We start from the raw sequence: 57,671 nt of genomic DNA, 5'->3' as shown, positions 1-57,671 counted from the left end.
TATCTATGTATAAAAAAGCGCTGTATACAGCACTTTTTAAAAGGTGCATGAATTGTATCATAAAGATTTCTACATTACTAACCAAATAACTATGCATGGCCAAATGTTGCTTCTTATTTGGCTAATTGTTATAAGGATCTATACAATTATTTATTTTTATTATTATTGATTTTTTCAGTGTATAGAACTTGCTCTTTATAGTGCTTCTTAATTGGAAAGTTATGTGTACCTGTCCCGTTCTTGAATTTTTTGTCAATGGGGTTCTTTAGAGGAACTGTTGTAGTTTCAGTAAATTCATATGGGTAATTTATTTTAGATTTATCTTCAAACATGAAAATGCCTCCTTTTAGGATCTCCTAAATTCTTTACTATAACATGATATGCATATAGATATTTTTTGGACTAGTTATTTATATAGGTTAATGGAATTTAATTACATAACTACTGAAACATTTTAAAGGAAAACAATTTGAGAAAGAAATGGTATGAATAGCTGTTGGCTCTTATTGTTGTTTTTTTTGTTTGACAGCACAGTGAATTATGTATATAAATTCAATATAGATTGTTTTTATAATATGGTTTATATGGGGTTTTCCTGATAATATAATGTGGAATATTATAGTGTTATTAGGTTATTAGGAACATTTAATGCTGTTTCATAAATGAAAGGGAATTGAAAAAAAACTGAAACTTTTCTCATAAAAATTCAATCTAACTTGAAAAATGAAAGGAAAATGAAATTTTCCAAAAGATATTCTTTGTTAAGATAAAAAGCATACATACAAAAAGTATTGACATATCTTAAAAATGTATTTTCAAGATATAGTGGGGGAAAAGATGAGATTAGAAAAACAATTAATAAAAAAGATGTATTATGAAACATTCCTAATGGAGAATGAAACAAAACCAACTCTTGACGTACTTGGACAAGCTTATGTAAACGAAGAAAAAAATGAGATTTCTGATGGGTCTTATATTCGTTTTGCACAAGGTGAATTTTATTATCGTCATCAAGATTTTGAAGCAGCTATTTTTAAATGGGAGAAGGTTAGTAATGAATTAGCACCATGGGCACAAAAAAATATTGCGGATGCTTATTTCGAACTTAATCAGTTATCATTTGCTGAAAATATTTATACTTCTATTACTACTGATAATAAAATATTGATGACCGAAATTAGACTACAATTACTTTCTCTTTACATTGAGCAAAATAATTTTGACTCAGCTTTCGGTGTTATTAAAGAAGCAGTTTCTTTAAATCCTGATTATCCGAATGTCACAAAAATTGCCCGTTCCTTTTATGAGGAACAGCAAGATTTTGATAGTGCAGTAGAGCTTGCTGTGAATGAGTTAATTCGCATAGAATCGTATCCTTGGTTTGAGGTGTTAAAAGGATATATCGATAAAGGGTTTACTAAACATATTTCACCAGACTATTTTTATGATGCATTAGCTACATTAAATAATGTAGATCAAGTACAATTTACGCAAATGGTTTCATCACTCTGGAACAGTTATAAAAATGAAAAAAATTACTTATTGTGGCTTAACACAATAAATGAATTTTTCTTACATATTGAAATACATTCGTCCGATATATGGAACAAAGTTTCTGCTCTTTACGAAGAAACGTACTTTGCATTAATTCAAGGTCAATATACGCTTAGACAATTAAATGATATCATACCAAATCTGTTAGCAAATTGGTTAAAGGTAGTCAATCCATCTTATGCTGTATTTCCATCTGCAGCTGTATTGGCATGGGATGAGATTTTCCCTTCCAAAATAGATTCAGCAAATATAGAACATGCGGAAAACTTACTGTCACATTCTATTAATCATGTAAATGGCTTAGAGTACAGCTTACACCTTTTTGAATCTATTACACAATGGGCACAAAAGCACAATATAGAAATAGGTCACCGATTTAAATGGCTAGTTGACGAGCTCGCAGATTTAAGAACAAATCGTATTTTAGTAACGGGAACTTCAGGAAACGGAAAAACTACATTTATTAACTCTATATTAGGAGAAAATATATTAGAAAAATCAATTTCAAATGTAGTAGTTTTAAAAAATGATGCTCATATAGAAATAAACGCTATAACAGACTCAGCAATTACAACAACGGAAGATGTCTCTGATTACCATAATATGATGTCTCAGCACCATCAAACATATAGAGATAGAGCGTGTGTTGAATTTAAATTACCATGCAGATTTTTAAATGAAAATAAACTTACATTTGTAGTGACACCTGGCTTTAATAGGAATAACGACACTAGAGATGAGATATTTGAATATTTAAATTCTGTAGACGAATTACTATTCGTATTGAATGCGGATTCACCTTTTACTGATAAAGAACGTGACATTCTATTAAGTATTCAAGAACATACGCCAAATTTACAAATTCATTTCTTATTAAATAAAATCGATAACATTTACAGTGAAGCAGAAGTGAAAAGGGTATTACATGATACGGCAACGAGAATAAACACATATTTCCCGCATGCGAGAATTTTCCCTTATTCTTCGTTATATACAAATAGTCAACAATTAAATGATTTAACTGAGTTTATTCATTTTAACTTTAATCATAAACATATAGATGCAGAACGTACTGAAAAGTTATTATATTTCATTCGAAAAACAATTACATATCTTTTGGATAAACGTGTTGAGAAAGAAAACAATCTAGTGGATGCTATTAATTGGAATGAAGATATGCTAGTGAAACTAAACGGTAGCATTAATAACCTTACTGCATTTGAGCGGGAAAAAATTCATCTCATTACACAATCATATCGTTCAATGAAAACTGAAATTACAAATGATCTTACTGAAAATATTCCGAAGATATTAAAGAGCTGTTCTAATTTAATTAGTGAAGAAAGTGATTTCGGGCACATGGATACGGAACTAAATAAAGCAATGAATGAAAGGGTGCATAAATATTTAGAACAAACTGTATTACCTAATCTTGCTCTTTCTATGCAAAATTGGATTGCAACTTCTAATAATGAGCTTCTTCAAAGTCAAACGTATTTAGAAGAACTTAGTGAAGGGCTTAATTCACTATTTGGAGAAAATAGAATACAGTTAGAATGTGACTTTAAAGTGCTTGATGACTGGCGCAGAGATACTGACAGGATGACGACTAGAATACAAATGGATGAAGTAAATATTTTACGTCGATTTACGCCAGCACAATTTTTACTGAAAAGTGCCGGTAAATTATTTGGAGTTCTTCCTAAAAATAAATCTATGCTATATAACAAATACAAACAGTATGTAGAAAATGAAGATTATACTGAAGTAACGGCTTCTATTATGAAGAAATTTTTCTTGCAATTTGAGCTGTTTGAAAACACACAAGAGCGAGATATTAATATATTCTTTAGGAATCCATTTAACTTCTTAAAGCAAGCTGTAGAAAACACGCATTTAGAAATACAAGAAAAACAAGAGATATTACATAAGATGAAATCAAATCCTGAAATCTATCATGATTCTATCATGCTCTTTGAATTGAGATTGCGTCAATGTGAAGTAATTTTAAATATGGGTAATGATAATACCTATACGGATGTAGCTTTAGAAACAAGCGTAGAATAAAAGTAAAAGGGAGCAACTGTAATAAGTTGCTCCCTTTTTCATATATAGATTATTTTTCTGTTTCTTTAATTTTAGTTTGTACTTCGCCAGTTTTAATTTTATTGCTTTCTGAGAAGCGTAATAAATCGCCTTCAATAATTTTGTCAGACATTCGTAATTCATTTTGGGCACGTTTAATGAGGGCTTGAGCTTCTTTTTTTGGTAAATCTACAATTTCACCTGTTATACGGTCGTAGAAAGTGTTGTTTTTGTATGCATACTTATCTGTAACGAAGCTACCATCACGTAAAACAACAAAGCCAGTATATTCATCTGAAAACATATCATGGCCAAAACGAATATCATTCGTAGAATCAACACCTAATAAATTTAGAATAGTAGGTTTCATATCGATTTGTCCCGTAGGCTTTGAAATAGTTTGACCTTCTGTTTGTCCAGGAATATGAATATATAAAGGCGTACGTTGTAAATTTAAAGTATCAAATTCTGTTATTTGATCTTTTTCTAAAAACTGTGCCATTGCACGATTATGTTTTTCGGAAATACCATAATGATCACCGTATAACACAATAATAGAATCATCGTAAAGCCCCTCGGCCTTTAGACGTTCAATAAATTTTTTAATTGATTCGTCTAAGTAACGTACTGTTACGATGTAACGATCAAATACGCCATTACCAGAGTTGTATGGTTCAATGAATTTTGTATCTTCATCATACGTAAATGGATAATGGTTTGTTAAAGTGAGGAAACGAGCATAGAATGGTTGATTAACAGTTTTTAATATATCTACTGATTGATCAAAGTATTCGATATCTTTTAATCCCCAATTTAAATTTGTTTCTGGTGTAATTTTGTAATCAAGCTCATTATAGTAACGATCATAACCAAGAGCAGAGTACATGATATTACGATTCCAAAATGTTGCGTTATTCGCATGGAATACAGAAGTGAAATAACCTTGCTGACGTAAAATTTCTGGAGTCGCAGTATAATCATTGTTACCGTGTGTGAAGAATACAGCCCCTCGATTTAATGGATACAACGACGTATCGATTAGAAATTCAGAATCGGATGTTTTCCCTTGACCAGTTTGATGGAAAAAGTTATCAAAGTAATAACTTTCATTTATGAATTCATTTAGGAATGGTGTAACTTCTTGCCCATTGACTGATGCTCCTATTAAGAAGGTTTGCAAGGATTCAAGAGTGACTACAATTACGTTTTTTCCTTTCGCTACACCAAACATATTAGGGTTTGGCTCGCTTTGGTTTGCTTTTACGTAGTTTTCAGTTTCTTGTAATTTACTACTATCAGCAAGCGCTTTTTGTGAACCGGCTTTTACTTGCAGTGTTAAGTCATATACTTGGTGAGTATATAAGCCTAAATTTTTGACAAGCATGACTCGGTCGAATGATCTCGTTAATAATTCAGGGCGCTCTTTTTCTGCAAGATGTAGATTCGCAAAGAATACACCAATTGTTAAAAGAAAGTATAACAAGCGTGTAGAATGAGTTACACGTTCGGTTTTAAAGACCAATGATTTCTTTTTTAATAAAATAAAGAAGAAAACAATGTCTACGAATGCGAGTATAATTTTGTAGTTTAATATTTCTATAATACTGCCGCCTAATTGTCCAAAGTTTGAGGTTTGTCCAAGTACTGGTAATGTAACGAAATCACTATAAAAATCATAGAACATTACATTTCCAACGAGTACGATTGTTAATAAGAAATTAATACATAGCGCTATATAATTTCGCTTTTCACCAGTTGAAAATAATGCTAATCCAACAAATGCTAATGATGCGGCTAGAGGACTAATAAACAAAATAAGCTCTTGCGTTGAAGACTCGATTTTTAAATCAAAACTGAATCGCGTAATAAGATATGTTTTTAACCATACTGCTAAAGCCATTATTATAACAAAGCTTATATTTTGCATTTGTAAATTTATTTTGTTCTTCATTTTTACACCTTCTTTATATAATTTATTTAACTAAAGTTATATATTATGTTTTTATAACTATTAGAGTGTAATGAACCATTTAGACTTTGTTTTCTAAAGGGAATAATTTGAAGTATTCATATATATACAATGGGGATTTTTAAAGCGTAGTAGCATAAATATAACTCTTTTTGAGAAACGGGCAGAACAAGTCATAGTTGTAGTGAAATTGACTTATAGACATCCTACCATATTAAACACTATGATGATGTTACAAAATATCGAACAAATGAAAGTGAAAATGGATAGAGAATTTTAAAACTGTTGACATTCAATTTATTAGAATTGAATACCAACAGTTTTAAATATGTAGTTATATTACATATGTATCTTGTAAAATTCCGATTTTTTGTCGGTTAATTATTAGCCGGGAAGAATAGGGGACTTATTAATATACTTTTACTATATATAAGTAAAGTATTTTGAAATTGAATATATTTGACTGACATCTTAATAATAGAAATTAAATGTCAGATAAGTACTTTCCAACATACAGACCACTTGCAGCTGCTTGAGATAATGAATGCGTAACGCCTGAACAATCTCCAATTAAAAATAGCCCATGTATACTAGTTTCAAAATGATTATTAATTTTTATCGTAGGAGCATAGAACTTTCCATCAATTCCATATAGTAAAGTATGCTGATCGATAGGCTCTTGTATAAATTGTTCTAAGCGTAATAAAAATTCTTTTAGCCCTTCAATATATAATTGAGGAATTTCTTGATTCAAATCTCCATAGTCCCCCTGTAGTGTAGGCTGTATACGATTATGTTCCATGCTGTTTTCCGCCGTAGGTTGTTTCTTTAGTAAGTCCTCTAAGCGCTGTATAACAATCCGATCTCGTCCTTGGTTAATGCCTTTAATAATTGAACTTGCGTATACATTTGCTTCTTTGAGAGTTGGAAAATAGCGAGGAATAAATAAAGTGAAATTTAAATTAGAAGTGCCAGTTCCTTGCTCTCGAAAATTTTGACCGTCAGGCATAACTAAACCTTCTTCGTACTTTCGAATGATGCGTCCTTTTGGATTCATACAGTAAGTAGTTGCTGTGAAATGCTCACCTTGATAAGAAAGTTTTGTTTCAAAAGTATCTTTTAATATAGAACGTAATTGATGTTCTTTCATTTCTACTCTAATTCCTAAATCTACACGTGTTTGCTCCTGAGAAATATTTAGAGAACTGCACATATCTTTTAACCAGTCAGCCCCTGAACGCCCAGTTGCAAATACTAGTTGCTTAGTTTGAGCTGTTCCTTGATTTGTCTCTATTGTAAAATGATCTTCCTGTTTCAGAATATGTTGTACATCTATATGAAATTGGATATTTATTTTCGTCAGTAAAAATTCATAGAGCTGCTGAAAAATGTTACTGGAAAGTGTAGTACCAAGATGTCTTACTTCTGTTGTTAGCATTTGTAAACCACACGCTTCAGCTCTCTTAGTGAGACTTGAATTTTCAGTAGAATATTTTGAGACAGAACTTCCACCAAACTGACATAGAATTTCATCTACTTCAGCCATGAGTTGTATAAAGCCCTCTTTACCGACTTTTTGCTCAAGTTCTCCGCCAAATCCGTTTGTATAATTAAATTTCCCTTCAGATTTTCCTAAACCACCAAACCCAAAATATTTATCACATGTAGTACAATTACACACTTTTCCTTCGTCTAAAGGACAATGGCGATCTTCTAGCGCTTTACCTTTATCAAGAATTAAAACTTTTTTGTTACTTTTAGCTAGTGAATAAGCCATAAAAATGCTACTTACTCCAGCGCCGATAATTGTAATATCATACATATTCCTCCACCTGCTAACGAATAGTTTGTTTTTTATTTTTCTAGTGTATAACAATTTTATGAAGGTAAGAAATAGCTTTTATTAATAAAGTGGGAGTTTTTGAACTTGATGCATTATTAATTTCTCCGAGTGGTGGAGTAAATACAAAAATTTTTATTTGAAAGAAGAAATAGTTTGAAAAATCACTATGTCATATGATTAATAACATCTTACATATAAAAAAACAGACCTTTTAAGTGAAGAGGCCTGTTAATGATTTTAAATCTTATTTAGCAAACACATGGTTACCAATTACTGCTACTGTTTGACGTGTCGTAATCCACTTGTCCGTTGATGTTTTTGGATTGTAGAAATAAATCCAGTCTGAATCTACTCCATTTGTGGAGATAGCCTCTTCTACAGCCATTTTTGCTTCTGCACTTGCAGGTTGATTAATTCTTCCATCTGTAACAGGAGTAAATGCATATCCGTATTTAATAGGTTCATAAATAACGCCTGTTATTGTATTTGGAAAACCTTTTGCATTTACACGATTTAGTATAACTTTTGCTACTGCTACTTTTCCTTTATAGGATTCGCCACCTGCTTCAGCGGTAACTAAGCGTGCCATTAAGTCTTTTTCTTTTTGTGAAATGCTTGAGTTGATTTTTAAATGTTGTCCTGTATAAAGCTTGTTTCCGACTGTATTGTTAATTTGTTTTATAGATTGGACAGTGACATTGTAACGCTTTGCTATCGTTTCTAATGAATCTCCCGGTTGTACTTGATAAATAATTTGTTCAGAAATGTTCGCAGGCTTGGCGTTTTGAGGAACAGTGATTTCATTTGATTTCACGGACCCTGGAATATGTAACTGTTCGCCAATAAAGGTTTTATCGTTTCCTTTATTATTAGCCTGTTTAATGGATTGTATTGAAACTCCGTATTGTTTACTAATGCCCCAAAGTGTATCGTTCTTTTTTACTGTATGAATGGTAGAAGCTTCAGCTGTACTTTGACTACATACGAATGTAATTGCGGCCGCAGATAAAGGAATTATATGTTTTATTTTTAGTAATTTCATTGTAAATCCTCCTAAGAAAAAATTAAGGTGAAACTATTAAGTAATGTAGTTTGAAATGTGTATATGCGTAATATATTAATGTAAGTATATTAGCACATATAAAATAAATAATCACTATAAGTTTCATATTCGTTTAGTGTAGAGTCAGAATATGAAATATTGCATATGAAAATACATTGAAGTTCATATTTCTGATTACTATAATCTATTTAGTAGAAAGGGAATACGTTATAGAAGAAATCATTATAGATTAATATTATGATTAATAATTTTTAATAGGAGGATTGATGTAATGAAAATATTTCAAAAAATGTGTGCGTCAACTGTAATCATTACAACACTTTTAGGAACAGGAGGCACTATCAATAGTGTATATGCTGATTCTATAGAACAGCAGAGTAAATTAGGGATAGAACAAGAAACAGATAAGCAAATCATTGTAAAATTTAAAGCGGATTTGGATTTGCCATATGAAGATGGTATTGAAAAACGAATACAATCTCAAACGAATGATAAAGTAATAAAAGATCTTTTGACAGAATATCCAGATGTAACATTTACTCGTTTATTCACATCTGTAAGCCCGGAACAAATACAAAACCTTGAAGTGAAAGCACCTAATCATGTATCTACAAGTTTATTAAACTACTATATTCTTCAAAATCAAAATAGTGGGTATGAAGAAGAAATAGTAGATAAGTTAAAGGCATCTTCTTTAATAGAAGATGCGTATATGAAGAAACAAGAGAAAATAATGCCACCTGAAGTGCGATCATCAAGTGTAGCTCTTAATCCTAATAACAATCCTAGATTTAAAAAACAAGGTTATCTTGAAGCAGCCCCATACGGTATTAATGCGCCTTTCGCCTGGGGAATTCAAGGCGGTAATGGAAATGGTATCACTTTTGTTGATATGGAATACGGATGGCTATTAAATCATGAGGATTTATTACATCAAAATATTGAATTAATGTCTGGAAGAAATATAAATCAGCATGTCGGTCATGGGACGTCTGTACTAGGAATTGTATCTTCTGAGGACAATGAAGTCGGGAATATTGGGATTGCGCCAAAAGCGAAAGCAAAGGTTATCTCTCAAATAAGAGATAATGGACAGTATAATACGGCTGATGCAATATTAAGCGCTGTAAATCAGTTAGAAGTTGGGGATGTTTTATTATTAGAGGCGCAAGCATCCTTTGATGGATATGGTGATAAATATTTACCTGTTGAAGTACAACCAGATATTTTTGATGCAATTCGTGCTGGTACAGATAAGGGAATTGTAATTATAGAGGCTGGAGCAAATGGGTGGAATGATTTAGATCAGTTCAAAGATAGAAAGGGTAAGCAAGTCTTAAATCGTAATAGTAAAGATTTTAAAGATTCGGGTGCAATTATGGTAGGAGCTGGCTCTTCATCTTTCCCTCATGAACGTATGTGGTTTTCGAATTATGGAAGCCGTATTGATGTGTACGGATGGGGAGAAAATGTAGATACAACTACAGCCGAGCAAAGTAGAAGTGCTGTAAATCTTTATACTTCAAGCTTTAGCGGAACATCTAGTGCTTCGCCAATTATTGCTGGGGCAGCGACTTTAGTACAAAGCATTGCTAAAGAAAATTTAGGACAACCATATAGACCAAGTGAACTAAGAGCAATATTAAGCAACCAGAGCACAGGAACAAAATCTAAAGATCCATATGCAGATAAAATTGGTGTTTTACCAGATTTGAAGTCTATACTAGTAAACTTAGGTTATGAACAAAGAAAACCAAACGGTGGGAATGAGTTACAAGTAACAGAAAATGAACCAAACAATGAGCCTAGACAGGCAAATAAAGTTAACTTTCATACACCGGTGAAAGGAACGCTACATAATAGTGATAGAGTAGATGTATTTACTTTCCAAATTGACTCACCGGAAAATATTAATATTTCTCTACTAAATGAACAAAATATCGGAATGACATGGGTACTTCATCATGAATCAGATTTAAATAACTATGTAGCATATGGTGAAAATGAAGGAAATGTAGTTAAAGGAACTTATAATGCAAAGCCAGGGAAATATTATTTATACGTCTATAAATATGAGAATAAAGATGGTTCATATGTATTGAACATAAAATAAGCAAAAGGAACTTCAGATGAAGTTCCTTTAAATTTTTCTAATTTAGTATATGTGAATGATTTTTTAACTTTACTTCTATGCAATATTTCATATTGATGAAATGTTATTTATTTTTTATGAACTAGCTTATATTATATTCAATAAGTTTGATGTAAAAACAGAAAAAGTGAGGGATAATAATGAGCAATAAGAAGTTAATTTTGAAATTATTCATATGTAGTACAATATTTATCACATTTGTATTTGCTTTACATGATAAGAGAGTAGTTGCAGCTAGCTCTGTTAATGAGCTTGAAAATTGGTCAAAATGGATGCAACCTATACTTGATAATATCCCGTTAGCACGAATTTCAATTCCAGGAACACACGATAGTGGGACGTTCAAGTTGCAAAATCCGATTAAGCAAGTGTGGGGAATGACGCAAGAATATGATTTTCGCTATCAAATGGACCATGGAGCTCGCATTTTTGATATAAGAGGACGTTTAACAGATGATAATACGATAGTTCTTCATCATGGGCCATTATATCTTTACGTAACACTGCATGAATTCATAAATGAAGCGAAACAATTTTTAAAAGATAACCCGAGTGAAACAATTATTATGTCTTTAAAAAAAGAGTATGAGGATATGAAAGGGGCAGAAGGTTCATTTAGTAGTACGTTTGAAAAAAATTATTTTGTTGATCCTATCTTTTTAAAAACAGAAGGAAATATAAAACTTGGAGATGCTCGTGGGAAAATTGTACTACTAAAAAGATATAGTGGTAGTAATGAATCTGGAGGATATAATAATTTTTATTGGCCAGATAATGAGATGTTTACCACAACTGTAAACCAAAATGTAAATGTAACAGTACAAGATAAATATAAAGTGAATTATGATGAGAAAGTAAAATCTATTAAAGATACGATGGATGAAACGATGAACAATAGCGAGGATTTAAATCATCTATATATTAATTTTACAAGCTTGTCTTCTGGTGGTACAGCATGGAATAGTCCATATTACTACGCTTCTTATATAAATCCTGAAATTGCAAACGATATAAAACAAAAGAATCCTACAAGAGTAGGCTGGGTAATTCAAGACTACATAAATGAAAAGTGGTCACCATTATTGTATCAAGAAGTTATAAGAGCGAATAAGTCATTAATAAAAGAATAAAGATGATGAGAGTAAGAAGCGATAAAATATATCGCTTCTTTTTCTTTTCCAATAACCAACAATAGAAATTGTACTTTTATAATAGAAAAAAATAAAAACATAAGATATAATCATACATATAAAATTTGTACCTATAAATTTTATATATGTGAATGAATTTGATTTGTTATAATGAAATGGAGGTATATACTATGAAGTTTCCACATGATTTTTTATTCGGAGCTGCTTCAGCTTCTTATCAAGTAGAAGGTGCATGGAATGAAGATGGAAAAGGTGTTACGAATTGGGACGAGTTTTCAAAAATTCCTGGCAAAACATACAATGGAACAAATGGTGATGTAGCTGTTGATCATTATCATCGATATAAGGAAGATGTTCGCTTAATGGCTGAGATGGGATTAGAATCGTATCGTTTTTCTATTTCTTGGGCGAGAATATTGCCGACTGGAGATGGAAAGGTAAATGAAAAAGGGATTGAATTTTATAACAACTTAATTGATGAATGTTTAAAATACGGGATTGTGCCGTTTGTCACTTTATATCATTGGGATTTACCATTACCGTTAGAAAAAGATGGTGGATGGACGAATAAAAGAACAGCAGAGGCTTTCGTAAAATATGCAGAAACTTGTTTTAAGGCATTTGGTGACAGAGTTAAGCATTGGATTACTTTTAATGAGACAGTAATGTTTTGTGGATTAGGTTATTTAAAAGGTGCACATCCACCAGGAATCCAAAATGATGTTCCAAAGTATTTTCAAGCGACTCATTATGTATTTTATGCACATGCGAAAACAGTTGCGGTGTACAAGCAGCTGAAACAATATGGTGAGATTGGGATTACACATGTTTTCTTACCTGCTTATAGTGTGGATGATCAAAAAGAAAATATACGAGCAGCAAATCATGCGAATGAATATGAAACGTATTGGTATTATGATCCAATTTTAAAAGGCGAGTATCCGTCTTATGTTGTACAACAATTAAAGGAAAAAGGATGGACTCCTAATTGGACGGTTGAAGAATTAGAAATCATTAAACAAAATGCAGAAGAAAATGATTTTATTGGCTTGAATTATTATCAACCAATACGAGTAGAAAGATACGATATGGATATAAAGAGTGAGGAACATTCTCGAGAAAACTCAACGCTTGCTCCAGGTAACCCTTCTTTTGATGGTTTTTATCGAACAGTTAAAATGGATGATAAAACATATACAAAATGGGGATGGGAAATATCTCCCGAAGGTTTCTTAGAGGGATTGCATATGTTGAAAGCGCGTTACGGTGACATAAAGATGTATGTAACGGAAAATGGACTTGGTGATGAAGATCCAATCATTGACGGAGAAATTGTAGATGTTCCGAGAATTAAATTTATTGAAGCGCATTTAAAAGTAATGAAGCGTGCAATTGAAGAGGGAATTAACTTAAAAGGTTATTATGCATGGTCAGTGATTGATCTTTTAAGTTGGTTAAATGGATATAAAAAGCAATATGGCTTTATTTTTGTCGATCATAATGATAACTTAAAACGTAAGAAGAAACTTTCGTTTCATTGGTATAAACGTGTGATCGAAACGAGAGGGGAAGAGTTATAACAGATAAAAGAGTATTTTAGGAGAAAGTGTATGAGTGCAAAGTATAAACAAATTGCAGATGTGTTAGAGCAAAACATTCGAGATGGGCTTTTTAATGAAACGAAAAAACTACCTACAGAAGAAGCGTTGATGAATCGATTTGAAGTAAGCCGTAATACGATACGTAAAGTAATTAGTCAGCTTGTGAATAGAGGTTATATTTTTCAAGTGCAAGGTAGTGGCATGTTTTTACGCGAAACTTCTGTAACAGATTACATTAATTTAGGAAGTTTACGTGGATTAACGAAAAATCTTGTTTCACAAAATATTGAAACGAAAGTGTTAGAGCTTGAAGTAATAGATGCGGACGAAGAGATAGCAAAGCGGATGCAATGCGAAACTGGAACTAGGTTGTATTTTTTGAAGCGCTTAAGAATTGTAGATGCTAAACCATTCTCTATTGAAATAAGTTATTTCAAAAAGGATATTATTCCATATTTGAACGAAGAAATAGCATTAAGCTCTGTATACAGTTATTTCATTGAAGATTTACGATTAAATATTGGTTTTGCTGATAAAGTTATTAGTTGTGAAAAAGTAAATAAAGAAAATGCACAGCTTTTAGAATTAAATGAAGGTGATCCGGCGCTTCTTATTGAAAATACAGTGTATCTTGTAAATGGAACAATTTTCGAGTTATCTCAATCGATGTTTCATTATGAAAAGGCGAAACTTTTAAATCGAATTAATTTTAAATGAAAAATTATCGTGTAAAAAAGCAACTGGTCCTAAGTGATCAGTTGCTTTTTATTTTTGAAGTGGATGAGCAAAAAAACACGAAAGTGGTTGGTCCGCTTTTTGCAAACATCTATTATGATAAGAGAAGAAAGGTAGTATGTTATCAACGTTTTAAAGAGGAAGGTTTTTATGTAAGTTCTTTAATTAAAATAGATGGGTCTTAGAGAGGTGAAAAGACAATGAGTTTTGCAATTTCACTAGTCGTTATTATTGTAATTGTATCGCTATTTGGGACTGTACTAGTTGCAAGAAACGTGGAGGAGAATTACGGTAAGTCTACAAAAAGAAATGTGAAAAACTTATCTGCAATCTATATTCTTCTTCTTTTTGTTCTACTAGTTGGGGTAACATGGTATGCGGTAATGATTTGATATTTTGTAAAAGAACTGGAAATGAGAGTATGAAGTTGGAATTTCAGAAGCTATTGAGTAATCAGAAAGAGAACCATTTTGGATATATCCATTTACGGATAAGAAAATGTGACTAATTAATACTATTTTTACGGTGAATACTGTTAGTAAAAAATGAGGATAGTTCGTTTTGAAAGGAGGGAACTAGATGGAATGGAAACCAAATCGTGCAGATAAGACACCTGTATATAAACAAATTGCTGATTATATTGAAAGAGGCATTTCTTCAGGTGAATTTCCTTCTGATAGTAAGTTACCTTCTGAGCGTATATTGGCAAAAGAATTACAGGTGAACCGGAGTACAATAGTAGCTGCGTATGAAGAATTAAAATCACTTGGAGTAGTAGAACGGCAAAAGGGAAGCGGAACACGGGTTAATACAGACATATGGGGTGTCTCACATAAACGAATACCGAACTGGGGTAGGTACGTGGAGGATGGATCGTTCTTACCTAACGTACCACTCGTTCAACAAATTCGAACGGAAACACAAAAAGATGATTTAATTAATTTAGCGAGTGGTGAATTGTCACCAGAATTAATTCCGAGTGATAGATTTCGAACAATTTTGGCGGAGAAAACATTTATGGAAAATCTCGGCTATGACCATCCACTTGGAAATGGGATGTTGAGAAAAACAATTGCAGCACATGTTCAGCAATATAAACAAATTGAAGCAGATTCAAGCTCTATTCTTATTACGTCTGGAGCACAACAGGCGCTTAATCTTATCGTTCAATGTTTATTAAAACCTGGCGATGCGATTGCGATTGAAGATCCGTCATATTGTTTTTCGCTTCCAATGTTTAAATCGGCCGGTTTAAACATATTTCATTTACCTGTTGATGAGCATGGAATGAATCCAGATGACTTAATCGATTTGCACAAAAAGCATCGTATTCGTATGGTCTTTTTGAATCCAGATTATCAAAATCCAACAGGTACTGTGCTTTCATTAGCGAGACGTAAAAAAATTTTAGAACTGTCTTCTGAGTTCGGTATACCAATTGTAGAAGATGATCCGTATAGTTTAATTTCTTTTAATGGAGAAGTGAACCCGACATTAAAATCAATGGACCAAAATGGAAATGTTCTTTATATAAGTTCATTATCAAAAATTGTTGCATCAGGATTACGTATTGGATGGATAATTGGTCCTACACGTGTAATTGAGCGTTTAGCAGATGCAAAGCAACAAGTTGATTTTGGCCATAGTGTATTTACGCAGTGGGTAGCAAATCAATTTTTAGAATCAAAGGATTTTCATACACATATTACGATACTTCGTGGACAATTGAAGCAAAGAAGAGATGAATTAATTGCAGAGCTTGAAGGAACATTGGGAGACCGAGTTGAATGTTTCGTGCCAGAGGGTGGAATACATGTATGGTGTAAAGTGAAAGGAAAGTTTGATGAATATCACTTATTAGGTGAATCTATACGGAATGGTGTCGCATTTGTTCCGGGCAGTGTTTTAGGTTCGAAAAATGAATATATACGATTTACGTTTGGTAGAGCGAATATAGAACAAATTCAACTTGGAATTAAACGGTTTGCCGACACGCTAAATGAAATTTCATAATATGGATGTGTGATAGTGAAATGAGGGAAAGAAATGAAGTACGTGATGCTTTTACTTCAAGTAGGCGTGCTATATATATTTAGCTTAGTGGGTACGTGGATTCAGGAAATATTCCATCTATCAATACCGGGAAGTTTAATAGGGATGTTAATGCTGTTCCTGCTCCTTTCCACTCGCATTTTACCGTTAAAATGGTTTGAGTTAGGTGCGGAAAAGTCAATCGTATTTTTACCGTTATTTTTAATCCCTTCGACAACAGGGCTGATGGAATACGGGTCTTTTCTTTTAAGTAAGGGGAGTATTATATTCCTTTTAGTAGTTGCAAGTACTGTAGTAACTTTGATTGTTTCAGGGTATATAAGTCAATTATTAATAACAACAAAAAAATAAAATCGACAAGGTGCACGATTCAAATGGTCTTAATTATTATTACTGTAGCAATTTATTTCTTGGCGACAAAGCTATATAAAAAATTTACGTTTGCATTTACGTTACCGGTGTTAACAGTTACGGCAATTATGATTTGTTTATTTTTGATTTTTGGTATTTCTCATCATGAGTATAGGGAAAATGGAGGAGACATTCTTTCAAGCTTATTGAGCCCTGCAATTGTAGCATTAGCCATACCTCTATTTAAAGAGCGAAAGATACTTATGAAAAATTTTTTATCGATACTTATTGGAGTAGTAATAGGTATAGTGGCTGTAACGGGTATGAATGTAGTGATTGGCGGAATTTTAAATATAGATAAGGAACTTATATTAACTACTTTACCACAGTTAGCAACGATGCCTATTGCCTTATCATTAGCGGATCAAATTGGTGGTATTCCATCTATGACTTCTAGTTTTGTAGTTGTTGCAGGAATAACAGGTGCTATTATCGGACCAACAGTACTTAAGCTTTTCAGTATAACAAGTACGATTGGAAAAGGAGTTGGAATGGGCTGTGCATCACATATTATCGGTGTGAGCCGTTTAGTGAAGGAAGGCGAGAAAGAAGCGACTATCGGTTCGGTAACGATGATTGTAACTGGAATACTCATTAGTATACTAATACCGTATGGAACGAAATTTATTTTTTAAATGTAATGGAGATGATAACAATGACAACATGGTTTATAGTTACATTATTTGTTTTTGGAGCTATTAAAGTATTAGTTTCTAGCATGCCCACTTCTGTTGTAGAATCAATTATTAGTAAATTTGAATTGCATCAAAAGCTTGAGGCGGAAAATACTTCTATATCGATAGATGGAAAAAATATAGAGGGAGAAATGAAACTACAAGTTATTCATGAATTTAATGAGGCTTTGTTTTTAGATAAACATTATTTCCCGCCGCACGGAGAAGGGACACCAATAGTCATTGATACGAAGAAAGGGAATAAAGAGATTAGGTTTTCTCTATATAGCTATGAGGAACATGTTGATGTCATTAAGCAATATAAGAAGAAAGTCGTTGCCTATCGTTTACGCTCTAAAAGCCTTCAAACACTGGCACCATTAGCAATAATGGAAGAGTATGCTTAAGAAGGGACCTATAATGGTCTCTTTATTTTTTTATCCAATTATATACGTTCCAAATAAAAGAATAAAAAATCATATAACCAAATAAAGAATATGTATGGTTCCAATTCGCACTATGTACAAATAAACCTAAACTTTCAGCAATCTGTTCAAAAAGGCTAGCGCAAATACCGATCGAAATAATAAATAGAATTCTAGAAACTTTAGATAATTTTTTTGAAATGTGTATAAAGATAACTGTTAAAATCGGCAGTACGAACAATGTAAAAGCTATATTAACTAAAAATGTGGATGAGAAGGGTCTAGCTGGAAAGGAATATATTTGTTTATGAACAAAAAAAGCATCTAAACAAGTTCCAATAATAGAAGAGAGAAAGATTGTAACTACTAATGCTAGAAACTCATTCTTCTTCTCGGAGGAGGACATTTTTCTTTGCGAGAATTGCGAGTTCAATTTTTTCGAGTGTTTTGCAGTAGTCTTCTGTAATTTGTCCATTTATATTTTCCTCCTTATCAACTAAGTAATTTACAACTTGCCAATCGGTAAACCAATCTTCACTGTCAACTTCTTCATGCTTCATATCTCGCCATGCATAGACGAGTGAAGGACTGTATATACGATAAGCGCCACTTCGCAACTGGCATTTTTTTATTCGGCGCTTATAAAACTCACGGGAAAAAGATTCATTTACACTTGAAAATAAATGGGGCCAGTAATCTTTCCTTGAGCCTGTATGCGGATGATGTTGGGCCCAGCTTATTATTTGAGATAAAACATGTGTATCTCGAAATAATAATGAATACAATCTTTTTCCAATTAATATGCGTTCATGTAAGGAAGTGAAATGTTTCATTGTATCACCAAATAGTAATACTTTTTGTTTTTTATCATTTTCGTAGAATGGGAAAAGGATATGATTAAACTGAAAGAAATCAAAGAGTTTAAATCCAATACTATTTAGTACAGTCTTTTTAAATTGTACATTTTGAATCACTCTTTTTTCTAAGTAGTTTTGTTCATTAACAATAGTTGCAATCGCTAATGTTTTTTTGTTGCCTGTTTTCCAAAAATCGTTCCACATCGTTTCCATAAATGTAGAAACATTTAGGTGAGGGAGAAGGTGAAATAACTTTTGTGATCTCTTTACACTTTGTTCGTAAAGTAAAAATTGAGGGTATACATCTTGGAAAATAAGCCAATTCCCTCTTTCTAAAAAAGAAAAAAATATGAATTGATCTTTCTCTGATAAAATTCTCGTATATAAATCGCCCTTTAAATCAGTCATATTCCAACCGCCGTTACGTGATACCATATGCCCAAGCAGTGCCCAATGTATTTCTGGATATTGAATGTAAAATTGGTAGTATGCGCGTGTTCTTGTAACATTATTTTTATTTAGCTGTTCTGTTTGTATTTTTATTTTGTTGATGATGAGTTGCTCTTCTTTCGTTAATTTATACATGGTATCAGAAGGAATAAGTTTGCTTTTTTGTTTCAATTCATTTTTTACATCGAATAGGGAGAGAGGCAGTGCTTTGGAAGGTCCGTTATATGTATGATATGAATTGTGTCGGTCCATTCCGTTACCTCCCTTTTTCATAAATTTAAACATGATTATTGGCTATGAATCATTCTATTTATTTTATTACGAGTATAAGAAATAAATGAGCGGTGTTTTTTTACAAGGAATTTATTTATCATGCAAACAGTATAAAAAATCTTACTGTTGTGAGGTGAAATGAAAAACAGAAACTAAGTTTAATAGTTTCTGTTTTTTTATTTTGTCAATTAAATGTAACAAACGACGATTATGATTTGAATCAATTGAAAATAATTCAATAAATATTATTTAAATTGAGATGTTTCGTAGGAGGAAAAGGAATGTTAAATAAAATAATTTTAATTACTGGTGGTACAGGTTCGTGGGGGCATGAACTTATAAAACAACTATTAGAAAAATCACCGAAAGAAATTAGAGTTTTTTCAAGAAATGAAACGGTCCAGTTTGAAATGCAGCAACAGTTTATAAATGATGATAGGTTAAAATTTATTATTGGAGATATTCGTGATAAAGATCAACTAGTCTATGCTTGCCAAGGTGTACATTATGTGTTCCATCTTGCAGCTTTAAAACATGTTCCAGTATGTGAGTATTATCCTTATGAAGCTATAAAAACCAATATACATGGTACGCAAAATGTAATTGAAGCCTCTATACAGATGCAAGTTGAAAAAGTTATATATGTTTCAACGGATAAAGCAGCTGATCCATCAAATACGTATGGGATGACAAAAGCAATTGGTGAAAAATTAATGGTTCATGCGAATATACAAACGAAGAAAACAAAATTCATTTGTGTTCGTGGTGGAAATGTTTTAGGAACGAGTGGAAGTGTAGTACCGCTTTTTAAACAACAAATTAAAAGATCTTCACAAGTAGGGATTACCGATGCGAATATGACTAGATTTTTCTTAACAGTTGAAGATGCTGTTGGGTTGTTATTTAAAGCCGTATCTCAAGGTAGAGGCGGGGAAATCTTTGTTATGAAAATGCCGGCATGTAAAATAACAGATTTAGCAGAATTGTTAATTGAATATTCAGGAAAAGAAAATGTTAAGGTAAAAGAGGTAGGGATAAGACCGGGTGAAAAATTAAGTGAAATGCTTCTATCTGAGGTAGAGAGTAAAACAAGTATAAGTTTTGATCAAAATTATTTTGTGGTACTACCGACTATTCCTATTGAAGGACTTCAAGAATATTATGCTAGCTATCCGCTAGTGGATGTGAAGAGTTTTAGTTCTCAACAAGACTTGCTTGCAAAACATGAGGTGAAACAAATGCTATTAAAAGGAGGGTTTTTGCGATGAAAAAAAATGCGAGCCTTTTAATAACTGGTGCAAATGGTTTCACAGGACGCCATGCTTGCCAATATTTTTTAGAGCAGGGCTTTCATGTAATTCCTATGTTTCAAAATCGTGCACATAGAGAAAAAATTAGAAATGGTATTACTTGTAATTTAACTAATAAGAGCGAAGTAATGAAGGTAATGAAACAAATAAAGCCAGACTACGTATTGCATTTAGCAGGAAGGAATTCGGTTATAGAATCTTGGACAGCTGCTCTTGAGTATATAGAGATTAATGTAATAGGAACGTTATATTTATTAGAAGCAATTAAGCAAGAAGCCTCGCATTGTAGAACATTAGTTATAGGATCTGCTTTGCAAGCAGATAGTATGAACGAAATAAAAATTTCAAATCCATATAGTTTAAGTAAAACGATGCAAGTCATTATTGCAGAGGCTTGGGGAGGATTAATGGATTCAAATATTATCATTGCAAAGCCCTCAAACTTAATTGGTCCAGGGGAATCGAATGGCATTTGTTCGATTCTCGCAAAGAAAATGTTAGATATAGAATCAGGTAGAAGTAAATCCATTATTGAAGTAAACAGTTTGAAAGATAGTAGAGATTTTCTAGATGTACGTGATGCGATTAAAGCGTATCATGTGTTATTACGAGATGGAATAAATGGAAAACAATATAATATCGGATCAGGAGTAAAACGATCTTTATTAAATGTACTAGAACAATATAAAGAATTAACACAGCTAAATTTTTTTATAGAGGAAACAGAGAAAAATGGGAGCAACTCAAATGAGAGTTTAGCAATAGAGGAAATAAAAAGGTTAGGTTGGATCCCAGAAATTGAATTTCATCAATCATTAAAAGATGTACTTGAGTATGCGAAGTGTAGTGACATCTGCATGCAATGAAAAACAAAAAAGGGTGTAAGAAATATATGAATGATTATGAAATAATAGATAATCAAAATACGCTATTTCTTTCAATTGTTGATACGTTGGATTGGAGAGATGAAGAAGCGCATGTATTGCATCTTTATGAGGCAATACATAAATATCAAGCGTATGTAGAAGAAAAAAGGGTTAATCAAATAAAGTCAGCATTAGAGACGGAAACTAGATATGTGATTCAAATCTTTGCTCAATACGAGTGTAGTGAGTATGGAAATGATTTTTATGAACTCATTAACGATCTTTTACAAGATATAGAGGTGGAGTTAAAGATTTATATAAAAAATAATAAGTTTATTTACATTTAAAAGGTAAAGAGAAAGCTAGATTTTTAATAATAAAGGTGGGTATAAGTTATGAGCAAAACGATTCTTTTTACTGGGGGCGGTACAGCTGGACACGTTATGATTAATATTGTATTAATTCCTAAATTTATAGAGAAAGGCTGGAGAGTCGAGTATATTGGATCAAAAAATGGAATTGAAAAATCATTAGTGCAAAATGTTAAATACAATAGTGTTTCAACGGGCAAGCTTAGGAGATATTGGGATTGGGAAAATTTTAAAGATCCTTTTAAAATTATACGAGGTTGTTTACAAAGTTATAAATTAATTAAGAAAACAAAGCCTGACGTTATCTTTTCAGCAGGAGGATTTGTTTCAGTTCCTGTAGCTATAGGAGCATGGTTAAATCGTGTGCCTATAATTATACGTGAACCAGATAGCACATTAGGACTTGCCAATAAAATAGCATTACCTTTTGCTACAAAGCTATGCACAACATTTCCTCAGACAGGAGAAAATGTAAGTAATGAGAAGAAGGTTTATGTAGGACCAATTGTAAGGGAAGAAATTGAGAAGGGTAACGTATTACGAGGAAGAAGATATTGTGAATTTCAGCAAGATAAACCAGTATTATTAATTATGGGTGGGAGTCAAGGTGCTAAGTGGATAAATGATATGGTAAGGGAATGTTTAGATACAATACTATTAAACTTTAATATTATTCATATATGTGGTAAAGGAAAGGTAGACCCATCTATTGGCATGGAGGGGTATATGCAATTTGAATATATAGGGGACGAGTTGCCGCATATACTAAATATGGCAAGTGTTGTAGTTTCCAGAGCGGGTTCTACTGCTATTTCTGAATTGTTATTTTTGAAGAAACCGATGTTGCTTATCCCGTTAACTAACAGTTCCAGTAGGGGAGATCAAGTTTTAAATGCTGAATATTTTTCACGGCAAGGATATGCTGAAGTTATACTCCAAGACAGAGTAAGTACGAATACATTTATACATGCAGTAAATAAGTTGTATACAAATAAGGAGAAATATATTCAAAACATGAATGGATATAAGAAAACAAATGATGAGGGAATTCATCAAATAATAGATATAATAAATGAAGTGGTGAAGTAATAGAAATGTAAATAGAAAAACAAAAGGAAAGAAGGTATCTTCTTTCCTTTTTACTATATTTGTTCAAATTCATTATTATTTATTCTAATTAGTTATGTACTATCGGTGAATGCCGTTTTCTAATAGCTCAGTAAATGCATGAATATGAATAGGTTTACTGTAATAATAACCTTGAATAAACTGACATTTATTTTTTTGAAGGAAATTTACGTGCTCTTTTGTTTCTACACCTTCAGCAATGACAGACATTCCTAATGTATTTGCTAATGTGATGATCGTTTTAATAATTTCCATTCCATCATCACATGTTTCAGACATTGTAATAAATTCTCTCGGGATTTTTAACGTATCAATTGGATATAAAGGTAAGTAGGCTAGCGAAGAATAACCTGTACCAAAGTCGTCGATTGAGATGTGAATCCCTAAACTTTTTAGTGTACGCAGTTTTATCAATGTTTCTCGCTCATCCATCATTGCAATTCGCTCTGTTAATTCAAGATCAAGAGAGCTTGCTGGTAAACCTGTATTTGTTAAAGTAGAAGAAATAGATTTTACAAAATCCTCTTGTTCAAATTCTTTAGCAGATAAATTTACACCTATTTTTAAATGTGAATATCCGAGTGCGTGCCAACGTTTCATTTGCTTACAAGCCTGCTCTAATGTCCATTTTCCTATTGAAATAATTTGTAGTGTTTCTTCTGCAATCGGAATAAACTCGTATGGAGAAATAATACCTAATTCAGGATGATTCCACCTAATTAAAGCTTCTGCACCGATAATTTTATTAGATTCACTATCAACTTGAGGTTGATACAAAAGGAACAATTCTTCATTTTGTAGTGCGTTTGGTAAATCTTTTTCTAATCGTAATCGTCTTTCAATTTTTTTAGCGATTACATCGTCATAAATAGAGACAGAATTAAGCTCTTTTGCTTTTGCATCATACATTGCAACATTAGCGTTTTTCAGAAGTGTAGCGGTATCGATTCCGGAATGTGGATAAATAGCGATACCGATACTCAGTGATAAAGTTAATTTATGCTCATGTATGATAAATGATTTTTTCATGCATTCAAATAATTGGTTACATAATTGGAATAAGTAATCTTCGTCAGTATAGTTTTCAATTATGATTGTAAATTCATCGCCACCGATTCTTGAAAGATGAGTATGTGATGGAAGACATGATTGGAATCGCTTTGCTACTTCTTCTAATATGTAATCTCCTGACGAATGTCCAAGTGTATCGTTAATTGCTTTAAAGCGATCTAAATCTAAATATAATAATGCAAACTCGCTTTCTGTTATTTTAGCATTTTTTATAACTCTCTTTAATTTCTTATGGAAAAAGGCACGGTTCCCAATTTTCGTTACAGTGTCATGGAATGCTAAATATTTTATTTCTTCTTGCTGTTTTTTTAGTGCAGTAATATCTTTCACCATAATATAGCTTCCTGAAATTTGTCCGTCTATTATAATAGGAATGATTGTAACGTATAAAAAATAAGTAAAGCCATCTTTATATTGAGAACTAAGTTGTAAGAATGCCGATTCTTGTTGTTTCACTTTTTCTAATGCCAATGCTAGCTTATGCTTATCTTCATCTAAAATGATTGAAAAACAAGTTTCACCTAGTAGCTCATCCGTTGGTGCCCCAAGTAGTACACTCCCAGCCTTATTTACATTTAAGAATATTCCATTTAAATCAATGGTGAAAATAGGGTCAGGATGATATTCATATAATGATTTAAACTTTTGTTGTTTTTGAGAAAGAGCCTCTGATTTATGAACTAAATCAGACGTCCGTACAGTAACTTTTTCTTCTAGTTGGGCATTAAATGCCTGCAAACGTTTTGTTAAGGAATTGTTTTGCATACGTACGATAGAATGACGAATGAGTACGAAAATAAAAGTAATACAATTCCCTGTAATGAGAGTTGAAGATGATGTTTGTTCTTTTAATGTAAACCCGATTAGTATTGCAACAGCAAGATAGGGAAATACAACTAAAGCTTTTTTTCCTATTATAGGGTTTACAATGAAATAATTTTTATGGCTATTATGATCTTCTGAAATAGAGCCAGCTATTGCAATAAGTAATATAGGTATTCTATATAAAAGACGTAATAATGTTATTGTTTCTGTTGATAAGTGGTTATTTAAGTAAAAATAAATATAGTTAAAAGTTGCAGAACTTATTAATACAAAAATAAATATATAAATTTTCCGTTTGGAATTAAAAATTGTTGGACGGAAAAAGAGACTAACACCTAGCAGTAGAAATAATAAATCTGCAATTGGATATAAAAATGAAAGGAAAACATCCCCTAGTGAAAGAGCGAATATATTTAAATTTGGCTGATTAAATAAATACCATTCTAATGTAAATATGGAAGTAAGCACTATGCATATATCACAAATAAAGAACGCTTTTTCCCATTTATTGCATTCCTTTAAAATTTTATAGCAGAAAGCGATAAGACAGAAAAATAGAAAAAACATGTAAAATACATCAGAAATAGTAAAACGATCTATTGGAATTTCGAAGAAGCTATCTTGATATGTATATACTATTTTCCCTAATAAAAAACTACCAATTGCTATTGTAATACATATCCAAAACGGATTTGAACTGACTTTTTTAGAATATATAGAGTAAATCAGTGATACAAATGTAATGGCTTCAACGACAAGTGAAGCGAAGCGTACATCTGAATTTGAAAAATGAGTAGGGAACAGATAGAAAAACATAAAATAGATTGAATAGCATATTAATGTTCCGATTAATATACATAATTGTAAATTTTTATTTAATTTCAATGAAATCACCTTCTTTAATTATGCACTATGTTCGTTATATCTATACATAATAATATTATTTAAGAATTGTATCAGATTTCCTTATAAAAATCATGTTTATAAGGAAAGTGTTAAAGAGTATAAGTATTCTTAAAGTTGAAAAAATATTGCGGTTGATAGTATAGACTGTATCAAGACTTTAAATAGAAATTGTATATTTAGTCATCCTTTGAATTGTAAAGTTTTTTTAGTGATTTGTAAGTGGAGATGCAAAATTGCATATAAAATGATGGGGATTTTTATTTTTAGTCTGAAAATTAATATTTGTAGAAATGTTAGGAAAAGATATAAAATAAGAACGTGTATTCTTACAGAGTGGAATAGTATTGCCACTAAATAGGGAGGTTTTTTTATGATATATCGAATTAAAGATGCAGAAATATACTATGAAATTGTGGGGGAGGGTAAACCGGTCATTATCATACATGGCTGCGCTCCTGACCATAGGTTAATGATGAAATGTATGGAATCAGTATTTCAGAAATATGAAGGTTATAAGCGAATATATATTGATTTACCTGGAATGGGAAAATCGAATGCTCCAAATTGGATAAATAGTTCAAATCGTATAGTAGATGTGCTTATCACATTTATTGAGGAAATCATTTCTACTGAAAAATTTTTATTGGTAGGAGAATCATATGGAGGCTATTTAGCCAAAGGTATACTTACAAAGATGTTTGAGAGAGTTAGCGGATTATTATTAGTATGTCCTGTTGTTGTAGCGGAGCCAGAAAAAAGGATTCTTCCAGATAAACAGGTAATTGTACAAGATGAGGAATTTTTAAATACGCTCACTTCCACAGAAAGAGAGGAATTTTGTGAGTTAGCTGTAATAGCAAATGAATATACATATAAGCGATTTAAAGAAGAAATTAAGCCTGGGTTAGATGTTGCTAATTATGCATTTATTGAAAGGTTGCAAAAGAATTACTCTCTTACTATGGATTTTCAGCATGAAAAATATGAAAATCCCGTTCTTTTACTGACTGGAAGACAAGATATATCAGTAGGTTATCAAAATATTATAGAAATTATTGAAGAATATCCAAGGGCAACGTTAGCAGTGTTAGATATGGCAGGGCATAATTTGCAAATTGAGCAGCCTGAATTATTTGAGAGTTTAGTAGGAGAATGGATTAGACGAACAAATCAGCACAGTTTATAAAGTATTTTAGTATTACCCCTAAGTGTTGAAATGGGATAAATGAACTTGATTTATTAACTTATCTCGCTATTTGCCGGGCAGCCCGATTAGTGAGGGCTGATTAAAGTTTCACTTTATAAAAAATTTTAAGGAGAAATTATGAGCACATATATTTATATGGTTAGACATGGTGAATCACCAAAACTAGAAGGAAATGAAAGAATGCGCGGGTTAACTGAGAGGGGACATATGGATGCCCGTGGAGTAACTGACATATTAAAAGCGGAGAGGATTGATACTTTTATTTCCAGTCCTTATAATCGGGCTATGTTAACGATAGAGGAGTCAGCTAATTTCCATGAAAAAGAAATAGTAGCATATGAAAATCTTAAAGAGTGTATGTTTTCAAGTGAGGATCAGGTTATATCAGACAAGGAGGTGTATCCACTTGTACAGAAGATGTTCTCTAATCCGGACTTCGCACGAACGGAAGGAGAGTCATATGCAGATTGCCAGAGAAGAGTAGTGAAAGTATTAAAAGAAATCTTAATGGATTTTCGAGGATGCAAAATTGTAATTGGTACACATGGGCTTGTCATGACATTAATGATGAACTATTTTGATAAACAATATGGTTTTGAATTTTTAATGAATACGTCAAAACCGGATATATATAAGATGGAATTTAAAGAAGAACAATTAATGAATGTAGAGAGATTATGGAAAGCTGAATAAAATTAGTTGCATGGATTTTGTTGTAAAAGTTACTTTTATAGCAAAGTCTTTTTTTGAATAGAAAGCATCTTTATCAACTATTGTTAGAATGTTAAATAAATAAGTAATTATTCAGTCTTTGAATAAATTATGGAGAAATTGGTTTAGGGAAACAATTTTAAATGTGTCAAAACTCCAAACGTTGGATTTATATTCAATAGGAGAAAAAGATGTAGAATTTTGTCTTACAGTCCCCGTTTACTTTTCATTTCATTACATATAGGCTTTGTGGTGTAAGGGAGGACATTACCTTTACGCAAAATCTATAAGGAGGTCATTGTAATGAAACAGATTAAAAAGTTTGCGGGAGTTGCTTTAGCGGGGACGATTGGATTAAGTGGACTACTGTTTTTAGAACCAAGTGTAAGCGTTGCGGAAGCACAGCAAGTGAAAGTAGAAAATTTCAATACAATTGATGTAACGATGAATCTAAATGAATTGTATGTATTAAGTGGCAGAAGCATTGATATTCTTTCTGGAGATAAAGAAGCAATTCAGTTAAATAAATACACAATTAGTTTTAATAAACCTGGGAAGTATGTGATTAAAGTAAATGGCTGTATTTATGATGATGTATATACTTTTATTGTAAATGAGTAGTATATATTCTTAAATTGCGAGATAAAAACAGAAACACCCTATTTGCGATGAGAGTCGTAAATAGGGTGGATTTATTTGTATTAAGCTGTACTTTAAATATGTTCGCTAATTTTCTTTTTGCCATGTAAAGTATGTAAAAGTGTTTGAAACATCTTAAATGATTGCTGAAAGATTGGACTTTGAATAAAGGTGTACAGAAAAGTTACGATGAAAACAGGACCTCCTAGCATAAATCCAATAACTAGTACAATACATTCTACTATGATTCTAGCACGGCTAATAGAAAGTCCTGTTTTGTCTGAAATAGTAAGCATGAATCCATCACGGGGTCCAGCGCCAATCCCAGCCGCAACGTACATACCTCCCCCGATACCTGTAATGGCAATACCAGAAAATAAAATGAGTAAGTTTATCCATAAATAATTACTAGCGTCTGGAAGCATGTTTGATTGTAAGAAAAAGTCCATAATGGGACCGATAAGTAGTGCATTCAAAAATGTCCCCACATTTATATATTTTCGATCTACTAGTAAAGATATTAGAACGAGACATAACCCACATATGACACTCCACGTACCGATGGTCCATCCAAACTTTTGGTAGAGAGCCATATTTAAAACTTCCCAAGGGTGCAAGCCGAGAAATTTAACTTTGACTGCAAGAGCGTTTCCAAGGCCAAAGAAAATTAATCCTAAGAAAAAAAGAAAATAGCGAAAGAGAGTTAGCCTCATCTTTACAACCTCCCATATTTTATAATTATGTATGTTACCTGTTACGGTTTTAATGTACAAATATTATGTCTTTTTATCATTCGTTTAAAAATGTTAACAATGTAAATGAAATATACATCTTCACAGTCAAAAAAGTTAAAATATTTCGTTTTAAGGATTATAATGGAGAGAGAAACATAAAAGGGAGTGAATGAACTTGAAGCAAGAACTTATTGAAAGATTTACGAGATATGTAAAAATTGATACGCAATCGAATGAAGAAAGTCATACAGTACCAACAACACCAGGACAAATTGAGTTTGGTAAGTTATTAGTGGAAGAGCTAAAAGAGATTGGGTTAACAGAAGTAACGATGGATGATAATGGCTATGTAATGGCAACACTTCCAGCTAATACGGACAAGGATGTTCCTGTAATCGGATTTTTAGCCCATTTAGATACGGCAACAGACTTTACAGGGAAAAACGTCAAACCACAAATTCATGAAAATTTTGATGGTAATGCAATTACGTTAAATGAAGAGCTAAATGTTGTGTTAACACCAGAGCAGTTCCCGGAATTACCATCATATAAAGGACATACCATTATTACAACTGATGGTACAACACTTCTAGGAGCAGATGATAAAGCTGGTCTTACAGAAATTATGGTTGCAATGAACCATTTAATACATAATCCGCAAATTAAGCACGGGAAAATAAGAGTAGCATTTACACCGGATGAAGAAATTGGTCGTGGGCCAGCGCATTTTGATGTAGAAGCGTTTGGTGCATCATTCGCTTATACGATGGATGGAGGTCCATTAGGTGGTTTAGAGTATGAAAGTTTTAATGCTGCAGGTGCTAAGTTAACGTTTAACGGAACGAATACACATCCTGGAACAGCGAAAAATAAAATGCGCAATGCTACTAAACTTGCTATGGAGTTTAATGGGTATTTACCAGTAGAAGAGGCGCCAGAATATACAGAAGGCTATGAAGGATTCTATCATTTACTTTCTTTAAATGGTGATGTTGAGCAAAGTAAAGCGTATTATATTATTCGAGACTTTGATCGTGAAAATTTTGAGGCACGTAAAAATAACGTTAAAAATATTGTGAAGACTATGCAAGAAAAATATGGCGAAGATGCAGTCGTTTTAGAAATGAATGATCAATACTATAACATGCTTGAAAAAATTGAACCGGTAAGAGAAATTGTTGATATTGCATATGAAGCAATGAAAAGTTTAGACATTGAACCAAATATTCATCCGATTCGCGGAGGCACAGATGGATCACAATTATCATATATGGGATTACCGACGCCGAATATTTTCACTGGTGGTGAAAACTATCACGGTAAATTTGAGTATGTTTCGGTAGATACTATGGAAAAAGCTGTTCAAGTTATTGTGGAAATTGCAAGACGTTTTGAGGAGCAAGCTTAAAAAAGAACCAAGTAGTACGAATGTGCTACTTGGTTCTTTTAATATAGTACTCGCCACAAATAAAAAGTCGCATAAGACTCCCAATTAGCCCAGTTTGCCGCGAAATCTTTTATTTCATTTTTAGTCGGTTTATTTTCGGAACCTGTTATAAATTTAATTGCATTATGCAGACCAACATCATCAATTGGAAAAGCCGAAGGAAATCTTAAACAACGCATTAAAACATAGTTGGCAGTCCATGGTCCTATACCATGGATAGCAGTTAATTGTTTCTCAGCAACCTTTACATCTTGTGTTTGCAGTAAATCCTCTTTTGATAATTTTCTCTCTGTAATAAGCTTCGCAATACCGATTAAATATTCACATTTTCTAGTCGTCATTTTTAATTGTTGAAGATTTTCTACATGTAGATTTGCAATTGTTTCAGGTGATGGGAATATCCAATGTTTTCTACCGTCCCATTCTACATAACTTCCAAATTGCTCAACTAATCTCCTTTTTAGCGTATAAGCATATGTTAGGTTAATTTGTTGACCGATAATTCCCCAGGAAAGTGCCTCAAATAAGTCTGGAATGCCTAAAGTACGAAGGCCATAATATTGTTCAATTGGTCCTTGAAGGAGTAAATCATGTTTAGCTAATGTATAAAATGGGGCTAAATCAGTAGTTAAATCAAACCATTCTTTTACATAGTTAACTACAGCTTCACGTATCGATTTTTCAGATGTATATGGTTCTTCTAAACAACGTATTTGAATATTTCCATCTGTATTCACACTAATTTCAACTAAAGGATTTACATCTTGAACAGGGATAACTTTATAAATTTTGTTATCTTCAATATGGAACATACATTCATTGTTCGAACGTGATAGATAGCGTAAATTTTCTTGAAAACAAAATTCTTTCGGAACTGCTACAGATAATACGCTATTATATTCTGCTGTCATATGAATTCCACCTGCAACTTTTCTAATGTAAGCAATTTTTTCTTCATTTCTAATCCGCCCCTAAATCCGGTTAGTTTCCCGTTCCTCCCAATAACGCGATGACAAGGAATTGTAATAAGAAGAGGGTTAGCAGCAATAGCAGAAGCAACGGCGCGCACAGCTTTAGGTTTTTGAATTCTTTCAGCAATTTCTGTATAAGAATATGTCTTCCCGTAAGGAATTTCACGTACCGTATTCCAAACAGATAATTGAAAATTAGTTCCATAAGCATCGATAGGAAATGTGAAAGTTCCTCGCTTGTTTTCTAAATACTCGATAACTTCTTTCGTATATATTTGCAAGTAATCTGGACTATGGGTCAATATATGTTGGGGCAGTTTTTTTCTAGCCCATATATTTAATTCTTCAAAGTTTTCGTCTTGTGATCCAATGAAACATAGTCCATTTTCAGTTGCAGCAATATGAAATCGCCAATTTTTATGTGTAAGTAGCGTCCAATATATATAATTATTTTTGTAGGAATTCATTATCGTATCCCTCTTTCATTTCGTTCTTTTTTCGATATTCAGTAGGAGTAAATCCGGTTTTCTTTTTAAATAAAGTTGCGAAATACTCTGGGTTTTCTATCCCGACAGCAGTACTAATTTCTTTAATAGATTGATTTGTGTGTAAAAGGTATTCGGTTGCTTTAAGAACCCTGAATTGTTGTATATATTCTATAGGAGTTAGCCCTATTATTCTTTTGAAAGTACGCTGTAAATGAAAAGGGCTACCGTGACACATTTCCGCAAGCATGTCGAGAGTTAAGGATTCGTCATAATGCTTTTCGATATAGTCTTTAATTTGTTCTACCCACTCTTCATTAGGTAAAGTGATCCCGTTTGGCTTACAACGTTTGCACGGGCGAAAGTTTTTACTTAATGCTTGCTCTGCATGATGAAAAATTCGTACATTGTTTCTATTCGGTATTCTTGATTTGCATGATGGTCTGCAAAAGATTCCAGTTGATTTCACAGCATAAAAGAATTTGCTATCATAGGAAGAATCATTATGAATAATTGCTTGCCAATACTCATTTGTTAATGTAACTCCTTCCTTGTGCATAGAACATCACCTCTGAAATTAGTATAACCTGAATAAAGTGCGTATGTATGTATTCATAAATGTAAGAGCAAGATTACAAAGGTGAAAATATGATTGTTTTCTATTTTGTGATAGCATGAAATTTGGAAATAAACATCAAGAGGAGGACTATAAATGAAGTTAATTTCATGGAATGTAAATGGTTTGCGAGCTGTTATCGCAAAAGGTGGATTTTTGGAATATCTTGAGGAATCAAGTGCTGACATATTTTGTCTACAAGAGATTAAATTACAAGAAGGACAAATTGATTTAAATCTAGAGGGATATTATACATACTGGAATTATGCTGTGAAAAAAGGATATTCAGGAACGGCTATTTTTTCAAAAAAAGAACCGATTTCAGTTACATATGGTTTAGGCATTGAAGAGCATGATCAAGAAGGACGACTTATTACTTTAGAATTCGAAGATTTTTACATGATAACGTTATATACACCAAATTCAAAACGTGGATTAGAACGATTAGATTACAGAATGAAATGGGAAGATGATTTCAGGTCCTATATCAAACGATTAGATGAGAAAAAACCAGTTATTTTTTGTGGAGATTTAAATGTTGCTCATAAAGAAATCGATTTGAAAAATCCAAAAAGTAATCGTAAAAACCCTGGATTCTCTGATGAGGAACGAGAGAAATTTTCATGTATTTTAGAAGAAGGGTTTGTTGATACGTATCGTTATCTTTATCCTAATCAAGAAGGTGCATATTCGTGGTGGTCGTATCGTATGGGCGCGAGAGCGAAAAATATCGGATGGCGTTTAGATTATTTTGTTGTTTCGGAAAGAATGAAAGACCAAATAACAGAAGCGAAAATTAATAGTGAAGTAATGGGATCTGACCATTGTCCAGTTGAATTACATATAAATTTCTAAAAAAAGAAGTATCCATCTAACATTAGGCGGATACTTCTTTTTTAATTCAGTTTGTTAAAATTTTTCAAATCTTTCTTGAAATAATTGCATATTAAATATATACTTAGTAACGATAATCATTATCAATGAAAAATATTATCAATGGATGAGGTATAAAAGAATTATAGCTTAGGGGAAGTGAACGAGAATGAGTTCTGGATAGAATTATTAATCTAATGAAATATATATGTAAGACAAGTTTCATATAGTTAAATTTTATTGAGAATATAGTTTGGAAAATTCGAGAGGAGATATATAAAGATGAATAAAAAGTTATTTACATTAGGGATGGTTACAGTTTTAAGTGTAGGTTTAGCGGCATGTAATAGTGCGGATAAAACTTCAGGCGAGCAAAAACAACAGACAAAAGCTACGGAAACGAAAAAAGATGAAAAACGAAAAATTACATATTTAGGTAAAGAATATACAGTGCCAGCAAAAGTAGATAAAATTGCGACAGCTAGTTTAGAGTCAATGGAAGATGCGGCAGTACTTGGAATTAAACCAGTTGGTGCCATTACTGTTGGTGGTAAATTACCGAAGTATCTTGAGAAAGATTTAGAAGGTGCGAAATCTGTTGGTGAGAAAATGGAACCAAATTTCGAAACATTACTTCAATTAAAACCAGACGTTATTACATCAAGTACGAAATTCCCAGCAGAAACAGCTGAAAAGTTTACGAAAGTAGCTCCTACATTCCCGGTATCACACGTTTCAACAAATTGGGAAGATAACTTAAAGTTAATGGGAGAATTAACTGGTAAAAAAGATAAAGCAGAAAAAATTATTAAAGACTACAATTCGGACGCTGAAAAAGCAAAAGCAAAACTAGGAGATAAGTTAAAAGATAAAAAAGTACTTGTCATTAGACTAAGAGCAAATGACTTATTCCTATACCCAGAAGGAGTATACTTTAACCCTGTAATTTATAAAGATCTTGGACTAACTGCTCCAGAACAACTTAAAACGGTAAAAGCACAAGAAAAAATTTCTTTAGAAAAATTAGCTGAAGTTAATCCTGATTATATCTTCTTACAATACGAGGCAAGTGAAAATAATAAACCGAAAGTGTTAGAAGACATTGAAAATAATCCAATTTGGCAAAGTATGAACGCTGCGAAAGAAAAGAAAGTATTTGTAAATGTTGTAGACCCAATGGCACAAGGTGGTACAGCTTGGAGTAAAACAGCATTCTTAAAAGAAGCCGTGAAAAATTTATCTAAATAATACAATAAGTAAGGTGCGTTGAATGATATGCAGAAAACAAATGCAGTACCAGTAACTATATTATGTATAGCACCCATACTCATCTTATTTACAATTATACTTTCGATTTTGTATGGGGCAAAAAGTATTGACGCTGAAACAGTGTGGAACGCATTATTTCATTTTGATTCAAGCGATGTAAACCATAATATTATTATTACTTCACGTTTACCAAGGGTAGTTGCAGCTCTTTTAGTCGGAGCATTTCTAGCCATATCAGGAGCACTTATGCAGGGGATGACAAGAAACTATCTTGCATCCCCTTCTATTATGGGTGTGACGGATGGCGCTGCCTTTGTTATTACACTTAGCATGATTTTTCTTCCGGGAATGTCATCAATTGGTATGGTTTTATGTTCAATGATTGGTTCTGCACTAGGCGCCGGTATCGTGTTTGGTTTTGGTTCGCTCCTTCAAAATGGCTTATCACCAGTTAGGTTAGCGATTATAGGAACAGTTATTGGAACATTTTTAAGTAGTGTATCGGCTGCAATGGCTTCGTATTTCCAAATTTCTCAAAATGTTAGTTTTTGGTTTAATGCAAAGTTAGATCAAGTAGATCCTAATATCATTAAAATCACGATACCGTTTGGGATAATTGGAATAATTTTAGCACTGTTAATATCAAAATCTATTACCATTCTTTCATTAGGCGAAGAGGTTTCTATTAATTTAGGGCAACGTACAAAACTAGTTAAAGCGATGGCAATTTTATCGGTAATTTTCTTAACAGGAACAGCAGTTGCTTTAGTGGGGAAAGTTGGTTTTGTAGGTTTAATTATTCCGCACATTACCCGCTTTATAATTGGGGTAGATTATAAGTGGATTTTGCCATGTGCAGGTGTTATTGGTGGCGTTTTCTTAGCGTTATGTGACGTTTTGAGTAGATTTGTAAACTATCCATTTGAAACACCTATTGGAGTCGTTACCTCCTTAATTGGAATTCCTTTCTTCCTCTATTTAATCCGTACTAGAGGAGGAGAGAGACATGCTTAAAAGTTCAAGTCAACGTTTCGGAATGACGATGGGGATTATTATATTTTTAATACTATGTGCTATTTATATTAGTTTAACAAATGGTACGTTCGACATTACTATTACAGATGTATTTAAAACACTGTTTAGAATTGATCCAGTATCAGAACATGATTTAGTTATTTTTGAGTTTCGTCTTCCGCGTATCGTAATTGCTGGATTAGTAGGATTAGGTCTTGGTGTTGCGGGTGCTGTTATTCAAGGGATTACGAGAAATGGATTGGCGGACCCAGGTATTTTAGGAGTAAATGCCGGAGCAGGAACAGCGATCGTCATTTTTATGTTTTTCTTTCAAGGGCAATTAAAAAGCACAGACTGGGTTTCTATTATGATGATGCCAATGTTTGGTTTAGTAGGCGGATTAGGTGCAGCTATCATCATTTATCTGTTTTCTTGGAAAAACGGTAAATTAGATTCGCAGCGACTTTTATTAACAGGAATTGCAATTGGATCAGGATTTGGAGCCTTTTCTATGTATTTATCACTCAAAATGAAGTCAACTGATTTTGAAATGGCCGCAGTGTGGGTGTCTGGAAGCATATATAGTGCGAACTGGAAGTATATTGTGGCTATGTTACCATGGCTTATTATCTTAATTCCGCTTATACAAAAGAAAGCTTATTTATTAGATTTATTTCAATTGGAAGAAACTAGTATTACAAGTTTAGGTGTTTCAGTAGAAAGAGAGAAATCGATTTTACTATTAAGTAGTATCGGGCTTGTGAGCGCATGTGTTGCTGTTTCAGGGAGTATCGGTTTTATTGGCTTAATGGCACCGCATATTGCGAAAAGGCTTGTCGGTATTCAACATAAGTATATAATTCCTACGTGCGGCGTAATCGGAATGTTTCTTGTAATTGCTTCAGACTTTATTGCGAAAACAGTTTTCACACCTGTAGAGCTACCAGTTGGAATCGTTATTTCTATTGTCGGTGTACCATATTTCTTATATTTACTTTATAAGGCGAAAGCGTAAGAGGAGGAATAAAAGTGAGTATTTTAAGTGCAAAAAATTTAGAAACAAGTTATGAAAAGCTTACAGTGTTTCGCGATTTAAATGTGGAAATACAAGAAGGAAAAGTAACGACAATTATAGGTCCAAACGGTTGCGGTAAATCGACATTGTTAAAAACAATGGGAAGAATTTTAAAACAAAAAAGCGGAAAAGTATATTTACAAGGGCAAGATTTACATACAATTCCAACGAAAGAAATTGCGAAGCAGTTAGCTTTACTCCCGCAAACTCCAATTGCACCAGGTGAACTTAAAGTGGAAGAATTAATTTCTTATGGACGCTATCCACATCGAAATAACGTAAATAAGTTAACGACAAAAGATAAAGAAATGATTGATTGGGCATTAGATATAACGAAAACTTCTGAATTTCGAACGAGACAAATTGCAAATTTATCAGGTGGCCAAAGACAAAAGGTATGGCTAGCGATGGCATTAGCACAAGAAACAGAAGTGTTGCTATTAGATGAGCCAACTACATACCTTGATATGTCTCATCAATTAGATGTATTACAAATTGTGGAGAAGTTAAATAAAGAACATAATTGTACGGTTGTTATGGTATTACATGATATTAACCATGCAGCAAGGTTTTCAGATGAAATTATTGCAATGAAGGAAGGAGAAATTGTTACAACTGGTAGCCCAGAAGAAATCATTACAAATGAAGTGTTAAAAGAAGTATTTCATATTGATGCACGTGTCATGATTGATCCGTATAACGGGGCTCCTGTTTGTTTCGGTTATGATAGCGTTGTATCTCAAGAAGAAAAAATCGAAATATATGTAACAAGTTAAAAAGGGGGGGATAGGGTGAATACTACAGTTGAAAAACAGCAGATTATAACATCTAATACAGAGCAGTGGAAAATGTATTCAAAATTAGAAGGTAAGGAATATCAAATTCATATTTCAAAGCCGAGGCAACCAGCAACGGATTCAGGATATCCTGTCATTTACGTATTAGATGGCAATGCCTTTTTTCAAACATTTCATGAAGCAGTTAAAATACAATCAGTAAGAGCGGAAAAAACCGGTGTTTCACCAGCTATTATAGTAGGAGTGGGTTATCCAATTGAAGGCGCATTTTCAGGGGAAGAAAGGTGCTATGATTTTACGCCTAGCGTAATTTCAAAAGATGCCCCTTTAAAACCAGACGGTAAACCGTGGCCTAAAACAGGAGGAGCACATAATTTCTTTACTTTTATTGAAGAAGAACTGAAACCACAAATTGAAAAGAATTTTGAGATTGATAAAAGTAAGCAAACGTTATTTGGGCATTCTTTAGGTGGCCTATTCGCTTTGCATATATTATTTACAAACTTGAATGCTTTTCAAAATTATTTTATTAGTAGTCCATCTATATGGTGGAATAATAAATCCGTTCTTGAAAAAGAAGAGAACCTTATAATTGAATTAAACAATGCTAAGTTTGAAACAGGAGTGTTCCTTACAGTTGGATCACTTGAACGAGAGCATATGGTTGTAGGTGCAAATAAATTATCAGAGCGCCTTCTCCAAGTAAACCACGATAAACTTAAATTTAAGTTTTATGAAGCTGAAGGGGAGAATCATGCATCTGTTGTGCCGACGTCTTTAAGTAAAGGATTGAGGTTTATTAGTTACGTATAGGAAAAAAGGTTATGGATAAAACATTCCATAACCTTTTTTAATATGTAGAATTGTCCTTTTCGAAAGTTTTGTTTCAACTTTTCGTCTAAAGAGACAAAAAGTTGTCACAAATCGGTCACAATTAGCATAAACATAAAATAGACGAAATGAACTTATTTCCAAAAAGGCTTGGTTTATTTCAATCATGATTCGTAGAGTTGAAAAAGCATGGATTAAAAGTTCACTATATTCCCAAGGAGGTAGATCGTATGAAAACTATTCTTGCTATCGCTGGACTTATTTGGGTTTTATCGCATGGCATTCCAATTTATGAAGGAGAACAAATTCGCAGTGCTCTAAATAAAAATTTTAATGAATATCATATCATTGATCGGCAAGATAATGTTGTGACAGTTCGAGTAAATGACTGTTTTCATACGGTAACCGTTGAAGGAACTTCAGTAGTGAATGATACAAAAGTATGTGATCAGCAATAATTATATATGGAAAGAAAAATTCTCGGATTAAATATCTGAAAATTTAAATTTAAACATTATAGACGAAGAATAAGCGGGGGCGGGTAATCCCCGCTTATTCTTGTTTCACTTTATTGAATTTTGATGAGAGATATAATGATTTTTTGACAAAAAGGAAAGGGTATACTGAAAATTGAGATTAAGAAGCTAATGAGTTGTTAAGAATAATCATAAAGTGTAAATATACTCTTATGGGGTATCATGCGTAGATATTTAATGCTATAATTGGTATACTCATAAAAAACAATTGTTTTATTGGATGAAGAGAAACTTTAAGAAGGTGATAATATGGATCATAAAGAGCATGAAGCAGTAACACATAGATCAGAAAAAGAAAAAGAACAGATTATAAATAGATTAAAGAGAATTGAAGGACAGGTCCGCGGTATTCAAAACATGATTGAAAATGATCGTTATTGCGTAGATATTTTAGTGCAAATTTCAGCGATTAATGCAGCGATGAAAAAAGTAGGAATGGGCGTTCTCAAAAATCATACGAGTCATTGTGTTTCAGGAGCTATTAAAAATGGAAATGGTGACGAAGCAATTGAAGAATTAATGACAGTATTTGAACGTTTTTCAAAAGCGTAAAAACAAGCTAGTATTTAACTGGCTTGTTTTTTTGTTTACCCTCATATTGGATTTGGGTGTATTGTAGTGAAAAAGTGTGTGTAAAATAAACTTTTAGAAAATAATTGAAAAATCATGATACAAAACCATTGATTACCTTAGGGGGGTATGGTAAGATGTAATTGTGATTAACAAACAATGAATAAACAAGAGGAGGATTTTAAATGGAACAGTTAACATTACAAGTTGAAGGTATGTCTTGTGGACATTGTGTAAATGCTATCGAAAGCAGTGTGAAAGAGCTAAACGGTGTTGAACAAGTGAAGGTTCAATTAGCAGAAGGAACTGTTGAAGTTACTATCGACTCGTCTGCTGTAACATTAAAAGATATCGTTGCTGTAATCGAAGATCAAGGATACGATGTTCAATAATTATTTTTAGATATGGAAATAAATCGTACTTTAAATGAAGTACGATTTATTTTGCTAATAATTATACCTCATAAGGGTATATAGAGGTGAGAGACATGAATGAAAAAAAAGAGGCCAATCTTCAAATATCAGGAATGACATGTGCGGCATGTGCAAATAGAATTGAAAAAGGTCTAAAAAAAGTAGAAGGTGTTCATGAGGCAAATGTAAATTTTGCGCTTGAAAAAACAAAAATAATGTACGATCCAACTAAAACAAATCCGCAACAATTTAAAGAAAAAGTTGAATCATTAGGATATGGAATTGTAAGTGATAAAGCTGAATTTACTGTTTCAGGAATGACATGTGCAGCATGTGCAAATAGAGTTGAAAAGCGTTTAAATAAGTTAGATGGTGTGAACAAGGCGACAGTAAATTTTGCTTTAGAATCAGCCACAGTAGACTTTAACCCTGATGAAGTTAATGTAAATGAAATGAAGAGCGCGATTACGAAGCTAGGATATAAATTAGAAGTGAAACCAGATGATCAAGATGCATCAACTGATCATCGATTACAAGAAATTGAAAGACAAAAGAAGAAGTTTATTATTTCGTTTATTTTATCTTTCCCATTATTATGGGCAATGGTTAGTCATTTCTCATTTACGTCATTTATTTATTTACCAGATATGTTAATGAACCCTTGGGTGCAACTAGCACTTGCAACTCCTGTTCAATTTATCATTGGTGGACAGTTTTATGTTGGGGCTTATAAAGCGTTACGCAATAAAAGTGCTAATATGGATGTTCTCGTGGCACTTGGAACGTCGGCCGCGTATTTTTATAGTGTATATTTAAGTATTCAATCTATTGGTTCTTCGGAACATATGACAGATTTATATTTTGAAACGAGTGCGGTACTTATTACATTAATTATTTTAGGTAAATTATTTGAAGCGAAAGCAAAAGGGCGCTCATCAGAAGCAATTAAAAAATTGATGGGTTTACAAGCGAAGACAGCTACAGTTGTGCGAGATGGAACAGAAATAAAAATTTTGATTGAAGAAGTAGTAGCTGGTGATATCGTCTATGTAAAGCCTGGTGAAAAAATACCAGTAGATGGTGAGATTGTAGAAGGAAAATCAGCGATTGATGAATCGATGTTAACGGGTGAAAGTATTCCTGTTGATAAGTCAATTGGGGATGTAGTAATAGGTTCGACAATAAATAAAAATGGTTTTTTAAAAGTGAAAGCAACTAAAGTAGGCAGAGATACTGCATTAGCTCAAATCATTAAAGTAGTAGAAGAGGCACAAGGTTCAAAAGCTCCTATTCAAAGGGTAGCGGATCAAATTTCAGGTATTTTTGTACCGGTTGTAGTTGTGATTGCCATTATCACATTTGCAGTATGGATGATATTTGTTACACCTGGTGATTTTGGCGGAGCACTTGAGAAAATGATAGCAGTACTTGTTATCGCTTGTCCATGTGCGTTAGGTCTTGCAACGCCTACATCTATTATGGCAGGATCAGGAAGATCGGCTGAGTATGGTATTTTATTTAAAGGTGGAGAGCATTTAGAAGCAACGCACCGATTAGATACAGTTATTCTAGATAAAACAGGTACTGTGACAAACGGAAAGCCTGTGTTAACAGATATAATTGTAGCAGATGGATTCCATGAAGAAGAAATACTACGTTTAGTAGGTGCGGCAGAAAAAAATTCTGAACACCCACTTGCAGAAGCGATTGTGGAAGGAATTAAAGAAAAGAAAATTGATATTCCAAGTTCAGAGACGTTTGAAGCGATTCCTGGATTCGGTATCGAATCAGTCGTAGAAGGAAAACAATTATTAATTGGCACACGTCGATTAATGAAGAAATTCAATATTGATATTGAAGAAGTTTCAAAATCAATGGAAGAGCTAGAACGAGAAGGAAAAACAGCAATGCTTATTGCAATCGATAAAGAATATGCTGGTATAGTTGCCGTTGCAGATACTGTGAAAGATACTTCAAAAGCAGCTATCGCAAGACTGAAAAAAATGGGTCTAGACGTTGTGATGATTACAGGAGATAATACACAAACTGCTCAGGCGATTGCAAAGCAAGTTGGTATTGATCACGTAATTGCAGAAGTATTGCCAGAAGGAAAAGCAGAAGAAGTGAAAAAACTGCAAGCAAATGGTAAGAAAGTAGCGATGGTTGGAGATGGGATAAATGATGCTCCTGCTCTTGCTACAGCGAACATTGGTATGGCAATTGGAACGGGAACGGATGTAGCGATGGAAGCAGCGGATATAACGTTAATCCGCGGTGATTTAAATAGTATTGCTGATGCGATCTTTATGAGTAAAATGACGATAAGAAATATTAAACAAAATTTATTCTGGGCATTAGCTTATAACGCGTTAGGAATTCCAATTGCGGCATTAGGCTTCTTAGCCCCTTGGGTTGCTGGAGCAGCGATGGCATTTAGTTCTGTATCCGTTGTATTAAATGCATTACGATTACAAAGAGTTAAATTAAAATCTTAAAAAGTTACATTAAGTAATTGAATAGAATTAAAGAACAATACTTTGAATAAGTATTGTTTTTTTGTTCGTATAGAAATTAAAACGATATAATAAAGAAGAATTATTGAATCGTATGTAGTAGAAAAGTTAAGAGGTAGTTTGGTAAGGAGACTTATATATGTTAAAAGATATTATAATTAGAACATTTCAGAAAGAAGATTTAAATCAAGTATTACAATTGTTCTATGAAACAGTTCATACGGTTAATGCAAAAGATTATAATGAGTTACAGCTACAAGCATGGGCACCAGATCGACTAGATAGAGAAAGCTGGTTAAAGTCTTTAGAAAAGAATATTAGTTATGTAGCGGATCATAATGGTGTGATAGTCGGATTTGGAGATTATAATGAGGATCATTACGTAGATCGTTTATTTACACATAAATATTATCAAGGGAAAAGGATAGCCTCATCCATATTACAGAAGTTAGAAAAAGAAGCAGTGAACCTAGGGCATAGGGAAATCTATACAGAAGCGAGTATTACAGCAAAACCTTTCTTTGAAAGTAAAGGTTTTATTTGCATAAAGGAACAAAAGAAACAGCATAATGGTCAGATTTTTATTAATTATGTTATGAAAAAAATATCCTTCTCATAAATGAGAAGGATATTTTTCATTATTTTACAGCTTCTTTTAGTTCTTTACCAGCTTTGAAAGCAGGTACTTTAGAAGCTGCGATTTGCATTTCTTCACCAGTTTGTGGGTTACGGCCTGTACGAGCAGCTCTTTCACGAACTTCGAATGTACCGAATCCGATAAGTTGTACTTTTTCACCAGCAGCTAAAGTGTTAGTGATTGATTCTACTACAGTTTGTACAACTACAGTAGCTTCTTTTTGAGAAATCTCAGCATTTTGTGCTACGTTTTTAATTAATTCTGTTTTGTTCATGTTTTTCACCTCATATGTAAATAATGCTATTTAAGTTGTTATTATAACGTATAAAACATTCGAGAACAAGTGTACGTACATATATTCGCAAAAAAAATGAAATTTGTAATATTTTTTAGGACATTTTATAGACATTCCATTTAAGCAGACAGAGATTTGTTCTTCATTTCAGTCTTCTCTTGATGAGAAGGTAGTTTCTTATTATAAGATATGAAGTAAGGTAGTGCTACAAATAACATACCTCCTACTAAATTTCCGAAGAAAACAAAAATGAAGTTTGGAAAATATTCGATCCAAGTTAAATGACCGGCAAAAATTGCAGCTGGGATGACAAACATATTGGCTACAACGTGTTGAAATCCAATTGCAACAAAAGTCATAACTGGGAACCAAATACCGATAATCTTTCCGATAAATTCTTTACTTCCCATACTGAGCCAAACAGCTAAACAAACGAGCCAATTACATCCGATTGCAGAAATAAATGCTTGCAATGGTGTATCTTGTAGTTTCGCTTGAGCGATAGAAATAGTTTTCGCTAAAAAAGCTCCTTCAGTTAAGCCGACGATATGACCGAAAAAATAGGCTACGAATACAGCTCCTATGAAATTGCTAAATGTAACAATAACTAAATTTCGTATGAAATAAAATAAAGTAATTTTCTTTTGGAGCCAGGCCATAGAAACTGTCATCATGTTACCAGTTACTAGTTCACCGCCTGCAAGAATAACGAGAATAAGACCAACAGGGAATACAGCAGCGCCTAGAAAACTAGAAAATGATCCCCAATATTTTGGCATTGTCCCAATAACATGAATATCGAGTAAATACCCTAATGCGATAAAAGCACCACCAAAAAAACCAAGAATTAGCATAGGGAGCAATGATAAATGAGCTTTTTTCCTTCCTGAATTCGCAGCAAGTTCCGTAATTTCTTCTGGTGTAAATACAGACATGAATAATCCCTCCGTAATAAAATGATGGAATGAATAGAAAAAATTTCAAAAATCTATGTATTATAAAAATATGTTATGACTTCTGTATAAAATTGTCAAAGTGAATAGAGAGGGAATTAAAAATTGATAACATTGTTCATGTTGTCACATGAATGTAACAATAAGGATTTAAAGTGTTTGTAGAGGTGAAAACATGAATACGAATCATGTAAAAAAAGAACGAAAAAAATCAATCATAAAGATATTTATTATTAGTTTTATAAGTATATTAATGATACCAGTAAGTTTGTATTATTATGCGACAGAAATAGAACGAAAACTAGTAACAGTTACGTGGAATGAAATAGAAGCTTCTACAATTCCTAAAGAGTTTAATAATAAAAAAATATTGCAGTTTTCAGATGTACATTTAGGGCCAGAGTTTACATTGAAGCAACTTGAACATTTGGTGGAGAAGATGAATGAAATACATCCAGATATCGTAGTTTTTACTGGAGATTTAATAGATAAATTTGGGTCTTATAGTGCGGAAAGAGAAGAAGCAAAGGCTATTTTGCAGAAAATTTACGCGCCCTTAGGGAAATATGCTGTGTTTGGGAATCATGATAGGGGCGGGGGCGGTAGTTTATTTTACAAAAAATATATGGAGGAAGCTGGTTTTTCTGTATTAGTAAATGAAGTGCAGAAAATTAAAGTGGAAAACGGCAAATATATTACAATATCAGGTTTAGATGATTTTCTATTAGGGAAGCCACAAATAGATTCAACTTTAAAAAACTTGAAACAAAATGATTTCAACATGTTATTAGTACATGAGCCGGATGTTGTAACCAAAATAAATCGTTACCCAATGGATCTTCAACTGTCAGGACATAGTCACGGAGGACAAGTCCAAATTCCTTTTGTAGGTCCATTAATTACTACCAAACTAGCTGAGAATTATGTTGAAGGTATGTATGAAGTAGAGGGGAAGAGTAAGCTGTTATATTTATATGTAAATCGTGGCATTGGGACTACTAGGATGCCTGTTAGATTTTGGAGTGTACCTGAACTTTCAGTTTTTGTATTGAAGCAAAATAGTAACTAATGTATTCAATTCCACATCATCATTCTCAATTTGATTTTGATGAACGAGATATGGTAATTTAAGGTAAATGAAAACAACAATAGGTCCTATAACCTATTGTTGTTTTTTATTATTTTTGCAAGGGAAGAGTATCAAAATATGTTCTGTAATTATTAGAGAATTCAAAGTTGTTTTTTGCATCCCAATTAATAGACCAAGACATTAGGCCGCGGAATGCAGGATAGCCACTTTGGTTAGAAAGTTTATACTTTCCTCCGAACGGAACTCCTTTAATGATATAATTTAAAGCTTTTTTCATTTCAGTTGGCGAAATGTATCCACCACTTGGAGCTGCCGCTGGTGCTGCTGGAAGCCCAATCATAACTTGATCTGAGCGAAGAGCTGGGAAAATGTTATTTGGATTACCACCTACAGGAAAACCATGTAAGAGCATATCTGCCATAGCGACTTCGTAGTCTGCAGTACCTTGATTGTAGTTATTACCGTCCATTCCAACCCCGCTACCAGCGTTGTAGTGTTGAACGTGAATGTATGTTAGTTTATCTTTCACTCCGTAAATAATTGGTAAATATGCACCCCAGATACTTCCGTATGCGCTATAACCGCCTTGAACATAAGCTGTTTCAGGAGCCATGCTTAATAGAAAATCTGGACCATAATGATCTGAGATTGTTCGAATAGCTGATATAAGATTTACGATTTGGGGAGTAGTTGGATTTTTGAAATTAATGTCATTTCCGTTTAAGTAAATACCTGATTCAAGGTCAATATCTATTCCATCAAAACCGTATTTATCGATTAGAGATTGTATGGAATTAATAAAACGTTGCTTAGCGGCATTGTCAGGAAGTAAAACGACTCCATTTTGTCCTCCTATTGAAAGAACTACTTTCTTTCCTTTACTTTTTAAATAAGAAATATCTGATTTGAAGTCTGCATCTGTACCATACACAGGAGAAAATTCAACAGTGGAACGATCACCACCAGTTTCACCAAAAGATACATTGATTACATCCCATTTTGGTGAAACGTCTTTTAATTTAATAATGCCAGTACCGTTATCAAAGTTATGCCAGTATCCAACGAGTAATTTTGAACCTAAATTGTTTGCTGCTTGTGTTTGGAAAGGGGATAGCGGTAGTAGTAAGAACAGTACGAAAATACAACAAAAAAATTTGAACTTGTTTAACATATCAACACTCCTATACAAAAAGTTGTCTAGATGTATAATCTTGTTTATTTAATAATATCTGAAAATTCTTTCTTTTGTAAGAGGACTATAATTTTCTCAACAATTGTGTGTGGGAAAGTATTAAACCTAATGAAATAATTTTTGAAGGAGATTGAATTGCAATTGTTAAATTCAGAATATTTTGATATATTTTAACGTATAGAACAAAATCTTTCGCACAGTACTCTTACATAAATTTCAAAATTTAGTTTGGAAGGGGATGTACAAGAGTTGGATAAAAATCTAAAGAAAGATCTCAAAATACGCCACATTACAATGATCTCAATTGGCGGCGTAATAGGGGCTGGTTTGTTTGTTGGAAGTGGTGCCGTTGTACATTCGGCAGGACCTGGTTCTATCGTTTCATATACATTAGCAGGACTTCTAGTCATTTTCGTCATGAGAATGCTAGGAGAAATGGCAGCTGTAAATCCGACAAGTGGTTCATTTGCAACGTATGCAAGAGAAGCAATTGGTCCATGGGCGGGTTATACAATAGGCTGGTTATACTGGTTTTTCTGGGTAATTGTTATTGCAATAGAAGCCACAGCAGGTGCTGGTATTATCCAATATTGGATTCCACAAATACCGCTATGGTTATTAAGTTTAATATTAACAATTTTATTAACGCTGACGAACGTTTTTTCAGTGAAATCATTTGGAGAGTTTGAATATTGGTTTTCTTTTATTAAAGTAATAAGTATTGTTTTGTTCCTTTGTCTAGGTCTTGCTGTTATTTTAGGATTTGTTCCAGGAACAGAAGCACCCGGCACTTCGAATTTAATTGGACAAGGTGGGTTTATGCCAAACGGTATAAGTTCGGTCTTGCTTGGAATTACTGTTGTTATATTTTCATTTATGGGATCAGAGATTGTAGCAGTAGCGGCTGGTGAATCTGCAGAACCTGTAAAAGCAGTAAAAACAGCAACAAACAGTGTGATTTGGCGTATTCTTGTATTTTTTATTGGGTCTATAGCGGTAGTTGTTACGCTACTGCCATGGAATTCAGCTAACATATTAAAAAGTCCATTTGTAGCTGTACTTGAACATATAGGAATACCAGCGGCAGCACAAATTATGAATTTTATCGTTTTAACAGCTGTACTTTCTTGCTTAAATTCAGGCTTATATACAAATTCAAGAATGCTTTTTTCAATGGCAGAAAGAGGAGATGCGCCAAAGTCATTTTTAAAATTGAACAGTAGTGGTGTTCCTGTTCGAGCGGTTTTATTTGGAACGGTCTTCGCTTATATTGGAGTTGTTTTTAGTTACATTTCTCCAGATAAAGTCTTTTTGTTTTTAGTGAATGCATCTGGCGGGATTGCGTTACTAGTTTATCTCGTTATTGCAGTTTCGCATTTAAAGATGCGTAAAAAAATGGGGAAAGTAGAACAAAAAAATTTGAAAGTGAAAATGTGGCTTTTTCCGTATGTAACGTATGTTACAATTGCTGCTATTATAGCAGTTTTAGTTGCGATGTTCGCAATTGATACTTTACGTTCACAAGCACTTTTAACAATGTTTGTTACAGTTCTTATCATACTTTCTTATTTTATTTTTAATAGAAATAAAAATAGCACAGTTTTGAATCCTAAAAGTAAGAATGAGGAATCTGTTCGATTCTAATTTTCTTATTTTCGAAGAGAGTTACACCCAGTCATTGCTATAAAAGAATCATATATAATCATAGAAACAAGTAATTACTATTGTCATAGTGGATATAAACTTTTTTCTTGACTTTTTATACGAAGGCGAGCAAAATGGTAAAAAAGGAAGGGGGGATGATGATGGAAGAGTACGTATTAGAGCTGTATAACCTGTTATATACGACAGAATGGCAAGATATTGTTTCGTTTCTAGGAATAGTATTTTGCATGAAAATTGTAATTGTATATATGGAAGAGCAAGGTATGTTCTATTCCTTCTCATCTCCGTTCGATGTGCAGCGCGAGCCGTTGCTAAACTATGCCAATGTGAATTACGAACAATTTCCTTTTGTAGTTTTCTTTATGATTCGATTTATTACAGCAATTGTAAAGAAGAAGGAAAGTGATGATGAAGAGTGCCACGCAACTTGTAAGGTAGCTAACGTTTTTTAAGCTAAATACAAGGAGGAGATTTATATGTGGTTTCGATTTCTTATGATTGGTTTCTTTTCATTAACAGCAATTTCATTAATGGGATATCAAGTGTCTGAAATTTTTCAAGCATATAGCGATACATTTTTTAACAAAAATTAATCGCGTTGCTATTTGAATAATAAAGCGATAAAATCCTTCTTAAGAAGTTTTATTAAGAAGGATTTTTTTCTTTGTTTTGTCTTGCTGTGTCAAACTATTGTCACATTTACACTGTGAATAATATGTTAAAATAGTGAGGTTACGTATACATACTTGAAGGAAGAGGGAGTGACCATTTTGGTGGATCAATCAACAAATCAGAAAAGCTATGCTCCTATTGTGATAACGCTTTCTGTAATTGTAAATGCGATTATTTTATTTTTGTTCTTTGGACCTGTTGGCTATGAAGGAGAAGTACATTTTGATGTAACGATTTTACCAATGTTAAACGCGATTTTTAATAGCTTTACGTTCGTATTTTTATTAGCAGCGTTATTCTCTATTATTAAAAAGAATGTGAAAATGCATCGTGGTTTCATCCTTGCAGCATTTACGACAACTTTACTATTTTGTGTGTCGTATTTATCGTATCATTACTTAGCACCGGCAACACATTTTGGAGGAGAAGGATTCATTAAATATGTGTATTTCATCATTTTAATTACACATATTATCCTAGCGGCAATTATCGTACCACTTGCATTGTTTGCACTTGTATTTGGTTTTACAAATCAATTAACACGTCACCGTAAAATTGTACGTTGGACAATGCCAATTTGGTTATATGTAAGTTTATCTGGTGTTATTGTGTACTTAATGATCTCACCTTATTATCAATAAAAGTCTCAGCCTTTAGGCTGGGGCTTTTTTGTTAAGCAAATCTTTTTGTGAAATGAAAAAAATATGGTATACAAAAGTATAGTTGCTTTTCAAATAGAAGGGATGGTAAAGAAATATGCAAAATTTTGTATTTCGTAATCCAACGAAACTTATTTTCGGTAAAGATCAATTAGAACAGTTAAAAACTGAAATTCCACAGTTTGGTAAGAAGGTTCTTCTCGTATATGGAGGAGGCAGTATTAAAAGAAACGGTATTTATGATAATGTGATTTCTATTTTAAAGGATATTAATGCAGAAGTATTTGAATTGACGGGTGTTGAACCGAATCCTCGTGTATCAACTGTAAAGAAAGGGATTCAAATTTGTAAAGATAATGGAGTCGAATTTATTTTAGCAGTTGGTGGAGGAAGTGTAATCGACTGTACGAAAGCGATTGCTGCTGGTAGTAAATATGATGGAGATGTATGGGATATTGTAACGAAAAAAGCATTTGCTAGTGAGGCATTACCATTTGGTACTGTACTTACTCTTGCTGCGACAGGTTCTGAAATGAATGCAGGCTCGGTAATTACAAATTGGGAAACGAATGAAAAGTATGGATGGGGAAGCCCAGTTACATTCCCGCAGTTTTCAATTTTAGATCCAGTTCATACTGCATCTGTGCCGAGAGATCAAACGATTTATGGTATGGTAGATATTATGTCACATGTATTAGAACAATATTTCCATCATGGAACGAATACAGAACTACAAGATCGTTATTGTGAATCTGTTTTAAAAACAGTAATTGAGACAGCTCCCAAGCTTTTAAGTGATTTAGAAAATTATGAGCATAGGGAAACAATTTTATATTGCGGAACGATGGCGTTAAATGGTATTTTAGCGATGGGAGTAAGAGGTGACTGGGCAACTCATAATATTGAACATGCAGTTTCTGCTGTTCATGATATACCGCATGGAGGCGGCTTAGCAATTCTATTCCCTAACTGGATGAAGCATGTCGTAGATGAAAATGTAAGTCGTTTTAAACAGTTCGCTATTCGTGTATTTGAAATAGAAACAGATGGAAAAACAGATAAAGAAGTGGCGTTAGAAGGAATTGAGGCACTGCGTCAATTTTGGACTTCGATTGAAGCGCCAGCAACATTAGCTGATTACGGTATTGGAGAAAATGAAATTGATATAATGGCTAATAAAGCGATGGCGTATGGTGAATTTGGTAACTTTAAAAAATTAAATAAAGATGATGTTCTAAGTATATATAAAGCTTCTTTATAAGTGAATTTAGAAAAGAAACCTATTTGATTGTTTGATCGAATAGGTTTCTTTTTTTGCTTTTTATAAATGTTTATGAATGTTTGTGATTATTTTTGATTGTTTATGGTTGATTTTTGTGACCGTTTTCATTATACTGTAATCAAAGAAGAGGTGAATAAAATGTTAACTCCTGAACGTCATCAAATGATATTGCAACTTGTAAAAGAACAGAAAGTTGTAAAATTACAGCAATTAGTTGAAAGAACAGAAAGCTCTGAGTCGACAATTCGCCGTGATTTAGCACAATTGGAAAAGCAAAGGTTATTAAAAAGAGTTCATGGTGGTGCCGCTGTTTTAACAGGAAAAGGGCAAGAACCAACGATGGTTGAAAAATCATCCAAAAACATTCAAATAAAACAACAAATTGCTAATTATGCGGCTAGCGTTGTTGAACAAGGTGATTGTATTTATTTAGATGCAGGGAGTACAACATTTGAAATGATTCCATTTTTAATCAATAAAGATGTTACTGTCGTTACGAATGGACTTATGCATATTGAAGCTTTAGTTGAAAATAATATTCGTGCGTATTTACTAGGCGGAATGATGAAGAGTAGGACGAAAGCTTTAATCGGTGCTATGGCACAGGAAAGTATGCAGAAGTATCGCTTTGATAAATGTTTTTTAGGTGCAAATGGTGTACATGAACAGCTTGGCTTTACAACGCCAGATCCAGAAGAAGCGCTCCTAAAACAAATGGCACTAACATTAGCAAACGAAGGATATTTCTTAATTGATGAAAGTAAGTTTTCAGAAGTTGCGTTTGCGAAAATTGCAAATGTTGAAGATGCAAATATTATTACAAACCATTTAGAAATTGATTTAGAAAAATATAAAAAACAAACCAATGTAATTGAGGCTGATAAACAATGATCTATACAGTTACTTTAAATCCATCTATTGATTATGTAGTGCAAGTTCCTTCTTTTGATTTAGGAACAATAAATCGAGCGGAGAAAGATATGAAGTTTCCTGGAGGAAAAGGAATTAATGTTTCTCGTGTTCTTCAGCGTTTAGGTGTTAAAAATATAGCACTTGGATTTACTGGTGGATTTACTGGTCAATTTATTAAAGAGGTATTACATGACGAAGGTGTAACAACAAACTTCGTCCAAGTAGATGAAGATACTCGCATTAATGTGAAAATAAAAGGGAAAGAAGAAACAGAATTAAATGGCCAAGGTCCTATTGTAACAAAAGAGCAGTTCGAACAGTTAATGAAAAAAATTGAGAGTATGCAACCTGGAGATTGTGTTGTACTCGCTGGGAGTGTACCGATCTCTATTCCAAGTACTTTTTACGAATCAATTGCTGCGTTTGGAGCTGAAAAAGGTATTCGTGTAGTAGTAGATGCAAGTGGAAGTGCACTGCAACATGTAATTAAAAATAAGCCATTTTTAATTAAGCCAAACCATCATGAACTTGGTGAGTTGTTTGGAGTGGAGCTTTCAACAGTAGAGGACGTTTTACCTTATGGAAGAAAATTAATTGAACAAGGTGTAAAACACGTTATCGTATCGATGGCTGGAGAGGGAGCTTTATTATTTACGGCAGAAGGTATATATGAAGCGACTGTTCCAAAAGGTGTTGTAATTAATTCAGTTGGGGCCGGAGATTCTCTTGTTGCAGGGTTTGTAGGCATATATGAACAGACAAAAGATATTGAAAAGGCATTTCAATACGGCGTTGCAACAGGGAGTGCAACAGCATTTTCAGCTGATTTATGTAAGAAGGAAAAAGTAGAAGAATTATTGTCGCAAGTAATTGTAGCTAAGCGATAGGGGGAAGCAACATATGAAAATTACAGAACTATTAAAAAGGGATACAGTCATTATGGATTTGACAGCTTCAAATAAAGAAGCTGTCATAGATGAATTAGTTGAGAAATTAAACGGGGCAAATCGTTTAAATAGTAAAACGGAATTTAAAGAAGCTATTTTAAAGCGGGAGTCCCAAAGTACGACTGGAATAGGGGAAGGTATTGCAATACCTCATGCGAAGACAAAGGCTGTTAAACAACCATCGATTTGTTTTGGTAGAAGTGTAAGCGGTATCAATTATGAGTCGCTTGATGGACAACCGGCATACTTATTCTTTATGATTGCTGCAAGTGAAGGAGCGAATAATACTCATTTAGAAACGTTGTCTCGTTTATCGACATTATTAATGGATGAAGGATTTCGCAAGCAACTATTAGAAGCGAAGGATGAAAGTGAGCTTCTTCAACTATTTGATGAAAAAGAGAATGAAAAAGAAGAAGAGATTGAAGTTGCACAACCAGAAGGAAATGAACCGTACGTACTTGCTGTTACAGCTTGCCCAACTGGAATCGCTCACACATATATGGCGGCGGATAGCTTAAAAGCAAAAGCGGCAGAGTTAGGGATAGCGATTAAAGTTGAAACAAACGGATCAACAGGTATTAAAAACGGTTTAACGAAAGAGGATATTGAACGTGCAACAGCTATTATTGTTGCGGCAGATAAACAAGTAGAAATGAATCGTTTTGCTGGTAAACATGTCATTCAAGTGCCAGTTGCTGATGGGATTCGAAAAACGGAAAAATTGCTAAATCGAGCTGTCAAACAAGATGCACCAATCTTTAAAGGTGTAAAAGAGGACGGGAAATCAGAAAGTATTGAGAGAGAAAAAGGATTAGGAATTTATAAGCATTTAATGAGCGGTGTAAGTAATATGCTTCCATTCGTTGTTGGTGGCGGGATTTTAATAGCGCTAGCATTTTCGTTTGGTGGTATAAAGGCGGAAGGTCCTTTAGCTGAATTGTTCATGTCAATTGGTGGAGGAAAAACAGGTGCGTTTTTATTCCTTGTACCAATTTTAGCTGGATTTATTGCAAGCTCTATTGCTGATCGTCCTGGTTTTATGCCTGGTGTTGTAGGTGGGTTTTTAGCGGCGAATGCGAATGCTGGATTTTTAGGTGGATTAATTGCTGGTTTCTTAGCTGGATATGTTGTTTTAGGGTTGAAAAGATTATTTTCAGGACTACCAGTACAATTAGAAGGAATTAAACCTGTATTGTTATATCCAGTCTTTGGATTATTGATTACAGGAGTTGTAATGCAAAAAGTAGTAATTCCGCCTGTAGTAGCATTAAATGAAATGTTGACAGGGTGGTTAAATGGTTTAAATGGTACGAATGCTATATTACTAGGTCTTATTTTAGGTGGTATGATGGCGATTGATATGGGTGGTCCAATTAATAAAGCGGCATTTACGTTTGGTATTGCTGCAATAGAAGCACAAAATTTTGGAGTGCACTCAGCAGTTATGGCTGGTGGTATGGTACCGCCACTTGCGATTGCATTCGCAACTACATTCTTTAAATCAAAGTTTACAGAAGCGGAACGTAAATCTGGTTTAACAAATTATATTATGGGAGCATCGTTCATTACAGAAGGTGCGATTCCGTTTGCAGCTGCAGATCCGGTTCGAGTAATCGTAAGTTGTGTTGTTGGTTCAAGTATTGCAGGTGCGTTATCTATGTTATTCCAAATTACATTACCGGCACCGCATGGTGGATTATTTGTAATAGCGTTAGTAAATAAACCGTTACTATATATTTTCTCTATATTAATTGGAACGATTGTCTCGGCTATTATGCTAGGTGTTTGGAAAAAGAAAGTTCAATAACAAATAAAAAGAGAGTAGCTTTTAGTAGCTGCTCTCTTTTTATTACAAAAAATAAGTTAACAATGGAATATTGATGTTTTTTGGTAAAAGATGTAACGAATTGTGAATTTTTTGTAACAAAAAAGTAACACTGTAATTTTTTCTGGAAAAAAGTTCTTGTGCTCGTATATGAAAAATATATGAAAACCACTGGAGATTGTATGAGAAATACATTTTATTAATATGGAAATTTATGTTACAACTCGTTAATTGTATATTACGAATGCTTTGTAATTGTGTGATTTCTAAAAATTCTAAAAATCTGTTGCTATAATGAAAATACGAAAACAAAGCAAATGGAGGCTATTCATGAAAAAATTATTAAGTATAGCAACAGCAGCAGTTTTTGGTCTTGGGATTTTTGCGGGTTCTGCTAAAGCGGAAACAATTGTAACAACAGACGTATTAAATGTTAGAGAAAACCCAAATGTAGAGTCAAAGCTTGTAGGTAAAGTGTTAAGTGGGAATACACTAGATGTTATAAATACAGAGAATGGATGGACAAAAATTAAGTTAAACGGTAAGGAAGCGTTTGTAAGTGCTGATTTTACAAAGAGCACATATTATGTAACGGCGGGCGTATTAAATGTTCGTGCTGGAGCGAATACTGATTCTGAAATTTTAGGTAAACTTAATAAAAATGATGTGATTGAAACGACGAATCAAGTTCAAAATGAATGGTTACAATTCGACTACAATGGAAAAGTCGGATATGTTCACGTGCCATTTTTAACAGGAACGGCACCTGTAATTGAAAAGAAAGAGGTTGTAGTTCAAGAAGAAGCGCCGGTTAAAAATAATACAGCAGTTAAGAATAAAGAGTATGTTAAGAGTAACGATTCTATTAAGAATGTAGAATCAAGTAAACCTGTGGTAAAAGAAAAGCCGGCTGCAAAACCAGTTGCGAAATCTACTGAAACAAGTGCGCCTACTGGTGGTCGTGAAATTACAGTAGAAGCGACGGCATATACAGCAGATCCGAGTGAGAATGGTTCGTATGGTGGTCGTGTATTAACTGCAATGGGGCATGATTTAACAGCAAATCCAAATATGAAAGTAATTGCTGTTGATCCGAAAGTAATTCCGCTTGGATCAAAAGTATGGGTAGAAGGATATGGAGAAGCGATTGCTGGAGACACTGGTGGTGCGATTAAAGGAAATCGTATTGATGTATTAGTCGGTTCAGATGGTAGTGCTAATAGCTGGGGGCGCAAATCTGTAAAAGTGAAAGTTATACAATAGGTTATCGATATTAATATAAAAAGCGGTTGCTTGAAATTATGTAAGCAGCCGCTTTTTATGGATTATTGAAAGGGATAAATAGTTTTACCTGTAATAATTTTATATGCACTGCAAAATTGTGTTTGTATATATTCTGTATTTTTATTTTCTGGATGTGATGTTGTTTCATGGAGAGTAGAATGAAAAGCCCGTAGTAAACAATTTAGGGCGAAGTATAATTCCTCTTGTGAACAATTTTGTTCTTTTGTAGAAGTAGCTAAAATGAGGTCTTTTGTCAAAGATGAAAAATTGATGGTGGATTGTTTCATAGTTAACTCATCCTCTCGAAACTATTTTTATCATGTATATGCAGAATTGGACAAACTATGTTCTTTTTTATATGTAATTTCATGTACCGAAATGAAAGAACTTGCAATCATGCCGTTAAAATTGGTAAGATTGGGTATAATCAATAGATGGAGTATATTACATAAAGAGAGTTGAATGCTATGGGAGAAGTGCAACGTGAAAAAGTTGCTGTCATCATTGGACCAACAGCTGTTGGAAAGACGAAGTTAAGTATCGATCTTGCCAAAGCGTTGAACGGTGAAATTATTAGTGGTGATTCCATGCAAATCTATCGAACGATGGATATTGGAACTGCAAAGGTAACACAAGCAGAGATGGACGGAATTCCACATTATATGGTCGATATAAAAAATCCGGAAGATTCATTTTCTGTCGCGGAATTTCAAGAACGTGTTCGCAAACATATTCGAGAAATTACAGAACGTGGTAAATTACCAATTATAGTTGGTGGGACCGGTCTTTATATACAATCTGTTTTATTCGATTATCAGTTTACAGATGATGCTGGTGATGTGATATACCGAGAGCAAATGGAAAAGTTAGCTTTAGAACGCGGTGTGGAATATGTACATAAAAAATTGCAAGAAGTAGATCCGGAAAGTGCGGAGCGTATTCATGCAAATAATGTACGACGTGTCATTCGGGCGTTAGAAATTTTCCACACGACGGGTGAAAAAATGAGTGACCAAATTGAAAAACAAGAAAAAGAGTTACTCTATGATGTTTCATTAATTGGCTTGACAATGGATCGAGAAATGCTATACGATCGCATTAACTTACGAGTGGATTTGATGATGGAACAAGGCCTATTAGAGGAAGTAGAAGGTCTGTATAATAGAGGGATACGAGATTGTCAATCTATTCAAGCGATTGGATATAAAGAAATCTATGATTATTTTGAGAATCGAGCCCCTTTAGAAGATGCGGTATCACAATTAAAGACGAATTCGCGTCGTTATGCAAAGCGTCAATTAACGTGGTTCCGTAATAAAATGGATGTCACGTGGTTTGATGTTACAGACGGTGAAAAAACGTCAGAAATTTTACGATACATAGAAGGAAAGTTACAAGTAAAGTCGAATAATAGTAAGTAGAGAAAAAGAGGAGGATTCGACATGAAGCAATCAATCAATATTCAAGATCAGTTTTTAAATCAACTCCGTAAAGAAAATACGTTTGTTACGCTGTACTTATTAAATGGTTTCCAGCTTCGTGGACTAATTAAAGGATTTGATAATTTTACAGTCCTGCTGGAAACAGAAGGTAAGCAACAGCTTATTTATAAACATGCAATTTCTACATTTGTACCACAAAAAAATGTTTCAATTGAATTAGAATAGTAATGAATTATTGTACATAACAAAAAAAGAGCGAGTTTTGAACTGCACCCCAATTGTTAGACACAGTCTAACAATTGGAGGTGCAGTTTTTCTATGGCTAAATTTACAGCTGATG

At 33.3% G+C, this 57,671-nt stretch carries 56 protein-coding genes; 41 read left to right on the top strand and 15 right to left on the bottom strand.

The annotated features are described in order from the left end of the window. Positions 1–146: 146 nt before the first annotated feature. Entirely contained in the window at positions 147–332 is a 186-nt protein-coding gene (locus tag AC1Q51_RS05930) for a hypothetical protein (protein WP_000461138.1), read from the bottom strand. A 505-nt stretch (positions 333–837) separates the two neighbouring features. Here AC1Q51_RS05930 and AC1Q51_RS05925 point away from each other — a divergent pair. Beyond that, entirely contained in the window at positions 838–3,621 is a 2,784-nt protein-coding gene (locus AC1Q51_RS05925; protein ID WP_097913826.1) for a dynamin family protein, read from the top strand. Between the two features lie 49 nt (positions 3,622–3,670). Here AC1Q51_RS05925 and AC1Q51_RS05920 read toward each other — a convergent pair whose 3' ends face one another. The 3 genes from AC1Q51_RS05920 to AC1Q51_RS05910 all read right to left on the bottom strand — a co-directional run bounded on the left by AC1Q51_RS05920 (position 3,671) and on the right by AC1Q51_RS05910 (position 8,493). Beyond that, positions 3,671–5,590, bottom strand: a complete 1,920-nt coding sequence (locus AC1Q51_RS05920; RefSeq protein WP_097853211.1) for an LTA synthase family protein — start codon at positions 5,588–5,590, stop codon at positions 3,671–3,673. Positions 5,591–6,092: 502 nt separating this feature from the next. Next, positions 6,093–7,430: an NAD(P)/FAD-dependent oxidoreductase gene (locus tag AC1Q51_RS05915; protein ID WP_492331443.1), complete on the bottom strand. Its 1,338-nt coding sequence runs from the start codon at positions 7,428–7,430 to the stop codon at positions 6,093–6,095. Positions 7,431–7,695: 265 nt separating this feature from the next. Next, complete coding sequence (locus AC1Q51_RS05910) at positions 7,696–8,493, bottom strand: cell wall hydrolase (protein WP_000771003.1); 798 nt, start codon at positions 8,491–8,493, stop codon at positions 7,696–7,698. Positions 8,494–8,785: 292 nt separating this feature from the next. Between AC1Q51_RS05910 and AC1Q51_RS05905 the strand changes: the two genes are divergently transcribed. From AC1Q51_RS05905 to AC1Q51_RS05860, 10 genes are all read left to right on the top strand, one after another. Beyond that, a complete protein-coding gene (locus tag AC1Q51_RS05905; protein ID WP_492331442.1) occupies positions 8,786–10,627 on the top strand; it encodes a S8 family peptidase in 1,842 nt (613 codons plus the stop codon). 179 nt (positions 10,628–10,806) lie between these two features. Further along, positions 10,807–11,796 carry a phosphatidylinositol diacylglycerol-lyase gene (gene plcA / locus AC1Q51_RS05900; RefSeq protein ID WP_492331441.1) on the top strand — a complete coding sequence of 330 codons (990 nt, stop codon included), beginning with the start codon at positions 10,807–10,809 and terminating at the stop codon, positions 11,794–11,796. A 191-nt stretch (positions 11,797–11,987) separates the two neighbouring features. Continuing rightward, positions 11,988–13,397 (top strand): glycoside hydrolase family 1 protein, encoded by a 1,410-nt coding sequence (locus AC1Q51_RS05895; protein WP_000671631.1) that lies wholly within the window; start codon positions 11,988–11,990, stop codon positions 13,395–13,397. Between the two features lie 30 nt (positions 13,398–13,427). Then, positions 13,428–14,135: a GntR family transcriptional regulator gene (locus AC1Q51_RS05890; protein ID WP_016080562.1), complete on the top strand. Its 708-nt coding sequence runs from the start codon at positions 13,428–13,430 to the stop codon at positions 14,133–14,135. Further along, the gene (locus tag AC1Q51_RS05885; protein ID WP_042969044.1) at positions 14,132–14,338 is read left to right on the top strand and encodes a hypothetical protein; all 207 of its coding nucleotides are present in this window, start codon (positions 14,132–14,134) and stop codon (positions 14,336–14,338) included. The genes AC1Q51_RS05890 and AC1Q51_RS05885 overlap by 4 nt, the downstream gene beginning before the upstream one ends. Before the next feature lie 15 nt (positions 14,339–14,353). After that, a complete protein-coding gene (locus AC1Q51_RS05880) occupies positions 14,354–14,545 on the top strand; it encodes a hypothetical protein (protein ID WP_000006459.1) in 192 nt (63 codons plus the stop codon). Between the two features lie 187 nt (positions 14,546–14,732). Beyond that, positions 14,733–16,166 carry a MocR-like pyridoxine biosynthesis transcription factor PdxR gene (gene pdxR / locus AC1Q51_RS05875; RefSeq protein WP_492331440.1) on the top strand — a complete coding sequence of 478 codons (1,434 nt, stop codon included), beginning with the start codon at positions 14,733–14,735 and terminating at the stop codon, positions 16,164–16,166. 33 nt (positions 16,167–16,199) lie between these two features. Beyond that, positions 16,200–16,556: a CidA/LrgA family holin-like protein gene (locus AC1Q51_RS05870; protein ID WP_492331439.1), complete on the top strand. Its 357-nt coding sequence runs from the start codon at positions 16,200–16,202 to the stop codon at positions 16,554–16,556. A 23-nt stretch (positions 16,557–16,579) separates the two neighbouring features. Beyond that, complete coding sequence (locus AC1Q51_RS05865) at positions 16,580–17,251, top strand: LrgB family protein (RefSeq protein ID WP_074625419.1); 672 nt, start codon at positions 16,580–16,582, stop codon at positions 17,249–17,251. Positions 17,252–17,271: 20 nt separating this feature from the next. Next, positions 17,272–17,697 carry a YfmQ family protein gene (locus AC1Q51_RS05860; protein WP_000214633.1) on the top strand — a complete coding sequence of 142 codons (426 nt, stop codon included), beginning with the start codon at positions 17,272–17,274 and terminating at the stop codon, positions 17,695–17,697. A 22-nt stretch (positions 17,698–17,719) separates the two neighbouring features. Here the strand turns inward: AC1Q51_RS05860 and AC1Q51_RS05855 are convergent, their stop codons facing one another. Together AC1Q51_RS05855 and AC1Q51_RS05850 are read right to left on the bottom strand one after the other, a co-directional pair. Continuing rightward, positions 17,720–18,121: a CBO0543 family protein gene (locus tag AC1Q51_RS05855; protein WP_015406501.1), complete on the bottom strand. Its 402-nt coding sequence runs from the start codon at positions 18,119–18,121 to the stop codon at positions 17,720–17,722. Beyond that, positions 18,096–19,274 (bottom strand): DUF2515 domain-containing protein, encoded by a 1,179-nt coding sequence (locus AC1Q51_RS05850; protein WP_090977236.1) that lies wholly within the window; start codon positions 19,272–19,274, stop codon positions 18,096–18,098. Before AC1Q51_RS05850 ends, AC1Q51_RS05855 begins: the two co-directional genes overlap by 26 nt. Before the next feature lie 302 nt (positions 19,275–19,576). On the opposite strand from AC1Q51_RS05850, the gene AC1Q51_RS05845 reads away from it, so the two are divergent. From AC1Q51_RS05845 to murG, 4 genes are read left to right on the top strand one after another with little or no spacing between them, the layout of a single operon-like run. Continuing rightward, complete coding sequence (locus AC1Q51_RS05845) at positions 19,577–20,563, top strand: UDP-N-acetylglucosamine 4,6-dehydratase family protein (protein ID WP_090977238.1); 987 nt, start codon at positions 19,577–19,579, stop codon at positions 20,561–20,563. Continuing rightward, the gene (locus AC1Q51_RS05840; protein WP_492331438.1) at positions 20,560–21,471 is read left to right on the top strand and encodes an SDR family oxidoreductase; all 912 of its coding nucleotides are present in this window, start codon (positions 20,560–20,562) and stop codon (positions 21,469–21,471) included. The genes AC1Q51_RS05845 and AC1Q51_RS05840 overlap by 4 nt, the downstream gene beginning before the upstream one ends. Continuing rightward, positions 21,468–21,818 carry a DUF6572 domain-containing protein gene (locus tag AC1Q51_RS05835; RefSeq protein WP_071713492.1) on the top strand — a complete coding sequence of 117 codons (351 nt, stop codon included), beginning with the start codon at positions 21,468–21,470 and terminating at the stop codon, positions 21,816–21,818. The genes AC1Q51_RS05840 and AC1Q51_RS05835 overlap by 4 nt, the downstream gene beginning before the upstream one ends. Positions 21,819–21,866: 48 nt before the next feature. Continuing rightward, the gene (gene murG / locus AC1Q51_RS05830; RefSeq protein ID WP_053563777.1) at positions 21,867–22,931 is read left to right on the top strand and encodes an undecaprenyldiphospho-muramoylpentapeptide beta-N-acetylglucosaminyltransferase; all 1,065 of its coding nucleotides are present in this window, start codon (positions 21,867–21,869) and stop codon (positions 22,929–22,931) included. A 99-nt stretch (positions 22,932–23,030) separates the two neighbouring features. On the opposite strand, the gene AC1Q51_RS05825 is transcribed toward murG, so the two are convergent. Then, on the bottom strand, positions 23,031–25,751 hold the full coding sequence (locus AC1Q51_RS05825; RefSeq protein WP_044307328.1) for a putative bifunctional diguanylate cyclase/phosphodiesterase: 2,721 nt from the start codon (positions 25,749–25,751) through the stop codon (positions 23,031–23,033). A 391-nt stretch (positions 25,752–26,142) separates the two neighbouring features. Between AC1Q51_RS05825 and AC1Q51_RS05820 the strand changes: the two genes are divergently transcribed. The 3 genes from AC1Q51_RS05820 to AC1Q51_RS05810 all read left to right on the top strand — a co-directional run bounded on the left by AC1Q51_RS05820 (position 26,143) and on the right by AC1Q51_RS05810 (position 28,311). Further along, positions 26,143–26,958: an alpha/beta fold hydrolase gene (locus AC1Q51_RS05820; RefSeq protein WP_492331437.1), complete on the top strand. Its 816-nt coding sequence runs from the start codon at positions 26,143–26,145 to the stop codon at positions 26,956–26,958. Positions 26,959–27,096: 138 nt separating this feature from the next. Further along, positions 27,097–27,672 (top strand): histidine phosphatase family protein, encoded by a 576-nt coding sequence (locus AC1Q51_RS05815; RefSeq protein ID WP_492331436.1) that lies wholly within the window; start codon positions 27,097–27,099, stop codon positions 27,670–27,672. A 321-nt stretch (positions 27,673–27,993) separates the two neighbouring features. Continuing rightward, a complete protein-coding gene (locus AC1Q51_RS05810; protein WP_000809495.1) occupies positions 27,994–28,311 on the top strand; it encodes a hypothetical protein in 318 nt (105 codons plus the stop codon). A 92-nt stretch (positions 28,312–28,403) separates the two neighbouring features. Here AC1Q51_RS05810 and AC1Q51_RS05805 read toward each other — a convergent pair whose 3' ends face one another. Beyond that, the gene (locus AC1Q51_RS05805) at positions 28,404–29,042 is read right to left on the bottom strand and encodes a YczE/YyaS/YitT family protein (RefSeq protein ID WP_001241256.1); all 639 of its coding nucleotides are present in this window, start codon (positions 29,040–29,042) and stop codon (positions 28,404–28,406) included. A gap of 196 nt (positions 29,043–29,238) precedes the next feature. On the opposite strand from AC1Q51_RS05805, the gene pepT reads away from it, so the two are divergent. Further along, positions 29,239–30,471 (top strand): peptidase T, encoded by a 1,233-nt coding sequence (gene pepT / locus AC1Q51_RS05800; RefSeq protein ID WP_000807014.1) that lies wholly within the window; start codon positions 29,239–29,241, stop codon positions 30,469–30,471. 38 nt (positions 30,472–30,509) lie between these two features. Here the strand turns inward: pepT and AC1Q51_RS05795 are convergent, their stop codons facing one another. Genes AC1Q51_RS05795 through AC1Q51_RS05785 form a run of 3 tightly spaced genes read right to left on the bottom strand, consistent with a single transcriptional unit; the run spans position 30,510 to position 32,525 of the window. After that, positions 30,510–31,421 (bottom strand): DNA-3-methyladenine glycosylase 2, encoded by a 912-nt coding sequence (locus AC1Q51_RS05795; protein ID WP_065222995.1) that lies wholly within the window; start codon positions 31,419–31,421, stop codon positions 30,510–30,512. Then, positions 31,418–31,948 carry a methylated-DNA--[protein]-cysteine S-methyltransferase gene (locus AC1Q51_RS05790; protein ID WP_065222996.1) on the bottom strand — a complete coding sequence of 177 codons (531 nt, stop codon included), beginning with the start codon at positions 31,946–31,948 and terminating at the stop codon, positions 31,418–31,420. Before AC1Q51_RS05790 ends, AC1Q51_RS05795 begins: the two co-directional genes overlap by 4 nt. Further along, complete coding sequence (locus AC1Q51_RS05785) at positions 31,929–32,525, bottom strand: bifunctional transcriptional activator/DNA repair enzyme AdaA (RefSeq protein ID WP_090977240.1); 597 nt, start codon at positions 32,523–32,525, stop codon at positions 31,929–31,931. The genes AC1Q51_RS05790 and AC1Q51_RS05785 overlap by 20 nt, the downstream gene beginning before the upstream one ends. Before the next feature lie 153 nt (positions 32,526–32,678). Here AC1Q51_RS05785 and AC1Q51_RS05780 point away from each other — a divergent pair, with 153 nt between their 5' ends. The 11 genes from AC1Q51_RS05780 (at position 32,679) to AC1Q51_RS05730 (ending at position 43,092) form a co-directional block, all read left to right on the top strand. Beyond that, on the top strand, positions 32,679–33,437 hold the full coding sequence (locus AC1Q51_RS05780; protein WP_090977242.1) for an exodeoxyribonuclease III: 759 nt from the start codon (positions 32,679–32,681) through the stop codon (positions 33,435–33,437). A 300-nt stretch (positions 33,438–33,737) separates the two neighbouring features. Next, positions 33,738–34,703, top strand: coding sequence for an iron-hydroxamate ABC transporter substrate-binding protein (locus tag AC1Q51_RS05775; protein ID WP_001035498.1), 966 nt, complete (start codon positions 33,738–33,740; stop codon positions 34,701–34,703). Between the two features lie 27 nt (positions 34,704–34,730). Further along, positions 34,731–35,738, top strand: coding sequence for a FecCD family ABC transporter permease (locus tag AC1Q51_RS05770; protein ID WP_001173040.1), 1,008 nt, complete (start codon positions 34,731–34,733; stop codon positions 35,736–35,738). Beyond that, entirely contained in the window at positions 35,731–36,753 is a 1,023-nt protein-coding gene (locus AC1Q51_RS05765; RefSeq protein ID WP_000920452.1) for a FecCD family ABC transporter permease, read from the top strand. Before AC1Q51_RS05770 ends, AC1Q51_RS05765 begins: the two co-directional genes overlap by 8 nt. Positions 36,754–36,767: 14 nt before the next feature. After that, positions 36,768–37,589, top strand: coding sequence for an ABC transporter ATP-binding protein (locus tag AC1Q51_RS05760; RefSeq protein ID WP_000025764.1), 822 nt, complete (start codon positions 36,768–36,770; stop codon positions 37,587–37,589). A gap of 15 nt (positions 37,590–37,604) precedes the next feature. Beyond that, a complete protein-coding gene (locus tag AC1Q51_RS05755) occupies positions 37,605–38,423 on the top strand; it encodes an alpha/beta hydrolase (RefSeq protein ID WP_492331435.1) in 819 nt (272 codons plus the stop codon). A 248-nt stretch (positions 38,424–38,671) separates the two neighbouring features. Beyond that, the gene (locus AC1Q51_RS05750) at positions 38,672–38,899 is read left to right on the top strand and encodes a hypothetical protein (protein WP_000849103.1); all 228 of its coding nucleotides are present in this window, start codon (positions 38,672–38,674) and stop codon (positions 38,897–38,899) included. 327 nt (positions 38,900–39,226) lie between these two features. Further along, positions 39,227–39,529: a metal-sensing transcriptional repressor gene (locus tag AC1Q51_RS05745; RefSeq protein ID WP_000349637.1), complete on the top strand. Its 303-nt coding sequence runs from the start codon at positions 39,227–39,229 to the stop codon at positions 39,527–39,529. 203 nt (positions 39,530–39,732) lie between these two features. Further along, a complete protein-coding gene (gene copZ / locus AC1Q51_RS05740; RefSeq protein WP_000436973.1) occupies positions 39,733–39,939 on the top strand; it encodes a copper chaperone CopZ in 207 nt (68 codons plus the stop codon). Positions 39,940–40,034: 95 nt separating this feature from the next. Further along, positions 40,035–42,455, top strand: coding sequence for a heavy metal translocating P-type ATPase (locus AC1Q51_RS05735; RefSeq protein ID WP_001003176.1), 2,421 nt, complete (start codon positions 40,035–40,037; stop codon positions 42,453–42,455). Positions 42,456–42,612: 157 nt separating this feature from the next. Further along, positions 42,613–43,092, top strand: a complete 480-nt coding sequence (locus AC1Q51_RS05730) for a GNAT family N-acetyltransferase (protein WP_000910164.1) — start codon at positions 42,613–42,615, stop codon at positions 43,090–43,092. Between the two features lie 19 nt (positions 43,093–43,111). Here the strand turns inward: AC1Q51_RS05730 and AC1Q51_RS05725 are convergent, their stop codons facing one another. Together AC1Q51_RS05725 and AC1Q51_RS05720 are read right to left on the bottom strand one after the other, a co-directional pair. Continuing rightward, entirely contained in the window at positions 43,112–43,384 is a 273-nt protein-coding gene (locus AC1Q51_RS05725) for an HU family DNA-binding protein (protein ID WP_001043904.1), read from the bottom strand. 140 nt (positions 43,385–43,524) lie between these two features. Continuing rightward, a complete protein-coding gene (locus AC1Q51_RS05720) occupies positions 43,525–44,340 on the bottom strand; it encodes a formate/nitrite transporter family protein (RefSeq protein ID WP_000110543.1) in 816 nt (271 codons plus the stop codon). Between the two features lie 193 nt (positions 44,341–44,533). Here AC1Q51_RS05720 and AC1Q51_RS05715 point away from each other — a divergent pair, with 193 nt between their 5' ends. Then, positions 44,534–45,427 (top strand): metallophosphoesterase, encoded by an 894-nt coding sequence (locus AC1Q51_RS05715; protein ID WP_001095330.1) that lies wholly within the window; start codon positions 44,534–44,536, stop codon positions 45,425–45,427. A gap of 109 nt (positions 45,428–45,536) precedes the next feature. Here the strand turns inward: AC1Q51_RS05715 and AC1Q51_RS05710 are convergent, their stop codons facing one another. Continuing rightward, positions 45,537–46,619 (bottom strand): chitinase, encoded by a 1,083-nt coding sequence (locus AC1Q51_RS05710; protein ID WP_002094116.1) that lies wholly within the window; start codon positions 46,617–46,619, stop codon positions 45,537–45,539. A gap of 270 nt (positions 46,620–46,889) precedes the next feature. Here AC1Q51_RS05710 and gabP point away from each other — a divergent pair, with 270 nt between their 5' ends. From gabP to entD, 8 genes are all read left to right on the top strand, one after another. After that, positions 46,890–48,284 (top strand): GABA permease, encoded by a 1,395-nt coding sequence (gene gabP, locus AC1Q51_RS05705; RefSeq protein ID WP_065229220.1) that lies wholly within the window; start codon positions 46,890–46,892, stop codon positions 48,282–48,284. A 134-nt stretch (positions 48,285–48,418) separates the two neighbouring features. Beyond that, a complete protein-coding gene (locus AC1Q51_RS05700; RefSeq protein ID WP_003271231.1) occupies positions 48,419–48,757 on the top strand; it encodes a hypothetical protein in 339 nt (112 codons plus the stop codon). 318 nt (positions 48,758–49,075) lie between these two features. Continuing rightward, a complete protein-coding gene (locus AC1Q51_RS05695) occupies positions 49,076–49,618 on the top strand; it encodes a DUF420 domain-containing protein (protein WP_000228315.1) in 543 nt (180 codons plus the stop codon). Between the two features lie 115 nt (positions 49,619–49,733). Next, positions 49,734–50,897 carry an iron-containing alcohol dehydrogenase gene (locus tag AC1Q51_RS05690; protein ID WP_001179068.1) on the top strand — a complete coding sequence of 388 codons (1,164 nt, stop codon included), beginning with the start codon at positions 49,734–49,736 and terminating at the stop codon, positions 50,895–50,897. A 159-nt stretch (positions 50,898–51,056) separates the two neighbouring features. Further along, positions 51,057–51,809: a DeoR/GlpR family DNA-binding transcription regulator gene (locus AC1Q51_RS05685; RefSeq protein ID WP_000957288.1), complete on the top strand. Its 753-nt coding sequence runs from the start codon at positions 51,057–51,059 to the stop codon at positions 51,807–51,809. After that, a complete protein-coding gene (pfkB, locus tag AC1Q51_RS05680) occupies positions 51,806–52,717 on the top strand; it encodes a 1-phosphofructokinase (RefSeq protein WP_098256761.1) in 912 nt (303 codons plus the stop codon). Before AC1Q51_RS05685 ends, pfkB begins: the two co-directional genes overlap by 4 nt. 13 nt (positions 52,718–52,730) lie before the next feature. Beyond that, positions 52,731–54,587, top strand: a complete 1,857-nt coding sequence (locus tag AC1Q51_RS05675; RefSeq protein WP_016512432.1) for a PTS fructose transporter subunit IIABC — start codon at positions 52,731–52,733, stop codon at positions 54,585–54,587. A 348-nt stretch (positions 54,588–54,935) separates the two neighbouring features. After that, complete coding sequence (gene entD, locus AC1Q51_RS05670) at positions 54,936–55,868, top strand: cell wall-binding protein EntD (RefSeq protein ID WP_016512433.1); 933 nt, start codon at positions 54,936–54,938, stop codon at positions 55,866–55,868. 62 nt (positions 55,869–55,930) lie between these two features. Here entD and AC1Q51_RS05665 read toward each other — a convergent pair whose 3' ends face one another. Continuing rightward, on the bottom strand, positions 55,931–56,176 hold the full coding sequence (locus AC1Q51_RS05665; protein ID WP_000814431.1) for a hypothetical protein: 246 nt from the start codon (positions 56,174–56,176) through the stop codon (positions 55,931–55,933). Between the two features lie 180 nt (positions 56,177–56,356). Here AC1Q51_RS05665 and miaA point away from each other — a divergent pair, with 180 nt between their 5' ends. Together miaA and hfq are read left to right on the top strand one after the other, a co-directional pair. Further along, positions 56,357–57,310 carry a tRNA (adenosine(37)-N6)-dimethylallyltransferase MiaA gene (gene miaA, locus AC1Q51_RS05660; RefSeq protein ID WP_000504953.1) on the top strand — a complete coding sequence of 318 codons (954 nt, stop codon included), beginning with the start codon at positions 56,357–56,359 and terminating at the stop codon, positions 57,308–57,310. 21 nt (positions 57,311–57,331) lie between these two features. Further along, positions 57,332–57,556 (top strand): RNA chaperone Hfq, encoded by a 225-nt coding sequence (gene hfq / locus AC1Q51_RS05655; RefSeq protein WP_000813896.1) that lies wholly within the window; start codon positions 57,332–57,334, stop codon positions 57,554–57,556. Positions 57,557–57,671 lie beyond the last annotated feature (115 nt).

The sequence above is a fragment of the Bacillus sp. MT94 genome (genome assembly GCF_058792475.1).
This window is presented reverse-complemented; position numbering and strand designations above follow the sequence as displayed.

What these genes read in the sequence shown, in the direction of transcription:
- AC1Q51_RS05700 (WP_003271231.1), top strand. Translation starts at nt 48,419, where the DNA reads ATGGTAAAAAAGGAAGGGGGGATGATGATGGAAGAGTACGTATTAGAG.
- AC1Q51_RS05730 (WP_000910164.1), top strand. Translation starts at nt 42,613, where the DNA reads ATGTTAAAAGATATTATAATTAGAACATTTCAGAAAGAAGATTTAAAT.
- AC1Q51_RS05720 (WP_000110543.1), bottom strand. Translation starts at nt 44,340, where the DNA reads ATGTCTGTATTTACACCAGAAGAAATTACGGAACTTGCTGCGAATTCA.
- AC1Q51_RS05685 (WP_000957288.1), top strand. Translation starts at nt 51,057, where the DNA reads ATGTTAACTCCTGAACGTCATCAAATGATATTGCAACTTGTAAAAGAA.
- pfkB (WP_098256761.1), top strand. Translation starts at nt 51,806, where the DNA reads ATGATCTATACAGTTACTTTAAATCCATCTATTGATTATGTAGTGCAA.
- copZ (WP_000436973.1), top strand. Translation starts at nt 39,733, where the DNA reads ATGGAACAGTTAACATTACAAGTTGAAGGTATGTCTTGTGGACATTGT.
- AC1Q51_RS05810 (WP_000809495.1), top strand. Translation starts at nt 27,994, where the DNA reads ATGAAACAGATTAAAAAGTTTGCGGGAGTTGCTTTAGCGGGGACGATT.
- AC1Q51_RS05710 (WP_002094116.1), bottom strand. Translation starts at nt 46,619, where the DNA reads ATGTTAAACAAGTTCAAATTTTTTTGTTGTATTTTCGTACTGTTCTTA.
- plcA (WP_492331441.1), top strand. Translation starts at nt 10,807, where the DNA reads ATGAGCAATAAGAAGTTAATTTTGAAATTATTCATATGTAGTACAATA.
- entD (WP_016512433.1), top strand. Translation starts at nt 54,936, where the DNA reads ATGAAAAAATTATTAAGTATAGCAACAGCAGCAGTTTTTGGTCTTGGG.
- AC1Q51_RS05745 (WP_000349637.1), top strand. Translation starts at nt 39,227, where the DNA reads ATGGATCATAAAGAGCATGAAGCAGTAACACATAGATCAGAAAAAGAA.
- AC1Q51_RS05725 (WP_001043904.1), bottom strand. Translation starts at nt 43,384, where the DNA reads ATGAACAAAACAGAATTAATTAAAAACGTAGCACAAAATGCTGAGATT.
- AC1Q51_RS05915 (WP_492331443.1), bottom strand. Translation starts at nt 7,430, where the DNA reads ATGTATGATATTACAATTATCGGCGCTGGAGTAAGTAGCATTTTTATG.
- AC1Q51_RS05750 (WP_000849103.1), top strand. Translation starts at nt 38,672, where the DNA reads ATGAAAACTATTCTTGCTATCGCTGGACTTATTTGGGTTTTATCGCAT.
- AC1Q51_RS05805 (WP_001241256.1), bottom strand. Translation starts at nt 29,042, where the DNA reads ATGAGGCTAACTCTCTTTCGCTATTTTCTTTTTTTCTTAGGATTAATT.
- AC1Q51_RS05790 (WP_065222996.1), bottom strand. Translation starts at nt 31,948, where the DNA reads ATGAATTCCTACAAAAATAATTATATATATTGGACGCTACTTACACAT.
- AC1Q51_RS05890 (WP_016080562.1), top strand. Translation starts at nt 13,428, where the DNA reads ATGAGTGCAAAGTATAAACAAATTGCAGATGTGTTAGAGCAAAACATT.
- AC1Q51_RS05845 (WP_090977238.1), top strand. Translation starts at nt 19,577, where the DNA reads ATGTTAAATAAAATAATTTTAATTACTGGTGGTACAGGTTCGTGGGGG.
- AC1Q51_RS05870 (WP_492331439.1), top strand. Translation starts at nt 16,200, where the DNA reads ATGAAGTACGTGATGCTTTTACTTCAAGTAGGCGTGCTATATATATTT.
- AC1Q51_RS05835 (WP_071713492.1), top strand. Translation starts at nt 21,468, where the DNA reads ATGAAAAACAAAAAAGGGTGTAAGAAATATATGAATGATTATGAAATA.
- AC1Q51_RS05820 (WP_492331437.1), top strand. Translation starts at nt 26,143, where the DNA reads ATGATATATCGAATTAAAGATGCAGAAATATACTATGAAATTGTGGGG.
- AC1Q51_RS05860 (WP_000214633.1), top strand. Translation starts at nt 17,272, where the DNA reads ATGACAACATGGTTTATAGTTACATTATTTGTTTTTGGAGCTATTAAA.
- AC1Q51_RS05775 (WP_001035498.1), top strand. Translation starts at nt 33,738, where the DNA reads ATGAATAAAAAGTTATTTACATTAGGGATGGTTACAGTTTTAAGTGTA.
- AC1Q51_RS05735 (WP_001003176.1), top strand. Translation starts at nt 40,035, where the DNA reads ATGAATGAAAAAAAAGAGGCCAATCTTCAAATATCAGGAATGACATGT.
- AC1Q51_RS05885 (WP_042969044.1), top strand. Translation starts at nt 14,132, where the DNA reads ATGAAAAATTATCGTGTAAAAAAGCAACTGGTCCTAAGTGATCAGTTG.
- AC1Q51_RS05905 (WP_492331442.1), top strand. Translation starts at nt 8,786, where the DNA reads ATGAAAATATTTCAAAAAATGTGTGCGTCAACTGTAATCATTACAACA.
- AC1Q51_RS05855 (WP_015406501.1), bottom strand. Translation starts at nt 18,121, where the DNA reads ATGTCCTCCTCCGAGAAGAAGAATGAGTTTCTAGCATTAGTAGTTACA.
- AC1Q51_RS05785 (WP_090977240.1), bottom strand. Translation starts at nt 32,525, where the DNA reads ATGCACAAGGAAGGAGTTACATTAACAAATGAGTATTGGCAAGCAATT.
- AC1Q51_RS05715 (WP_001095330.1), top strand. Translation starts at nt 44,534, where the DNA reads ATGAATACGAATCATGTAAAAAAAGAACGAAAAAAATCAATCATAAAG.
- AC1Q51_RS05690 (WP_001179068.1), top strand. Translation starts at nt 49,734, where the DNA reads ATGCAAAATTTTGTATTTCGTAATCCAACGAAACTTATTTTCGGTAAA.
- AC1Q51_RS05665 (WP_000814431.1), bottom strand. Translation starts at nt 56,176, where the DNA reads ATGAAACAATCCACCATCAATTTTTCATCTTTGACAAAAGACCTCATT.
- pdxR (WP_492331440.1), top strand. Translation starts at nt 14,733, where the DNA reads ATGGAATGGAAACCAAATCGTGCAGATAAGACACCTGTATATAAACAA.
- AC1Q51_RS05865 (WP_074625419.1), top strand. Translation starts at nt 16,580, where the DNA reads ATGGTCTTAATTATTATTACTGTAGCAATTTATTTCTTGGCGACAAAG.
- AC1Q51_RS05840 (WP_492331438.1), top strand. Translation starts at nt 20,560, where the DNA reads ATGAAAAAAAATGCGAGCCTTTTAATAACTGGTGCAAATGGTTTCACA.
- AC1Q51_RS05795 (WP_065222995.1), bottom strand. Translation starts at nt 31,421, where the DNA reads ATGACAGCAGAATATAATAGCGTATTATCTGTAGCAGTTCCGAAAGAA.
- AC1Q51_RS05780 (WP_090977242.1), top strand. Translation starts at nt 32,679, where the DNA reads ATGAAGTTAATTTCATGGAATGTAAATGGTTTGCGAGCTGTTATCGCA.
- AC1Q51_RS05930 (WP_000461138.1), bottom strand. Translation starts at nt 332, where the DNA reads ATGTTTGAAGATAAATCTAAAATAAATTACCCATATGAATTTACTGAA.
- murG (WP_053563777.1), top strand. Translation starts at nt 21,867, where the DNA reads ATGAGCAAAACGATTCTTTTTACTGGGGGCGGTACAGCTGGACACGTT.
- AC1Q51_RS05880 (WP_000006459.1), top strand. Translation starts at nt 14,354, where the DNA reads ATGAGTTTTGCAATTTCACTAGTCGTTATTATTGTAATTGTATCGCTA.
- AC1Q51_RS05910 (WP_000771003.1), bottom strand. Translation starts at nt 8,493, where the DNA reads ATGAAATTACTAAAAATAAAACATATAATTCCTTTATCTGCGGCCGCA.
- miaA (WP_000504953.1), top strand. Translation starts at nt 56,357, where the DNA reads ATGGGAGAAGTGCAACGTGAAAAAGTTGCTGTCATCATTGGACCAACA.
- AC1Q51_RS05765 (WP_000920452.1), top strand. Translation starts at nt 35,731, where the DNA reads ATGCTTAAAAGTTCAAGTCAACGTTTCGGAATGACGATGGGGATTATT.
- AC1Q51_RS05815 (WP_492331436.1), top strand. Translation starts at nt 27,097, where the DNA reads ATGAGCACATATATTTATATGGTTAGACATGGTGAATCACCAAAACTA.
- AC1Q51_RS05675 (WP_016512432.1), top strand. Translation starts at nt 52,731, where the DNA reads ATGAAAATTACAGAACTATTAAAAAGGGATACAGTCATTATGGATTTG.
- AC1Q51_RS05850 (WP_090977236.1), bottom strand. Translation starts at nt 19,274, where the DNA reads ATGGACCGACACAATTCATATCATACATATAACGGACCTTCCAAAGCA.
- hfq (WP_000813896.1), top strand. Translation starts at nt 57,332, where the DNA reads ATGAAGCAATCAATCAATATTCAAGATCAGTTTTTAAATCAACTCCGT.
- AC1Q51_RS05770 (WP_001173040.1), top strand. Translation starts at nt 34,731, where the DNA reads ATGCAGAAAACAAATGCAGTACCAGTAACTATATTATGTATAGCACCC.
- AC1Q51_RS05895 (WP_000671631.1), top strand. Translation starts at nt 11,988, where the DNA reads ATGAAGTTTCCACATGATTTTTTATTCGGAGCTGCTTCAGCTTCTTAT.
- AC1Q51_RS05925 (WP_097913826.1), top strand. Translation starts at nt 838, where the DNA reads ATGAGATTAGAAAAACAATTAATAAAAAAGATGTATTATGAAACATTC.
- AC1Q51_RS05920 (WP_097853211.1), bottom strand. Translation starts at nt 5,590, where the DNA reads ATGAAGAACAAAATAAATTTACAAATGCAAAATATAAGCTTTGTTATA.